This window comes from Mucilaginibacter sp. GW821-FHT07G05 (assembly GCF_059418565.1).
In genome coordinates this window covers 288,357-346,027 of sequence record NZ_JBWKQC010000006.1, presented here as the reverse complement: position 1 = coordinate 346,027, position 57,671 = coordinate 288,357, and the positions used below count along the sequence as shown (strand labels likewise).

At 44.1% G+C, this 57,671-nt stretch carries 43 protein-coding genes and 1 tRNA gene (1 of these 44 only partly in view); 19 read left to right on the top strand and 25 right to left on the bottom strand.

The window, feature by feature from the left end; genetic code table 11:
- The 3 genes from ytxJ to AC07NA_RS17225 all read right to left on the bottom strand — a co-directional run.
- Positions 1 to 97 carry the start of a bacillithiol system redox-active protein YtxJ gene (gene ytxJ / locus AC07NA_RS17235; protein WP_345210916.1) on the bottom strand. It extends 233 nt beyond the left edge of the window, so 97 of the gene's 330 nt are visible here — the first part of the coding sequence; it begins with the start codon at positions 95 to 97; the stop codon falls past the left edge of the window.
- A 243-nt stretch (positions 98 to 340) separates the two neighbouring features.
- Positions 341 to 838, bottom strand: coding sequence for a 6,7-dimethyl-8-ribityllumazine synthase (gene ribH / locus AC07NA_RS17230; protein ID WP_494898841.1), 498 nt, complete (start codon positions 836 to 838; stop codon positions 341 to 343).
- Positions 839 to 995: 157 nt separating this feature from the next.
- A complete protein-coding gene (locus AC07NA_RS17225; protein WP_345210918.1) occupies positions 996 to 1,673 on the bottom strand; it encodes a tetratricopeptide repeat protein in 678 nt (225 codons plus the stop codon).
- A gap of 142 nt (positions 1,674 to 1,815) precedes the next feature.
- On the opposite strand from AC07NA_RS17225, the gene recF reads away from it, so the two are divergent.
- A complete protein-coding gene (recF, locus tag AC07NA_RS17220) occupies positions 1,816 to 2,916 on the top strand; it encodes a DNA replication/repair protein RecF (RefSeq protein WP_494898840.1) in 1,101 nt (366 codons plus the stop codon).
- On the top strand, positions 2,909 to 3,199 hold the full coding sequence (locus tag AC07NA_RS17215) for a DciA family protein (protein WP_494898839.1): 291 nt from the start codon (positions 2,909 to 2,911) through the stop codon (positions 3,197 to 3,199). Before recF ends, AC07NA_RS17215 begins: the two co-directional genes overlap by 8 nt.
- Before the next feature lie 228 nt (positions 3,200 to 3,427).
- Here AC07NA_RS17215 and AC07NA_RS17210 read toward each other — a convergent pair whose 3' ends face one another.
- Positions 3,428 to 3,847 carry a nucleoside-diphosphate kinase gene (locus AC07NA_RS17210; RefSeq protein ID WP_345210921.1) on the bottom strand — a complete coding sequence of 140 codons (420 nt, stop codon included), beginning with the start codon at positions 3,845 to 3,847 and terminating at the stop codon, positions 3,428 to 3,430.
- A 126-nt stretch (positions 3,848 to 3,973) separates the two neighbouring features.
- Between AC07NA_RS17210 and AC07NA_RS17205 the strand changes: the two genes are divergently transcribed.
- The 5 genes from AC07NA_RS17205 (at position 3,974) to AC07NA_RS17185 (ending at position 9,027) form a co-directional block, all read left to right on the top strand.
- A complete protein-coding gene (locus tag AC07NA_RS17205) occupies positions 3,974 to 4,984 on the top strand; it encodes a DHH family phosphoesterase (protein ID WP_345210922.1) in 1,011 nt (336 codons plus the stop codon).
- Between the two features lie 2 nt (positions 4,985 to 4,986).
- Positions 4,987 to 5,955: an FKBP-type peptidyl-prolyl cis-trans isomerase gene (locus AC07NA_RS17200; protein WP_494898838.1), complete on the top strand. Its 969-nt coding sequence runs from the start codon at positions 4,987 to 4,989 to the stop codon at positions 5,953 to 5,955.
- Between the two features lie 66 nt (positions 5,956 to 6,021).
- Positions 6,022 to 7,026, top strand: a complete 1,005-nt coding sequence (locus AC07NA_RS17195; protein WP_494898836.1) for an FKBP-type peptidyl-prolyl cis-trans isomerase — start codon at positions 6,022 to 6,024, stop codon at positions 7,024 to 7,026.
- A gap of 173 nt (positions 7,027 to 7,199) precedes the next feature.
- Positions 7,200 to 7,967, top strand: coding sequence for a TatD family hydrolase (locus tag AC07NA_RS17190; protein WP_494898834.1), 768 nt, complete (start codon positions 7,200 to 7,202; stop codon positions 7,965 to 7,967).
- Between the two features lie 40 nt (positions 7,968 to 8,007).
- Positions 8,008 to 9,027 (top strand): asparaginase, encoded by a 1,020-nt coding sequence (locus AC07NA_RS17185; protein ID WP_345210926.1) that lies wholly within the window; start codon positions 8,008 to 8,010, stop codon positions 9,025 to 9,027.
- A gap of 69 nt (positions 9,028 to 9,096) precedes the next feature.
- On the opposite strand, the gene AC07NA_RS17180 is transcribed toward AC07NA_RS17185, so the two are convergent.
- Positions 9,097 to 9,828, bottom strand: a complete 732-nt coding sequence (locus AC07NA_RS17180) for a GntR family transcriptional regulator (RefSeq protein ID WP_345210927.1) — start codon at positions 9,826 to 9,828, stop codon at positions 9,097 to 9,099.
- 303 nt (positions 9,829 to 10,131) lie between these two features.
- Between AC07NA_RS17180 and AC07NA_RS17175 the strand changes: the two genes are divergently transcribed.
- A complete protein-coding gene (locus tag AC07NA_RS17175; protein ID WP_494898832.1) occupies positions 10,132 to 12,405 on the top strand; it encodes a GH92 family glycosyl hydrolase in 2,274 nt (757 codons plus the stop codon).
- A gap of 230 nt (positions 12,406 to 12,635) precedes the next feature.
- Here the strand turns inward: AC07NA_RS17175 and AC07NA_RS17170 are convergent, their stop codons facing one another.
- The 14 genes from AC07NA_RS17170 to AC07NA_RS17105 all read right to left on the bottom strand — a co-directional run bounded on the left by AC07NA_RS17170 (position 12,636) and on the right by AC07NA_RS17105 (position 34,699).
- Positions 12,636 to 14,045: a hypothetical protein gene (locus tag AC07NA_RS17170; RefSeq protein ID WP_494898831.1), complete on the bottom strand. Its 1,410-nt coding sequence runs from the start codon at positions 14,043 to 14,045 to the stop codon at positions 12,636 to 12,638.
- A gap of 229 nt (positions 14,046 to 14,274) precedes the next feature.
- The gene (locus AC07NA_RS17165; RefSeq protein ID WP_494898829.1) at positions 14,275 to 15,015 is read right to left on the bottom strand and encodes a heavy-metal-associated domain-containing protein; all 741 of its coding nucleotides are present in this window, start codon (positions 15,013 to 15,015) and stop codon (positions 14,275 to 14,277) included.
- Positions 15,016 to 15,099: 84 nt separating this feature from the next.
- Positions 15,100 to 15,660: a helix-turn-helix domain-containing protein gene (locus AC07NA_RS17160; RefSeq protein WP_494898828.1), complete on the bottom strand. Its 561-nt coding sequence runs from the start codon at positions 15,658 to 15,660 to the stop codon at positions 15,100 to 15,102.
- A gap of 127 nt (positions 15,661 to 15,787) precedes the next feature.
- A complete protein-coding gene (bglX, locus tag AC07NA_RS17155; RefSeq protein ID WP_494898827.1) occupies positions 15,788 to 18,055 on the bottom strand; it encodes a beta-glucosidase BglX in 2,268 nt (755 codons plus the stop codon).
- A 29-nt stretch (positions 18,056 to 18,084) separates the two neighbouring features.
- The gene (locus AC07NA_RS17150) at positions 18,085 to 19,866 is read right to left on the bottom strand and encodes a family 43 glycosylhydrolase (protein ID WP_494898826.1); all 1,782 of its coding nucleotides are present in this window, start codon (positions 19,864 to 19,866) and stop codon (positions 18,085 to 18,087) included.
- A gap of 7 nt (positions 19,867 to 19,873) precedes the next feature.
- Positions 19,874 to 21,229, bottom strand: a complete 1,356-nt coding sequence (locus tag AC07NA_RS17145) for a glucoamylase family protein (protein ID WP_494898825.1) — start codon at positions 21,227 to 21,229, stop codon at positions 19,874 to 19,876.
- 22 nt (positions 21,230 to 21,251) lie between these two features.
- Positions 21,252 to 22,934, bottom strand: a complete 1,683-nt coding sequence (locus tag AC07NA_RS17140; protein WP_494898824.1) for a glucoamylase family protein — start codon at positions 22,932 to 22,934, stop codon at positions 21,252 to 21,254.
- 70 nt (positions 22,935 to 23,004) lie between these two features.
- Positions 23,005 to 23,835 carry a LamG domain-containing protein gene (locus AC07NA_RS17135; RefSeq protein WP_494898823.1) on the bottom strand — a complete coding sequence of 277 codons (831 nt, stop codon included), beginning with the start codon at positions 23,833 to 23,835 and terminating at the stop codon, positions 23,005 to 23,007.
- 18 nt (positions 23,836 to 23,853) lie between these two features.
- On the bottom strand, positions 23,854 to 25,329 hold the full coding sequence (locus AC07NA_RS17130; RefSeq protein ID WP_494898822.1) for a RagB/SusD family nutrient uptake outer membrane protein: 1,476 nt from the start codon (positions 25,327 to 25,329) through the stop codon (positions 23,854 to 23,856).
- A gap of 19 nt (positions 25,330 to 25,348) precedes the next feature.
- Positions 25,349 to 28,342 (bottom strand): SusC/RagA family TonB-linked outer membrane protein, encoded by a 2,994-nt coding sequence (locus AC07NA_RS17125; protein ID WP_494898821.1) that lies wholly within the window; start codon positions 28,340 to 28,342, stop codon positions 25,349 to 25,351.
- 257 nt (positions 28,343 to 28,599) lie between these two features.
- On the bottom strand, positions 28,600 to 31,476 hold the full coding sequence (locus AC07NA_RS17120; RefSeq protein ID WP_494898820.1) for a ligand-binding sensor domain-containing protein: 2,877 nt from the start codon (positions 31,474 to 31,476) through the stop codon (positions 28,600 to 28,602).
- Positions 31,477 to 31,576: 100 nt separating this feature from the next.
- Positions 31,577 to 32,761, bottom strand: a complete 1,185-nt coding sequence (locus AC07NA_RS17115) for an MFS transporter (RefSeq protein WP_494898819.1) — start codon at positions 32,759 to 32,761, stop codon at positions 31,577 to 31,579.
- A gap of 325 nt (positions 32,762 to 33,086) precedes the next feature.
- Positions 33,087 to 33,752 carry a DUF2306 domain-containing protein gene (locus AC07NA_RS17110; protein WP_494898818.1) on the bottom strand — a complete coding sequence of 222 codons (666 nt, stop codon included), beginning with the start codon at positions 33,750 to 33,752 and terminating at the stop codon, positions 33,087 to 33,089.
- Positions 33,753 to 33,760: 8 nt separating this feature from the next.
- A complete protein-coding gene (locus tag AC07NA_RS17105) occupies positions 33,761 to 34,699 on the bottom strand; it encodes a YARHG domain-containing protein (RefSeq protein WP_494898817.1) in 939 nt (312 codons plus the stop codon).
- A gap of 193 nt (positions 34,700 to 34,892) precedes the next feature.
- Between AC07NA_RS17105 and AC07NA_RS17100 the strand changes: the two genes are divergently transcribed.
- From AC07NA_RS17100 to AC07NA_RS17075, 6 genes are all read left to right on the top strand, one after another.
- A complete protein-coding gene (locus AC07NA_RS17100; protein WP_494898816.1) occupies positions 34,893 to 35,501 on the top strand; it encodes an RNA polymerase sigma factor in 609 nt (202 codons plus the stop codon).
- Positions 35,502 to 35,575: 74 nt separating this feature from the next.
- Positions 35,576 to 36,526, top strand: a complete 951-nt coding sequence (locus AC07NA_RS17095) for a FecR family protein (RefSeq protein ID WP_494898815.1) — start codon at positions 35,576 to 35,578, stop codon at positions 36,524 to 36,526.
- A gap of 114 nt (positions 36,527 to 36,640) precedes the next feature.
- Complete coding sequence (locus tag AC07NA_RS17090) at positions 36,641 to 40,165, top strand: SusC/RagA family TonB-linked outer membrane protein (protein WP_494898814.1); 3,525 nt, start codon at positions 36,641 to 36,643, stop codon at positions 40,163 to 40,165.
- A gap of 35 nt (positions 40,166 to 40,200) precedes the next feature.
- Positions 40,201 to 41,994, top strand: coding sequence for a RagB/SusD family nutrient uptake outer membrane protein (locus AC07NA_RS17085; RefSeq protein ID WP_494898813.1), 1,794 nt, complete (start codon positions 40,201 to 40,203; stop codon positions 41,992 to 41,994).
- A gap of 24 nt (positions 41,995 to 42,018) precedes the next feature.
- The gene (locus AC07NA_RS17080) at positions 42,019 to 42,858 is read left to right on the top strand and encodes an endonuclease/exonuclease/phosphatase family protein (protein WP_494898812.1); all 840 of its coding nucleotides are present in this window, start codon (positions 42,019 to 42,021) and stop codon (positions 42,856 to 42,858) included.
- Between the two features lie 315 nt (positions 42,859 to 43,173).
- The gene (locus AC07NA_RS17075) at positions 43,174 to 44,655 is read left to right on the top strand and encodes an SGNH/GDSL hydrolase family protein (protein WP_494898811.1); all 1,482 of its coding nucleotides are present in this window, start codon (positions 43,174 to 43,176) and stop codon (positions 44,653 to 44,655) included.
- Positions 44,656 to 44,668: 13 nt separating this feature from the next.
- Here the strand turns inward: AC07NA_RS17075 and AC07NA_RS17070 are convergent, their stop codons facing one another.
- On the bottom strand, positions 44,669 to 45,430 hold the full coding sequence (locus AC07NA_RS17070; protein ID WP_494898810.1) for a hypothetical protein: 762 nt from the start codon (positions 45,428 to 45,430) through the stop codon (positions 44,669 to 44,671).
- Between the two features lie 197 nt (positions 45,431 to 45,627).
- Positions 45,628 to 45,715 (bottom strand) — tRNA-Ser (locus tag AC07NA_RS17065).
- A gap of 130 nt (positions 45,716 to 45,845) precedes the next feature.
- Here AC07NA_RS17065 and AC07NA_RS17060 point away from each other — a divergent pair.
- A complete protein-coding gene (locus tag AC07NA_RS17060) occupies positions 45,846 to 46,844 on the top strand; it encodes a polysaccharide deacetylase family protein (RefSeq protein ID WP_494898809.1) in 999 nt (332 codons plus the stop codon).
- 171 nt (positions 46,845 to 47,015) lie between these two features.
- Complete coding sequence (locus AC07NA_RS17055; RefSeq protein ID WP_494898808.1) at positions 47,016 to 49,031, top strand: hypothetical protein; 2,016 nt, start codon at positions 47,016 to 47,018, stop codon at positions 49,029 to 49,031.
- Between the two features lie 83 nt (positions 49,032 to 49,114).
- Here the strand turns inward: AC07NA_RS17055 and ahcY are convergent, their stop codons facing one another.
- A complete protein-coding gene (ahcY, locus tag AC07NA_RS17050; RefSeq protein ID WP_345210952.1) occupies positions 49,115 to 50,431 on the bottom strand; it encodes an adenosylhomocysteinase in 1,317 nt (438 codons plus the stop codon).
- Positions 50,432 to 50,705: 274 nt separating this feature from the next.
- On the opposite strand from ahcY, the gene AC07NA_RS17045 reads away from it, so the two are divergent.
- The gene (locus tag AC07NA_RS17045; RefSeq protein WP_494898807.1) at positions 50,706 to 51,005 is read left to right on the top strand and encodes a hypothetical protein; all 300 of its coding nucleotides are present in this window, start codon (positions 50,706 to 50,708) and stop codon (positions 51,003 to 51,005) included.
- 91 nt (positions 51,006 to 51,096) lie between these two features.
- Positions 51,097 to 51,507: a BrxA/BrxB family bacilliredoxin gene (locus AC07NA_RS17040; RefSeq protein ID WP_345210954.1), complete on the top strand. Its 411-nt coding sequence runs from the start codon at positions 51,097 to 51,099 to the stop codon at positions 51,505 to 51,507.
- A 205-nt stretch (positions 51,508 to 51,712) separates the two neighbouring features.
- Here AC07NA_RS17040 and AC07NA_RS17035 read toward each other — a convergent pair whose 3' ends face one another.
- The 3 genes from AC07NA_RS17035 to AC07NA_RS17025 form a co-directional block, all read right to left on the bottom strand.
- Positions 51,713 to 53,086: a 3-keto-disaccharide hydrolase gene (locus AC07NA_RS17035; RefSeq protein ID WP_494898806.1), complete on the bottom strand. Its 1,374-nt coding sequence runs from the start codon at positions 53,084 to 53,086 to the stop codon at positions 51,713 to 51,715.
- Positions 53,087 to 53,239: 153 nt separating this feature from the next.
- Positions 53,240 to 53,434, bottom strand: a complete 195-nt coding sequence (locus AC07NA_RS17030; protein ID WP_494898805.1) for a hypothetical protein — start codon at positions 53,432 to 53,434, stop codon at positions 53,240 to 53,242.
- Between the two features lie 62 nt (positions 53,435 to 53,496).
- Entirely contained in the window at positions 53,497 to 54,819 is a 1,323-nt protein-coding gene (locus AC07NA_RS17025; RefSeq protein WP_345210956.1) for a Gfo/Idh/MocA family protein, read from the bottom strand.
- Positions 54,820 to 54,985: 166 nt separating this feature from the next.
- Here AC07NA_RS17025 and AC07NA_RS17020 point away from each other — a divergent pair, with 166 nt between their 5' ends.
- Positions 54,986 to 57,463, top strand: a complete 2,478-nt coding sequence (locus AC07NA_RS17020; protein ID WP_494898804.1) for a M1 family aminopeptidase — start codon at positions 54,986 to 54,988, stop codon at positions 57,461 to 57,463.
- The last annotated feature ends 208 nt before the right edge of the window (positions 57,464 to 57,671 follow it).

Genomic DNA, 57,671 nt, shown 5'->3' with positions numbered 1-57,671 from the left:
TAGAGCAGCGTGTGCTATGTTTAAATATCAGGCTGTAGCCCGGGTTTTGTTTAATTTCCTCAATCTGCTCTTTCGTTTCCAACGCTATCCAACTCATAAACAATAACTATTTATTTTTAATTATACCTTTTCTACAAAATTACAGCAAAGTGCCCTAATAGTTTTAAAAGAGGTACAAAAATGACAAACTACTGTTATCTACGGCCTTTTGGATAAGAATCATAAGCCGGACAAAGCTTATTTGAGCATGATGCGAAGGTGCTTACCGCGAAGGCCACCAAAACTATATAGATGATTGTTTTCATTTTACGCCGGGATATTTTTTAACTATTATACGTAATTAACCTTTTAAAGTTTTAGCCATATCAGCCATTTTTATAGCGGTGATGGCAGCTTCGTCGCCTTTGTTGCCATGTTTGCCGCCTGCCCTGTCAATAGCTTGCTGCTGGTTATCAGTTGTTAATACGCCAAATATAACAGGTTTTGCATATTTAATGGCAACATTACTTACACCATTGGCTACAGCGTTGCAAATAAAATCGAAATGCCTTGTTTCGCCCTGTATTACACAGCCCAGGCAAATTACGGCGTCTAAATCGGATATGTTTTTTAACAACAGATCGGCACCCGAGGTAAGCTCGAAGCTGCCGGGTACGGCGTAGTTAAAAATATTTTCGGGCAGGGCGCCGTTGGCTATCAGGCTTTGGTAAGCGCCCTGGTATAAAGCGTTGGTAATTTCGGCGTTCCATTCGGCTACTGCTATGCCAAATTTATATGGCGCTGCCGAAGGTATCTGTGTAGCTGAAAAATCAGACAGGTTTTTAAGCTGTGTAGCCATTGTTGTGGGGTTTTAAAGTTGTAACGTTTTAATGTTGGAAGGTTGTAATGTTGCCTTCCTCCTGAAAAATGCATATAAAAAACAAAAGGTTGTAATGTGATAACCGAAAGTAACCTTTCCAATTATAACATTACAACCTTTCAGTATAAAAAATTGATTACTGTTTTGCTTCGGCGCGGGCGATGTACTCGTCTATATTTTGCGCTTCAGGGCTTTCAGGATAATCTGATTTAATTTTTTTGTAAGTATCTGCTGCTGCTTTGTTGTCTTTTTTAGCTTCGTAAACCAAACCTAATTTTTTCAAATATAAAGGCGACAAAAATTTGTTAGCCGCTTTATCAGCCGCTTTTTGAAAATATGATTCCGCGTTATCGTATTCTTTCAGCTCTACGTAAGCATCACCTGTGCTGCCCAGTGCTTCTGCGGCAACCATGTAATCATCACCACGGTAGCTGCTCAGGTTATCAATAGCTTTGCGGTATTCGCCTTTGTTAAGGTATGCTGTACCTAAGTAAAAATAAGCAAGGTTGGCAGCTTTGGTATTACTGTACTCGCTGATGATCTTTTCAAAACCAGGGTAACCGGCATCGCCTTTAATGGCTTTGTCCCAATCTTTTTTAGCCCAAAAATCTTGTGCTACATGCATTTGATCGGCGGCCTCAACTTCGCGCGGTGCAAGGTATACCTTTAAATATGCGATGTAGATAATCGCCAGCACAACAACTGCTGCTGCTATAAATAATAAGCTCTTTTGGTTTTCGCGCACAAAATTGCCTGTCGGTTTAACTGCTTTATCTTCGTTCACAATTTTGGTGTTCGCTTGGGGTGTTGACATTTTTATTCAAAAATTAAGTTTGCAAAAATACAGTTTTCAAAGTTTTTATCAACACCTTTTAACTTAAATAATTAACCGGCCTTTTTTGATGCATTTGTATAGTGAAAGGCAAGCATGTAAGTGTTAAATTTGAACCCTGTTTATGTATCTGCAACAACTATCAGTAATCAACTTTAAAAATTATACCGAGGCCGGGCTAACTTTTAGCGACGGTGTTAATGCCTTTTTGGGCAATAACGGCGCGGGTAAAACCAATTTGCTCGATGCTATTCACTACCTCTCGTTATGTAAAAGTTACTTTAACCCTATTGATACACAGCAGATAAAACAAGGAACCGATTTCTTTTTTGTTACCGGCACCTTTGATAAGAATGGCAAGCCCGAAGCCGTGGCCTGCTCGGTAAAACGTAACCAGAAGAAACAATTCAAGCGCAATAAAAAAGATTATCAGCGCCTGGCAGATCATATTGGTTTACTGCCGCTGGTAATGATATCGCCCTATGATATCAGTATTATTATAGAGGGGAGCGAGGAAAGACGTAAGTTTATCGATAACGTAATATCGCAAACCGATAATAAGTACCTCGATGAACTGATCACCTATAACCGCGCCCTCGTTAACCGCAACGCGTTGCTGAAACGCATTGCCGAAACCGGCCGGTACGATCCCGATTTGATGGAGGTACTTGATGAACAGCTTGTGCTATCGGGCAACCGCATATTTCAAAAGCGCAAAGCTTTTATGGAAAGCTTTACCGAAATATTTAACAAGCACTACACCTTTATAAGTGATGATGCCGAACTGGTGAGCATGGTATACGAGTCGCAGTTACTGCACGATGATTTTGGCGCGCTGCTGAAAAAAACGATGGAGAAGGATCGTGCTTTGGAGCGTACCAACACCGGGATACATAAAGACGACCTGCAATTTTCGGTACATGGCATGGCCATGAAAAAGTTTGGCTCGCAAGGGCAGCAAAAGTCTTTTTTGATTGCGCTTAAGCTGGCACAATATACCTATTTATATATGCAGAAAAAGTTTAAGCCCCTGCTACTGCTCGATGATATTTTTGATAAGCTCGACGATAACCGCGTAACCAAGCTGATGCAAATGGTATCGAACAATGATTTTGGGCAGGTGTTTATTACCGATACCAGCACTACCCGGGTGCAGCATATATTTAATAATATAGGTGTTGATGTACGGGTTTTTAATGTAAAAGGAGGAGAAATTGATGCGTAAAGCAAATGATAAATCGTTGAAGGAAGCCATTGAGCAAATGCTGCAGGTTTACAAGCTGAAACGCAAGTATGATGAAACCTCGGTAGTAGCCAACTGGCCGCAGCTGGTGGGTACCTCGGTAGCTAACCGTACCAAAGAATTATTCATCAGCAACAAAAAGCTGTTCTTGCGGATAGAATCGTCGGTAATTAAAAACGAACTGATGAGCATCCGCAGCCAGATCATCGAAAAGATAAACGGCGAAGCCGGAACGGTATTGATAGAGGATATTATATTCTTGTAGGTAGATTAAGGAATACGAGAACAGGAGTGTTACAAAACAAAAAAAGCGTCATTGCTGAGGAACGAAGCAATCTATAAACTACACAGAGCGACTCGGTAAGTAGGAATTGCAAAACAAAAAAAGCGTCATTGCGAGGTACGAAGTAATCTATACAGAACAACTCTGTAAGTAGGGGATTACTTCGTTCTTCGCAATGACGCGGGTATTTTGGATATTATTTAATATCGATTAAAATTGCTCGAATGCCGAGAAAAAGAAGCTGCCTTCAATTTTAGCGTTCTCGTCAGAATCTGAACCGTGTACAGCGTTAGCACCGATTGATTCAGCATATAACTGGCGGATAGTACCTTTATCTGCTTTAGCAGGATCAGTAGCGCCAATCAGTTTACGGAAATCTTCAACCGCGTTATCTTTTTCTAAGATAGCCGCTACGATTGGGCCTGATGACATGAAGCCAACCAACTCATCGTAAAACGGACGGCCTTTATGCACTGCATAAAATTCGCCGGCTTTTTCGGTTGATAATGAAGTGTATTTAAGGGCTACTAATTTGAAGCCGTTTTTTAAAATTAAATCTAAAATTGCACCAATGTGGCCGTTCGCTACCGCGTCTGGCTTAATCATGGTAAAAGTTTTGTTGGTTTCCATTATGTTGTATTCAATATTGAGGCGCAAAATTAATGTTTTAAGGCCTGATTTTTAAAGTTTTTTGTATTTAAATAAAGGTAATCTATTTGATAAAAATAATTATGTTTGCAATCTTTTTGAATATTGATGTTAGATTTATCCGCGCTTACCGAATTACTGGCTCAACCACGTAGAATTGTGATCACTACCCATCATAAACCTGATGGCGACGCGATGGGTTCTTCGCTGGGTTTGTACAATTATTTGATACAGCTTGGCCACCATGCCAAAGTAATAGCGCCTTCTGATTATCCCGATTTTTTAAGCTGGATGCCCGGAAATGAAGAGGTGATCATCTACACAGAAAACACACAACAATCTGAAATTTTAATAGCCGAAGCCGAACTGATATTCTGCCTTGATTTTAACGCGTTGAACCGCATTAACGAAATGGGCGAACTGGTAAGGCAAAGCCCCGCGGTTAAGGTAATGATAGATCATCACCTCGATCCGGAAGATTTTGATGATTTTCGCTATTGGGATATCAACGCCTGCGCCACCGCGCAACTGGTGTATACCTTTATAGTTGATGCCTTAAACAGCAAACACCTTATTAATAAGGATGTGGCCAGCTGCCTGTATACCGGTATCCTTACCGATTCGGCATCGTTCCGTTTACCAAAAACCACTGCCGAGGTACACCGCATAGCTGCCGACCTTATTGAGGCCGGTGCCGTTAACTGGCGCATACAAGAGCTGGTGTACAATAGCTCGTCAGAAAACAGGCTGCGTTTTCTGGGCCATTGCCTGGCAAATAAATTGGAAGTGATTGACGAATACAATACGGCCATAATTTCCGTTACTAAACAGGAGATGGATCAATATCATTCAGTTACAGGCGATACCGAGGGCATAGTTAACTACGCGTTATCAATAAGCAATGTGCGTTTGGCGGCCTTTATTGTTGAACGCAGCGATGCTGTAAAGTTATCATTACGCTCAAAAGGGGAGTTTCCGGCAAACGAGATCTGCAAAAAATACTTTAGTGGCGGCGGTCACCGCAACGCGGCCGGCGGACGGTCGGAGTTACCGCTGAACGAAGTTGTTGAATTATTTAAATCAATTTTACCAAACTATAAAAAGTTATTAATACAATAGAAATGAACAAAAAACTGATGTTTTTAGCGCTTGCTGCTATCGGACTGGCAAGTTGCAACGGTGGATTTAAACAAGGGTCGGGAGGTTTGCTTTACGATATTCATACTGATAAAGATGGTCCTGCCATTAAAGAAGGTGACTTTGTTAGCTTAAACATGACGCTTAAAACTGAAGGTGATTCAGTATTGGGCAGCACTTATGATATGGGTCGCCCGGCACCGCAGCTGATACAAAAACCACAAAGCAAAGCCGATTTTACTAACGCTTTATTATTATTAAGCGAAGGCGATAGCGCTACCGTTAAAGTAAATATCGATTCGGTAATACCTAAAGGCCAGCCAAGGCCACCTGCAATTAAAGGTAAATATGTTATCTACCAAATTAAGGTTGAAAAAGTAATTGCTAAGGGCAAACTAAGCGACCAGGTATTTAACGGCCGTATTTCTGATTACATGAAACAACAAACCGATGCTGTTAAAGCCAAAGAGCCTGCCATCATCGATAAATATGTAAAAGAAAAAGACCTTAAAGTTACCAAAACAGCTTCAGGCTTAAACTACGTGATCACTAAACCAGGCAGCGGTCCTGTTCCGGTTGTGGGTGATACCGTTGAGGTAAATTACACAGGTACATTACCTACAGGCAAAGTATTTGATACAAGCGTTAAAGAAGATGCTGTTAAAGCTAAAATTAACGATGGTATGCGTCAGTACGCGCCAATCCGTATCCCTGTTGGCGAGCATAAAGTAATTCAAGGTTGGGATGAAGGCTTGTTGTTGTTAAACAAAGGCGCTAAAGCAACTTTCGTAATTCCATCGAGCCTGGCTTATGGTGAGCAAGGTGCACAAGGCGTTATTCCGCCGTTTACACCAATAATATTTACTGTTGAAGTAATAAATATTATTAAACCAAACCCTAATGCTCCAAAACCGGCTGCACCTGCTATGTTCCAGGCTCCAGCTAAAAAATAATTGAACGTTTCAAAATTTTAACAAAGCCTTCCTGAACCCAAAACTCAGGAAGGCTTTTTCGCACCCATGAAAAAGAATATTTTAATTTTAGCATTGCTTGGCCTGGCAGCAGGCGCCAATGCGCAAGCCCCGCTGCGTACACCTAAAGGTGCCAGCTACACCGTAGTTACAAAAGGCACCGGCGAAAAGGTGAAGCTTGATGATGTACTTACTTTTGATGTAATTCAAAAAAACGATAAAGATTCAACATTATACAGTACCTATAAAATAGGTAAGCCGGTTAAGGCGCAGGTTACCGCGTCGCAAAACGTGGCCGACCTGATGGAGCTGTTCCCGCTGCTTACTGTGGGCGATAGCGTTGTGGCCAAGGTGCCGGTTGATAGCGTGTTTAAAGGGCATGAAGATCAGATGCCGCCTGTGTTTCAAAAAGGGGGTAATATTGTTTTCAATATTAAAATACGCAAAACCCAACTGCTTGCCGATGCTATTGCCGAACGCAACGCCGAGGGCGAAAAGCTAAAACAAAACGAAGGTGTTGAAGCCGCTAAATACATTGCCGATAACAAATTGACGCCGGTTACTACCGCGTCGGGTTTAAAATATATTATTACCACGCCATCAGCAAAACGTAAACCGCTTGTGGGTGATACCGTTCTGGTAAATTATACAGGCCGTACACTGGCCGGTGTAGTATTTGATTCGAGCGTGGCGGCAGAAGCCGCTAAAGCTAACCTTAGCCAGCCAGGCCGTAACTATGAACCTTTTGAGGTAGTACTTGGCCAGGGCAGGGTAATACCGGGTTGGGAAGAAGCGTTATTGCTGCTTAATGAAGGTGCTAAAGCTAAAGTGATCATTCCATCGGCCTTAGCCTACGGTGAACGTGGCGGAGGCGAAGTTATTAAACCATACAGCACATTGTTATTTGATATAGAGCTGGTAAAAATAAAACCTGCTAAACACGTAAAGGCAGTGCCTGTAAAAGCGAAGCCGGGTGCAAAGAAGGCGCCTGTTAAAAAGGCTGCTGCTAAAAAAAAAGCAGCCCCCAAAGGAACTCTAAACAAAGCAATGTAGAATTACCGCCGCCAACAGAGAAAGAACTTAACGAAGTAAATGTGGGCGAAGTAGAAATGAAGCATTGATTGAGTTTGCAATTACCTGCTGCTAAAAAAACAGTAGCAGGTAAAAAGAAAAACTAATTATAGAGCCTTCTGCATAAAATCAGAAGGCTTTTTTATTTTTGCCGCATGGTGTTAACTGATACACATACCCATCTGTACTATGAAACAGATACTGATAAGCGGGCGGCGTTGATTGAGCGGTGTAAAGAGCATCATATTGAAAGGCTTTTTTTACCCAATGTAGATACCGATTCTATACCGCTGGTATTTGATCTGGTGAATGCCTATCCCGATCTGTGTTTTCCGATGCTGGGCGTGCACCCCTGCGATATTAAGGAGAACTGGGAGCAGGAGCTGGATAATGTACACCAGGCCATCGCGCAGCATAAAATATACGCCATAGGCGAAATAGGGATTGACCTTTACTGGGACAAAACCTTTTTGAAAGAGCAGGTCATCGCCTTTAACCGGCAGATAGCCTGGGCAAAAGAGCTAAAGCTGCCCATTGTGATACATTGCCGCGATGCCTTTGATGAGGTGTACGAGGTATTACAGCAACAGGCCGATGAAAACCTGCGCGGGATATTCCATTGTTTCGGTGGTACGGTTGAGCAGGCCAACAAGATCATCGATCTTAATTTTTACCTGGGCATAGGCGGCGTAGTTACCTACAAAAACTCGGGACTGGATAAAGTGGTGGCAGAAATTGACCTGAAGCATATAGTTTTAGAAACAGATTCTCCGTATCTTACCCCCACCCCGCACCGTGGTAAACCAAACGAAAGCTCATACTTAATTTATGTAGCGCAAAAACTGGCAGATATTTACAATGTAAGCCTGCAAACGGTAGCCGATATAACAACACACAACTCAAAGCTGATTTTTGGCGTATGAGTTTTATAGTAACGATTAAACCTAATATACAATAACATTAATGAGCCAAATACTGATCATCTATACCGGAGGGACAATAGGTATGATGAGCGACCCAATAACAAAGGTGCTCAAACCCATCAATTTTGAACAGATAATGGATAACGTTCCGGAACTGGAACGTTTGAACTGCAAAATAAAGGTACACTCTTTTGATACGGTGATTGATTCATCGAACATGAACCCCGAAATATGGGGCGATCTGGCGCGCCTGATCGAAAAAAATTACGATACTGTTGACGGTTTTGTGGTACTGCACGGTTCTGATACCATGTCGTACTCGGCATCGGCATTAAGCTTTATGCTGGAAAACCTGGCCAAGCCGGTAATATTTACCGGGTCGCAACTACCTATAAGCGCGGTACGTACCGATGCCAAGGAAAACCTGATGACGGCCATTGAGCTGGCCAAAGCCAAAAAGAACGACCTTGCCCGTGTGCCCGAGGTTTGTATCTATTTTGATTATAAGCTTTTCAGGGGAAACCGTTCGTTCAAATACAACTCATCAAAATTTGAGGCATTCCGTTCGCCGAACTATCCTATACTGGCCGAATCGGGGGTGCATTTAAAGTTTAGCCTTAACGATATCAGGCAGCCATCTGATGCGCCTATGGTGGTGCACAACAAGTTTGAGAGCGAAGTTGCCGTACTGAAACTATATCCGGGTATTAGCCCTAAAGTGGTTGAAACCGTGCTGACCTCTGATGTGCGGGGTATTGTAATGGAAACCTTCGGTGCAGGTAACACTACTACCGATGCCTGGTTTATCGATCTGCTTAAAAACGCTATCGATAGCGGCAAGGTGATTTTGGATATATCGCAATGTAAGGTGGGTACAGTTGAACTTGGCCGTTACGAAACCAGTAAGCAGCTGAAAGACATCGGCGTAGCCAATGGTTACGATATGACCTTTGAAGCCGCTGTAACCAAAACCATGTACCTGCTTGGCCAGTATGATGATCCTAAACAGGTAAAAGAATTATTAGAGCAGGATTTGCGCGGCGAACTAACCGTATCCTGATAAAACAAAAAGGGCAATAAACATTATGCTATGTTTATTGCCCTTTTACTAAGCAAAGCCTTAATACAATTACTCCCTGCGGCTCTCTACAGTATATACAAAGCCATCGGCACGGTAATAGCCCAAATTGTATTCTATAGGGCGGTCGGCCTGGTCGTAAACAAAGCGTTTACGTACCAAAATTGGGCTACCTATTTCGGTATCCAGCTTGCCCGATAACAACTTATCTGCCGCGCGCGCGCTGATCTCCTCTTTTGATAACTGCGCTACCACCATGTGTTCTTTCTCCAGTACTTCGTACAAAGGGCGGGTAAAATCCTCTTCGCCGGTAAGGCCAACACGCGGGTGAAAGTAAGATATAAAGTAAACGAATGGGCCTTCGCTGCGGCCGCGTAAGCGTTCAAGCTTAAGTATTTTCTTGTCGGTTTTTATTTCAAAAAAGTTAGCGATCTTCTCTTCGGGGAAAACCCAGCTTAAATGCAGTTCAAAATTCTTGATAGGAATGCCCCTGGCCTTCATTTCCTGCGAAAAGCTCAACCAGTTCATTGATTTTGAACTTACCGAGGGCTGTGCAACTTTTGTACCTACACCTTTTTTGCGCGTTAGCAAACCCTCGTATACAAGCTTGTTAAGCGCCTGGCGCAGCGTAGTACGCGAAATTGCCAGTTGTTTAGACAGGTTTACCTCGTTGGGCAAAAACTTTCCACCCTGGTACTGCGGGTCATCAATCAACTCGCGCAACAGGTTTTCTGCCTGTGTATGAAGCGGAATAGGGCTTTTGTGGTCTATTTTAAATTGCATAGCCGTTATTAGTATGTTAAGGTAAAATTAGGTAAATATGGTGTAATATGCGTATAAGTAGTATGTTAATTATACGCAATTTTTATAAACATTAAACCGGTTTTATTGATTACAAATATATGTAACTATGTACATACAATAATAGCTAATTTCAATAAATAAAACGTGTTGGAGTATAATTTATTGTATACTATAATCCATATCAATATAGCATTAATCCATTTTAATGCCCGGCTATACTCAATACATTTAGCGGAGTTTGAACTACTTACAAAAAGTTTAAACACCCTAATGTTAAACCTAATGATACGATCATTTAACAAAAAAGTTATGTTGCTGGCGTTGATATGCGCCGCCACGCAGGTGAATGCACAAAATGCGCGGTTAACCAATTATGTAAACCCGTTTATTGGCACGGGCGCGGTAAAGTCAAGCCTCTCGGGTAATACCTATCCCGGCGCTACGGTGCCTTTTGGTATGGTACAGCTTAGCCCCGATACCCGCGACGAACCCGATTGGGATGCCGCCTGCGGTTACGACCATAACGATACCTTTATTGCAGGCTTCAGCCATACCCACCTAAGCGGTACCGGCGTGGCCGAACTGTTTGATGTACTGTTTATGCCCATCACCGGCGAAATAAAAACCCGCGCGGGCGACAAGAACCAACCACACAGCGGTTACGGCTCGGCCTTCTCGCACGATCAGGAATCGGCCAGGCCGGGTTATTACCAGGTAAAACTGAAAGACCATGATGTAAATGTAGAGCTTACCGCCGCGGCGCATTCGGGTTTTCATAAGTATACCTTTCCGAAAGGGAAACAAGCCCGGGTGGTGATCGACCTTAACCACTCTATGAAAAAGGGTAACTGGGGCTGCCACGTAGTAAGCGCGCAGTTCCGGATGGTGAACGACTACACCATTGAAGGTTACAAGGTGATAACCGGCTGGGCTAAACTGCGAAAGATCTATTTTTATGCCGAATTTTCAAAGCCTGTAAAGGGTAACGACTTTGTTGACGGCGGCACGCAATACTTTAATCAAACCGTTATAAACGGCACCGACCTACGCGCCATACTTGATTTTGATACCGATGACAAACCGCTGCTGGCCAAGATAGGGCTGTCGGCTGTTAGCCCGGAGAACGCTAAGCTGAACCTCACTACCGAAATACCCGGCTGGGATTTTGATAAGACCGTTGCCGCCGTCGATGCGCAATGGGAGCAGGAGCTGGAAAAGATAAAGGTGCAAGGCACCCCCGATCAGATGCAGATATTTTACACCGGCCTTTACCACGCGTTTATACAACCCAATAACCTGGCCGATGTTAACGGCGACTACGTAGGTTCTGACTATGCGGTTCGTAACGATAAGAATGGATTTTACTCTACCTTTTCGTTATGGGATACCTACCGCGCCACACATCCGCTGTACACACTGATACAGCCCCAACGTGATGCCGCCTTTGTAAATAGCATGCTGCGCCAGTACGAAACCTACGGTTACCTGCCTATATGGCAACTTTGGGGGCAGGAAAATTACTGTATGATAGGTAACCATGCTATCCCCGTAGTAGTGGATGCCGTGCTGAAGGGCTTGCCGGGTATTGATGCCGAAAAGGCTTACGAGGCGGTAAAAAAATCATCAACTACAGATCACCCCGGTTCGCCGTTTAAGGTGTGGGAGCAGTACCATTACATGCCCGAAAACATCCAAACCCAATCGGTATCGCTTACGCTGGAAATGGCTTATGACGACTGGTGCGTAGCCCAACTGGCGAAAAAGCTGGGTAAAACGGAGGATTATCAGCATTTTATGGAACGATCAGCCTACTTCAAAAACCTGTACGATAAAAGCACCGGCTTTTTCAGGTCGAAAGATGATAAGGGGAATTTCATAGCGCCATTTAGTCCGCTGGAATATGGAGGTAATGGCGGCAACCCGTTTACTGAGGGCAATGCCTGGCAATACTTTTGGTATGTACCACAGGATATTAAAGGACTGATAGCACTTACCGGCGGCGAAAAGAATTTTGCAGCCAAGCTGGATACCTTTTTTACCCTAAGCAGCAAAAACAGGGAGGTAAACGGTAACGCGTCGGGTTTTATAGGGCAGTACGCGCACGGTAACGAGCCAAGTCAGCATGTTACTTACCTGTATGACTACGCCGGGCAGCCCTGGAAAACCCAGCAATATGTTAACAAGGTAATGACCGAACTGTACAACACTTCTTCATCAGGCTATTCGGGTAACGACGACTGCGGGCAGATGTCGTCGTGGTATGTTTTCAGTTCGATGGGTTTTTACCCGGTGAATCCAACAAGCGGCATCTACGCAATAGGTTCGCCTACAATGAAAAAGGCGGTGATGCAGGTAGGCGATAAAACATTTACGGTTACAGCTGCCAATGTATCGGCCAAAAACATCTACATACAATCGGCAAAACTAAATGGCAAAAAGTACAACCGGGTATATATTACGCAGCAGGATATTACCACAGGCGGTATCCTTGAATTTGTAATGGGCCCTAAGCCCAACAAAAGCTGTGGCGCTAAACCCGCCGACAGGCCTCAATAAATTAATGTCAGGTTTCTCTTTAAACAATGCAAACAGCCGCTCCGCGATGGATCGGCTGTTTTGCTTATGAGTAACTAATTATGTCATTTCCTTGCGCTCGTTTGCAACGAGTGCTTCATCTGGTCTTGCGTCTGCGACGCTTGGGGTGAAGAGGCGATGCAATCGCCCGCCTATGTTAAGCGCTCGTTGCAAACGAGCGCAAGGGGACAGGGAAAAAATCATAACCCCAACTACATCTTATGCTTCATCAGCATAGGCCGTATCTGTAAATACACCTGCCCGCTGATAGGGCTGTTGCCGTACAAAGGTTGCAGGTCACCTGCCGGGAGATTAATCGATGCCTGCAAGCCACCCACATACTCCAGCGGACCGGTATTGAAGAGTTTGCGGTTTGTACCCAGTGTAAGCTTATGTATGTTGAACAACCGCTCGCCGAACTGCTCTTCCAGCGCCAGTTCTTCGCTCGATTTTTGTACAAACTCATACCTGCCATAAATGGCCTGTTTGTTTAGCTGGCGTGTGCCTTCGGCTAAAAAGGAATGCTCGTTGCCGTGGCTGTGGTTCATGCCCCATATCAGTGCGCCGGTAAAGTATTTGCCATCATCAGTAACTGCCGATGAGTACAGTGCCGATGCCGAATATCGCCATACGTTTTCGTCGGGGTGCAGCAATTCCGGACTTTTAATATAACCCTGCGAAAACTGGAACGCCCAGGCTTTATCCGGATTGTAGGATAAGCGCCATGAGTAACTATCAAATCGCATCTTATCGAAATCGTAACGGTTCTCGTCGGGCTCGCGGCCGGTAAAGCTCGATCCTTCCAGCTTAAACTGATCAACCCGTACACCAATGGTAGCTACTCCGTAAGTAATGTGTGTGGCATCCTGCCAGTGGTGACCAAGCGGGGCATCGGGGTCGTTCAATGCATAAGTGCGGTGCATAAAGGCAGGCGCGCCGAGGGCTGGCTCGCCGGGATAACCGAAGTAGCCGAATACATCTACCGTTTTACTTAAACGCTGGGTGTAGCCAATGGTAAGGCCCGAGAAAAGATCGTGCGGGTGCTGGCGGTCAACCAGGGTTTGACCTTTATAGCTTTCACCCGATTGAAACAGCAGCGGGTAACCACGTTCGGTAACCGTAAGCGGATCGGCACTTAACATAGCACTAATGTTGAGCAAGCCGTTTTTACCCACCTGCCGGTTATACATGGCCATAAACCAGTTTGGAGCATCAAATTGTGAACCGCTGCGTGAAGTTTTGCCGTTTACCTGCTGGTTATTATAACGCAGAAAGGCGCTGCCGTGAAACATCCACATCCCTTTTTTGGTGTGTTCCATCAGCATATACATCGGCGTATTATCCGGCAACCATGATGTCCCCGACCCATTCCTGTTCATGGGCAACGATAGCGAGTAGGAGTGGTTCATACCCGGCATTGCCATGTTATGATCGTGCTTGCCGCTCATATCCATATTACCGATGTCCATGCCGTCCATATCGCTATGATCCATACCCTTCATGGTGGTGTCTTTTTTTACGCTGGTGGTATCCTTCTTTTTCATGTCCGTATGATGATCATGCTGCGCGAATGCCGCCGTGGCAAATAAGGATATTAATATAGCTGATAGTATTTTTTTCATTGTGGTGGTTTTATGTAATTGTTAAAATGCCTGGCTCTCTGTGTATTTTGTGATTAAAAACTCCCCCGCTCTCCGCGAAAATCTCCGTTTCCTCAGCGGTTAAAAACTTAACCTGTACATCGAAGAGGATACGTCCACTCAAGACAAAGTGAGATGAAGCTCTCTGTGTACCTCCGTGAAAATCTCTGTGTACTTTGTGGTTAAAACCTTCTTCTCTCCGGTTGAAAATCTAAAGCATAGCAATCAACATCACCGCACTCATCAAAATCATCATGCCATCCTCAATAATGGTAACCGTGCTCATGGGTAAATTAAAGCCCGTACCCAGGCAGGCACACTTTATTTTCTGTTTGTTGAACACGCTTTGCAGTACGCCGATAATGCTCACCGTCATCACCACAAACGTGATCACATTGGTAATAAAAGGCTCAAAATTTATGGCGTAAGCCAAACCCAAAAACAGTTCGATAAAAGCATAGATCAGTCCCCAGCCCCTGAACTTTTTAGCCACGATATCATAACTCGAATAACTATCGGCAAAGCCTTGCAGATCGAGCATTTTAAACATAGAGAAAGTAAGGAAGAAGCCGCTCATAAATACCGTCATGGCTTTCATCCAATGGAAGGTACCGGCGCTATACGAAGTAAATAAAGCTATTACGGTTACATACCCGAAAATGATAAGTATGGGTTTGTAAGTAGCCAGCCAGGTGCGGTTATCGGTTTCCTCTTCTATAAAAGTGGGGATATGCTGATGTGTTTGCGCTTCAGATAACTGGTATTTTGGGTAATCTTTTAAGGCATCCTTTAACGTGGGGGTAGGTATATGCTGTGCCATGGTAATATCGGCGGTGCCTTGCGGCAAATCGATAGCTACGCTGGTAACGCCCGGTATTTTCGATAGCAAGCCTTGTACCTTGGCCTGGCAGCCGGTACAGGTCATGCCGGTTATATGATAGGTGTGTGTCATTTTATCTGATGTAATTTAATGATACAAAATTACACCAGGCAGCCCGCCGGGCTGTTACACTATTTTGGGAATGAGTTGTAAGATTTACAGGTCTTCGATATTGATGCGCTTGTTTTGGTTAAGCGTTTTAAAGAAGGTAGGGGTAAGGCCGGTTTGTTTTTTAAACTGGTTTGAGAGGTAGGCTACGCTGCTATAGCCCAGCTTATCGGCAATTTCTGATAGGGTAAGCTCATCGTACCGGAGCAGTTCTTTTACCTTTTCTATTTTTTGGGCGATGAAGTATTTTTCGATAGTAGTGCCCTCCACTTCCGAAAAGAGGTTGCTGAGGTAAGTGTAATCGTAATTTACCTGTTGGGTAATATAGTCGGACAGGTTGATATTGCTGCTCTCCTCGGTATGATGAATAAGGGTTACGATGGCGTTCTTCACCTTTTCTATCATGCGGCTCTTGCGATCGTCGATAATCTCGAAGCCCAGCGCATTAAGCTGAATATCCAGATGGGTAACCTGTTCGGCAGATGGGGTGCCGTCTACCTCAACCTCGCCAAGTTCAACACTTAATGGCTGCATGCCGGCTTTTTCAAGCTCGTTTTTCACTGCCATTTTGCAGCGCGCGCATACCATGTTTTTTATGTAGAACTTCATGTTACAAAAGTATTTATTTTATGTAATGATAAGCTACTGCCGAAAAACAGCACAGCGTAAAATAAAAAATGCCCGGCTCGCGCCGGACATTCCCACTTTTATTAAACACCATTTAGAAAAGAAAAACTTATAAAAGCTTAAATGCAGCCTCCTTAACATCAGCAGAGCTGGTACCTATAAAGAGCTTGAAATCGCCCGGTTCGGTAGTATATTTCATGTTGATGTCGTAAAATTTAAGATCGTTATTGGTAAGGGTGAAGGTGATGGTTTTTGATTCGCCAGCCTTCAGGAAAACCTTTTGAAAGCCTTTCAACTCCTTCACCGGGCGGGTAACCGAACCTATCATATCGCGTATGTACAGCTGCGCGGTTTCTTCACCATCGTACTTTCCCGTATTGGTAATGGTTACCGTGGCTTGCAGGTTATCAGTAGCTTTAATAGCGGTTTTGCTTAGTTTAATATCGTTGTAACCAAAGGTGGTATAACTCAACCCGTGACCAAAAGCATACAGTGGTGTGTTTGGTATATCCAGATATTTGGAGGTATATTTTTCCTCGCTCATTGGGCGGCCGGTATTTTTCGCGCTGTAGTAAAGCGGTATCTGGCCTACGCTGCGCGGAAACGTCATGGTTAATTTGCCCGACGGATTGTATTTGCCGAAAAGCACATCGGTAATGGCATCACCGGCTTTGGTACCTGCAAACCAGGTTTCAACAATGGCCGCCATGTTATCATTTTCCCACTGTAAAACCAACGGACGACCGTTCATCAGTACCAGCACCACCGGTTTACCTGTAGCCCTTAAAGCCTTCAGTAAAGTTTGCTGGTTTTGCGGCAATGTAATATCACTGCGACTGGCAGCCTCGCCGCTCATGCCAAAGGTTTCGCCTACAAAAGCTACTACCACATCGGCATCCTTAGCGTTGGCAACGGCCTCGTCTATCATTTGTTGAGGCGTGCGGTTATCCAGTACAATTTCGGCGCCATGCGGGTTCAACTTATTAATGAGTTCCTGGTTATCCAGTACGTTGCAGCCTTTGGCGTAAGTGAATTTATTATCAGGATACTGCGCTTGCAGGGCATCCCAAAAAGTAACGGCTTTTTTCCAGTCGCCGGCACCGCTCCAGTTACCGATCAGGTCACGCTGATCTTTAACCATAGGGCCCACGAAGGCGATTTTTTGTCCGGCTTTCAGTGGTAAAGCGTTATCGTTTTTTAACAGTACGATGCTTTTTTCAGCGGCTTGCTTTGCCAAATCGAGCTTTTCGGCATTCATGATATTTTTTTGCGCACGTGCTTCGCTGATGTTGCGGTAAGGATCGTCAAATAAACCCAAACGGTACTTTGATTCCAGCACACGGCGGCAAGCCAGGTCAATCACGGCTACATCCAGCTTTTTGGCTTGTACCAGTTTTTTTAGCTGGGTGATGTACAGGTCGCTCACCATATCCATATCGTTACCGGCTACTAAAGCCAGTTTCGATACTTCGGCGGCATCGCCTACGCCATGGTTCATGAGTTCCATAATGGCGGTATAATCTGTAGCAACCATGCCGTTGAAGCCCCATTTTTTGCGTAACAGGTCGGTCAGTAACCAATGGTTGGCAGCAGCAGGTACACCGTTAATTTCGTTGAAAGAGCTCATTACCGTGGCCACGCCTGCGTCAACAGCGGCTTTGTAAGGCGGCAGGTAAGTTTCCATCATTTTGCGTTCGCTCATGTCAACCACGTTATAATCGCGGCCGGACTCAATAGCACCGTACAGCGCGAAGTGTTTTACACAGGCCAGCACGGCATCGTCCTTACGCAGATCGTTCCCCTGGTAGCCTTTTACCATGGCCACGGCTATTTTTGAGCCCAGCCAAGTATCTTCCCCCGAACCTTCAGATACACGGCCCCAGCGCGGATCGCGGGCAATATCCACCATTGGCGAGAAAACCCAGTTCAGGCCATCGGCAGTAGCCTCATCGGCAGCGGCACGGGCGGTTTTTTGTATCAGCGGCAAATCCCAGGTAGCGGCCAAACCCAGCGGAATAGGGAATATAGTGCGGTGACCATGAATTACATCATACCCAAACAACAATGGTATTTTAAGGCGCGATTTTTTCAGGGCCAGCTCCTGTAATTTGCGTACGGCTACAGGCGTGTAGGTATTGAACACACCGCCAACCAGGCCCTGTTCAATCTTTTCTTCCACACCCTGGCTTAAAATTGGGCCGGTTACATCAAACCCTATCGATGGCAAATTCAGCTGACCTATCTTTTCGTCGAGTGTCATCTTAGCCATTAAGCCTTTGATGTAGGCATCCATTTTAGCGTTTTTTGATGTTTGCGCCGTAGCCCCCAATCCCGAGACCACCAAACACGATGCGAGCACCACTTTATATAATTTCATAACTGTTGGTATATGTTATCTGTTAGTTTTTATTCTGCTTTAATTATTGCCGTACGTTTTGATACGCCGTTCTCGTTCACCGCCTCTATCCTAAAATAGTAGGGCAGGTCTTTATCCATCGCCTTAAAATAATATTCGTTGGCATTGTGCACCATGGTGCAGGTGTACAGCTTATCGGCCGCTATGCCGGTGTAAATGTTATAGGCATAGGCGTTATCCACCGGTTTCCATTTTAGCCAGGCGCTGCGTTTATCTTTTTCGGTACGTAATACCACAAACTCCTTCACGGTATCGGGCTTAGCGCCGCCGCCGTTACCAAATACCCGCAAACCGCTTATAGCGAATTTGCCGGTTGGGACATGCAGGTTTATGAGTTTTATGTAGCGTGCCTTAACCGGGGTGTTCAGCTCCACATAATCATGCGGAACATCCGTTTTATTGGCGCTTTTATCTTTGAGTATCTTCCAGTTCTTGTTATCGGCCGAGTACAATAGTTTGTACTGGTGATAGAATGGCTGTTTGGGTTTGCCCAGTATGGTAGCATCCTGATCGGCATAGTTGAGTTGTACCGCGTTAACGGTGCTTAGTCTGCCCAGATCTGTCGCTATCCATTCGCCCGGGTTGGCCGAAGCCGCGCTCCAGTAGGTTTTAATATTTTCGTCGACCGCGTTGTTGGCACTGTAACTGCCCAGGGTTGATGATACCGTTACGGGTTTATTATAGTTCAGCAGCATCCAGCCGGTGAAGGTGCCAGTAGCGTTATCGTTAGTGAATTTGTCGGTATTATCGGCATAAGGTAAATAATGCGGATAATCGCCGAAGGTAGTGTTGGTATACAGCACGCCATCCTTATCAAACCCGGCAGGCCACAAGCCAAGGCGGCGTTCAAAATTATTTTTTACCGCGATAACCATGGTTGACAGGTGCCAGTAGTTGTTGTATTTATCCTGAAAGGTATTGCCATGCCCGGCGCCCCTTGCAAAACCACCTGGTTTGTACGAGAATGGGTTATGCGGTTGTGGTGTAAACGGCCCTAACGGATTATCGCTTACCTGTACACCATCGCCATAGCCGCTAAACTCGGTACCGGGCGCGCCGTATTGCAAGTAATATTTGCCGTTGTGCTTGGTCATCCAGGCACCTTCCATAAACGGATCGAGGAAGGTATTATCCAGATACTCGCCGAAACGCTGCCAGCCGAATTTGGTATCGTTCAGTTTAAAAAGTTCTTTACGCTCGCCAATAGGGGCAAAGGTTTTACGGTTGATCTCGATGCCATATAGCGGATACGTATTGCTGCTGCCCCAGTACAGGTACAGGCGGCCATCGGTATCCACAAAAAAGTCGGGATCCCAGGCACCTACCATAAACGGGTCAACGGCTTCTTTCCACTCGTTGGCCTTAGGGTTGGTGCTCATCCATATCGGGAAGTTCTTCTCCTGTGTTGAACCGTAAACCAGCAAGGTATCACCCTGTACCCAAACCGCCGGAGCGCAAAGGTCATCATATACCTTATGGTATGGTTTAAGGAACGAACGCGATACGAATTTCCAGTTATACAGATCGCTGCTGTACCAGTAACCCCATTGATTGGTGCTGAACAGGTAATAATCGCCCTTGTAAAAAGTAATTACCGGGTCGGCAGTGGCGCGGTGCCTGCCCGCGGTTGAAAAATTAGGTATGGGCGTATAACCGTAATCGATATTGATAGGGTTGCAATAGGTAAGCTGCTTTTTTTGTGCCGATGAAGTACCGGCCAGCAAAAACAAACAACAGGCAATGCCTAAAATATGTAAGCAGGTTTTACGCATGGTAAGCTTAATTTTTCAGGTACGGGCTTTGGAAGTTCAGTTTCTTTAAACCGGCCTGTATTTCGGGGCAGCTCATAAATAAATTCCATAACAGGCCGGTACGGTGGTTCTCAATCATTACCACTATTGGCCCCTGATCAATAGCCAGGTACGATTTGCCATACCAGTTCTTGCTCTCGTTAAAGGCATCGGTAAAGCCGTAATCGCCCCAAATTTTATCGCCCAGGTCATAGTAAAAATGGCGCAGTGCCTGCATAGAATATTGCGGAGTATAGGCAAATGCCGATAGCGCTGCCGTTGGCGATATCACGCCCAGATCGTTTGTTGGTGAATGCGCGTTGTAGCCTTCGTGGTTATCGCTGGCGGTTAAGCCCCAGCAGTTTTCGCCGTAGCCTTTAAACTTTTTAGGATTATCTAAACAGTAAGCCCTGTTGATGAGCGTATGGTTAAGATTTTGCTCCCAGTAATCGGCATATTCATCCTTTAATCCTTTCGGACTTAACCCCAGGAAAGAATAATGGCTGAAGAACAATGGTCCGCCAAAATCAAAACCCAGCGGAAGTTTGATGCCGTAAAATGTTTTACCATTTTTAAAGAAATCGCTTTGTGCCCAGCCGCGATTGTAAATGCTGGCGCTCACCGGGTAACGTTCGGCCGATTCGGCCAGTATGTAGGTGATCAAACATTCGTTAAAACCACGCAGCGGGAAATTCATAGCCCAGCCATTATTTGGCGACCAGTGCCAGTACAAGTTATCCCTGCCTTCACGTGTATACCAATCCCACTCAATTTCGTTCCATAGCCCGCTTATGCGGCCACGCAGTTCGTTCTCTTTAGGGGTATTGGCGTTGTAGTACTGGCGTGCGGTTAATAATCCCTGAAACAGGAACGAGGTTTCAACCAAATCGCCGCCATCATCTTTACGGCCAAACGGAATGGTTTTACCTGTAGCGCCGTTTAACCAGTGCGGGAACACGCCGTGGTATGCATCGGCCTTGCTTAAAAACTTCACCATCTTTAGCATGCGATCTACCGCCTGCTCGCGCGGGATCCATTTACGATCGACCCCTACAATAAGCGCCATAATGCCAAAGCCGGTACCGCCGGTGGTAACCACCTCATCGCCATACTCATAAGCCACGTTACTGCGTTCGCGGGCGAGGCCGCTTACCGGGTGGCCAAAATCCCAAAAATAGCGGATGGTTTGGCGCTGCACCACATCAAGCAGGGCGCTGTCGGTAAGGTTTTTTATAACGCCGACGAGTTTGATAGCCGTTTCGGCCGGTTTGCTTGCTGCTTTGTTTTGGGCAAAGCTATAGCTTGCTGCTATGTATAGCAGGCTTGTTAGTATTAATTTCTTCATGCTAAATTCTTGCTAAGAACGCCTATAAATTCGGACTGCTAAATCCAATATCTTTCATGCCTTTTTTTACTTCGGGGCAACTCATAAACAAATTCCAGAGCAGGCCGCTGCGGTAATTTTCAATCATCACCATTATCGGGCCCTGGTCAATGGCTAAGTAAGAGTTGGCAAACCATGGTTCGTTCAGGCTAAACGCGTCGTAAAAGCCGTAATCGCCCCACATTTTGTCGCCCAGTTTGTAATAAAAGAACTTTAATGCCTTCATTGATTCGGCCGGTGTGTAAGGCATTGATGATATGGCCGCGGTTGGCGCTATCACCCCTACATCGTTCGCCGGCGAGCTGGCTGTGTAGCCGTTGTTAATATCGCTGGCGGTTAAGCCCCAGCAATCGGCACTGTAGCCGGTATAATTTTTAGGGTTGGCAACACAGTAATTATGGTTAATTAAAGTGTGCGCCTTTGTTTGTGTTTCGTAATTGGCATAAGCATCGGTTAAACCGTTAGGATTGATGCCTAAGAAAGAGTAATGCTCAAAAAACAACGGGCCGCCGCGTTCTTCGCCCAATGGCAACTGAACGCCGTAATAAGAAGCGCCGTTTTTTATAGCGCCGTTATTGGCCCAGCCGTTATCGTAAACAGTTTTAGGGATAGCATGCGTATTTGACGATGCCGCCAGCGCGTAAACAACCAGCGCCTCGTTCCATCCCCTTATTTGCATATTGATATCCCAGTTAAAGGTAGGGCTCCAGTGCCAGTAAAGCACGTTTTGGTTGTTTTGCCTGAACCAGTCCCACTCCACACCATCCCATAGGGTATTGATATCGGCACGAAGGGTGTTTTCGGCGGTGTTTGTACCGTTAAAATATTGGCGGGCCGATAAAAGACCTTCCATCAGGAAAGCGGTTTCAACGAGGTCGGCACCATTATCTTTTTCGCTGAAGGGCTGCACCGCGCCGGTAGCGCCGTTTAACCAATGCGGAAAAGCGCCATGGAACTTAACAGCCTTATCTTTTAAAAAGCCTACTATTTTTTGCATGCGTACCAAGGCATCGGCACGGGTAATAAAGTTACGGCTTGAACCTGCTATAATAGCCATTATGCCAAAGCCCGAACCACCTGTGGTAACTACATCGCCCGATGTATTGCGTTCGCGGGCGAGGCCGCTGGTTGGGTGACCAAATTCCCAGAAATATTTTAGGGTTTGCATTTGAACCAGGTCAAGCAGCGCGTTATCACTGATCTGCGGGAACTTGTCGGTGGAATCAATAGCCGTGGTTAAGTTAACTGTTACGGCCGATTGCAGGCTGCCATCTTTTGCAGATTTTAGCCCGGTAGACACCGATACGGTATATTTAGTTAAGTATTGTAAAGCTGCCGATGGTTTAATGATGACGGTTTTATCGCCATCCTCATAAGTAGCGGCATAGGTTACGTTAGTGCCGGAGTTGCTTTTAAAAGCGATGGCACTGCTAACCGATGTTTTGTTTAAAGCTTCGGAAAAAGAAATTTTTATTACGGGCGCTGTGTTAAGGTTAACATAAGTAAAACCACTGTTTACATTGTTTACCCGCAAGGCATCAAAGTTAAATGACGACGGCGTTACAGGCGGTGGTGTAACCGGAGCTGTAGTATCGTTACTCTTACTGCACGATGCCAACACGAACAAACAACAGCTATAAAAAAATATCCTTTTAACAAACATCATCAGTAAATGATTAAAAAGTTACCCACCCAACCAATAGGGCGGGTAACTGTAGAGAAAAAAACAATTTATATTACTTGCCCCGGCCTTCTAATTTTACTACCGCGTTAACTTCTGTATCGGTTAGCGCCTTGTTGTAAATACGTACTTCATCAAGGCTGCCTGTTAAATAGCTGGCCCAGTCTTGCTTGCCTGTTGATGAGGTTTGGCTTGGCGTAGTTTGAAACTGCACACAACCAAAAACCAGTTTACCAACATTGGCAAAAGCCAGGTCGCCGCTCAGGTTGGCTACCTTTTGGGTAGCTATTTTTGAACCGTTAACATACAGCTTGCACTCGGTACCATTGTATGATACACCTACGTTAACCCATTTATCAAACAGGTTTTGCACGTTATCAACAGCAAAAGTCCTGTCGTCACCGGCACCATAAAAGTGTATCCTCAGTTTACCATTTTCATTGGTGCTGCCGTTCTCAATAAATATTTCGAGGTTACCCCAAAAGCCATTGGTTTTTGCCAAGCTGAAAATACCTATAACACCGGTACTTGGCGGCGGCGTGTTTATCCACTCAGTTAGGGTAACGTTCTTCAGGTTTTTTACCGCGTCCGACGGATCGGCCAGTACGTAGCTGTTTAAAGCACCTTGCAAACCGCTGCCTTTAAGGCCGGCGGTGAACGATGTACCTGTAGCCACACCGGCTGTGTTTGAAACGCTGTCGATCAGGTTATCGCTGAATGTCCAGTGGGCAACAAGCGCGTCGGGCGCTACCTGGCTTGCCGCGGTATAACCGCTGATATCCAGCGGCGGCGCGTAGCTTTTAGGATCAAAATCCTTTTGGCACGATGATAACCCAAGCCCTGCTATTGCAAAGGCGGCTATCAAATATGTATTCAATTTTTTCATGTTAAATATCTTTAATAATTAATAGCCATCATTTTGAGTCAATACACCTGCTGCCAAGTCGATTTCGGTTTGCGGAATTGGCCACACCACGTTTCTGGCTTTCCAGCCTTTAGGGCCAAACACTTCAGCAGCGCGGCCCTGACGGATCACATCGAAATAACGATCGAACTCCATGGCCAGCTCTACCTGGCGCTCATGCCATATAGCATTGCGTAAAGCGGTTTTATCAGAAGTAGTCACTTTTGGCAAAATAGCATTGTTGCCGCCACGTGCACGTGCACGAACCAGCTCTAATGATGCCTGCGCTTTTGAAGCGTCGCCTAACTCGTTTGCGGCTTCGGCATTCATCAGCAATACATCAGCGTAGCGTATCACCCTAACGTTTTGGTCTTCACCCTGGTTTTGGATAAATGGCACGTTAAATGGCACGTATGATTTTTGATTGTACCTTGGGTTAGCGCCCACCAGCGGAATAGCATCACCTTCAGGAGTGGTTTCACCACGGAAAATAATAGTAGCATCTTCTCTTGGGTCGCCGTCTTCAAACGCGGCTACCAATGCTTCGGTTGGTACGTTAAACCCCCAGCCACCGGCAGATACTCCGGCAACGCCCTGTATTTGCGAATACTGGCTGTTTGATGCGCCGGCTATTTCAGGCAAACTTTTGCATTGAATTTCAAAAACAGATTCGCTGTTGTTTTCATTAGCTATCCTGAATGATTTTTCAAAATCAGGAAATAATGAATAGCCCATACCCATTACCTGGTTAGTATAGTTCAATACATCGGCCCATTTTTGCTGGTACATGGCCACTTTAGCATGTAATGCCAATGCCGCGCCTTTAGTTGCCCTGCCTATATCTGTTGATGGATAGCTTTGTGGTAAAACCGCTGCCGCGTCATTTAAATCCTGCTCAATTGCCGCCCAAATTTGCGCTTTAGGCGTTCTTGGCAAGTTATACTCGGTAGCATCTTTAGGTAAATGTAACCTTAATACCACATCGCCAAAAGCACGCACCAGTCTGAAATAGTTGTACGCTCGCACAAATTTTGCTTCGGCTATATAACGGTTCTTCAGATTGGCATCCATCGTTATGTTAGGAATGTTATCCAGCACCTGATTGCAAAGGTTAATACTTTGATACTGTCCGTTCCAAAAATCCTGGATCTGGCCTTCAGTAGCGGAAACCGTAAAGTTATCAAACGCGTTCATGAAGCTGGCATCACTTGGGGTACTGCCTTTTTCGGTTTCATCGCTTCCCAGGCTTTCAATGGCCATTGGCGCGAAAGCTGTTTGTTTCCACTCCCTTAAGTTTGCGTATATAGAATTTACGGCTTTGGTAGCATCCTCAGTGGTTTGAAAGAAAGCCTCGCTTTTTTCCTGCGCTTGCGGGGGTACATCCAAAAAGCTCTTTTTGCAACCCTGCGATGTTAATAGTATCACAAAAGCGCTTATACCAAGCGTTCTTGTTAAAATATATCTGTTATTAAACATGATTGAATATTTTTAATAGTTATAATGTAACGTTTACACCAAAGTTGAAAGTAGCGTATAATGGATATGCGCCATTATCAATACCCGCGTTTGTTGGTGCACCGCCAATTTCAGGGTTAAAGCCTTTGTATGAGAAGAAGTTAAAGGCGTTTTGCGCGTTGGCGTATACCCTCAGCTTTTTAATGAACCATTTGTTTGACATGATTGACGGCACTGTATAACCTAACTGTAAGTTGCGGATACGTAAGTAAGCACCGCTTTCAACAAAGAAGTTATTTGGCTTGTAGTTGTTGCCACCACCAATATTTGCCGAGGGGTAGGTAGTTGAAGTACCTTCGCCATGCCAGCGGTTGTCATAAAAATCTTTAGTAAAGTTTTCTGAACCGAAACGTAGGCCCTTGTTGGCATTGTATATATCAACACCGGCTATACCTTGCAGGTCAATAGCCAAATCGAACGCTTTGTAGTTGAATGATGTATTTAAACCATACAAATATTTAGGATTAGGGTTACCAATTATGGTACGGTCTTTAGCGTCAATTACGCCATCGCCGTTCAGGTCTTTAAACCTGAAATCGCCCGGTTTTGCATCAGCTTTTTGTGCCGATGATAATACTTCGGCATCGTTTTGGAAAACACCGTCAACCACTAAGCCATAGAACTGGCCGATAGGCTGACCCAATACGGTACGTGTACTTAACTGACCACCTGTAGCTGCCGCGCCGCCCGCGTAAATTGGGTTGGCACCGGTAATGGTTGATAATACCTTATTGGTATTAATGCTAAAGTTTCCGTTAATGTTATAAGTGAAATCTTTGCTGATAGTGCCGCGCCATCCGGCAGAAAACTCAAAACCCTGATTTTGGAAGGTAGCCTGGTTGCCAATAATGGTACTGCCCGACGTGCCTAATGAACCTAAGATAGGGATAGCAAAGATAGCCTGCTCAGTTTTCTTATTATAAAAATCGAACTCGAAGGTTAACCTGTTGCGCAGAAAAGCGGCTTCTAAACCAATATCGGTACCTACACCACGTTCCCAATAAGTAATTGGTGGAACAATGGTAGTAATATTTGCGCCTGTAGCTGGTACATTGTTATATATTGCGGTAAAGGCGGCGGTATTATTCACCGTTAGTACTGATAAATTGGCAGGCACAGATGCGTTACCTATTTTACCCCAACTACCTCTAAGTTTCAAGTTATCAAATATGTGCTGATCTTTCATGAAAGGCTCATTGCTGATTACCCAGCCTGCACCTACTGACGGGAAGTAACCCCAGCGCTGACTGCCTGTGAATTTTGATGAACCATCACCACGTAACGATGCGTTTAACAAATACCGGTCTTTAAACGAGTAGTTAACACGGCCGAAGTATGATTGATAGGTGCTTATATCGCCGCCATCGCTTATTGTTCTTGGTGTAGCGTTGCCTAATGTTAAGTAAAGGTCTGCATCGCTGGTATAAGGTACGTTTTGCGCGCCTGCAGCTATGTTATATGATTTATAACGTTGTGCCGACTGGCCTGCCAATACTGTTAAATGGTGATCGCCAAAAGTACGGTCGAACGTTAATGTGTTTTCCCAGATCCAGTTTCTCACTTCAGATCTTGAAACATTCAAATCGCTGATCTCATTGAACTGGCTTGATGTAGCTTTGTAAGCCGGGTTATAACCCAGTACTTCGGCCTGGCCAAACTCACCACCAAAACTGGTATGGAAAGTTAAATAATTGGTGAATTTAATATCGGCGAATACGTTACCTGTAACACGGTAGTTCTTTGATTTTTGGTTAAAGTAATCAAGTTGCGCCTTCGGGTTGTTGGTAGCATTACCAATAGGGAAATCGCCCGGATCGCCGTAAGAACCATCGTCATAAAACACAGGTACAATGGGTGCCGCGGTAAATGCTTTGTAAATTACGTCAGGCGAATCGTGCGAGCCGCTGCCTTGTAAAACGGCATTGTAACCTAATTTTAAAAATTTGGTAGCCTGAATATCCTGTTGCATGTGCACGGTTACCCTATCGTAATCGTTGCCTGTTACTACACCTTGCTGCTTTAAATAGCCTGCTGAAAAGCTGTACGATTGTTTTTCAGTACTGCCCGAAATGGTAACGTCATGTTTCATGGTGAAGGCATCACGTAATACAACGCTCAACCAATCGGTACCGCTACCAAACTTGGCCGGATCGGCAAAGGTTGGTGTGCCACCGTTAAGCTCGTTAATTAAAGTAGCGTACTCAGTACCATTAGCCAATTTAGGCTGATGGGTAACCTTTTGCCAGCCTGCATAAGCGCTGTAATTGATGCTGGTAGCACCTTTCCCTTTTTTCGTAGTGATCAAAACCACACCATTAGCTGCCCTAACACCGTAAATTGATTCACTTGAAGCATCTTTAAGTATGCTCATGTTCTCAACATCGTTAGGGTTTAAAAAGCTGATATCATCAAACCATACACCATCAACTACATATAATGGGTTGGCGTTACCATAAACGGTACCAAGCCCGCGGATACGTATGGTAGGCGACGCGCCCGGCGAACCCGAGTTGGTGATTTGCACACCCGCTACCTTACCTTGTAGTGAACTGATAGCGTTTGTTGACGCTTGCTTTGAAATTTCTTCGCCTTTTACTGATGCTACCGAACCTGTTACATCAAGCTTGCGCTGTGTACCGTAACCTACTACCACTACTTGTTGCAGTTCGTTGGTTTGGGCTACTAATTTAACATCGATGTTTGTTTTGCCGGCTACTGCTATGGTTTGTGTAGCGTAACCGATGTAGCTGATCGATAATTCGGCTGTGGGCGCGGCAGAAAGTGTAAAGTTTCCGTCGGGACCGGTTTGGGTGCCGGTTTGAGTTGATTTAACTGCGATGCTTACACCAACCAGGGTTTCGCCTGTTTTGGAATCTGTTACTGTTCCCTTTACGGTAATGTTTTGTGCAGATGCCCTGTTGATGAAAAGCAGACACAATAACCCACACAGTGAGATTGTAATTATTCTCTTCATAAAATGGTTAATTAAAAATTGGTTTTAACAATTGTGTTTTGTGTTACCAAAATTGAGAAGAGAATTGAGATGTTACAATAATAGCCACTCTACATTACTACATCACAGTTAAAATAGTTTCACAATAAGCAACAGGTTGTTTTGTAACTATTTGATAGTTAATATATTGAATTTTACAAAGGCGTACTCAATACACACTCAAATTAATAAGCTGTTAAACATACATTTTTACCGTTATGAGAGGTAATGATGTAGTGTTACAGCTCCATGAGAAACTCCACGAGGTTCTTATCGTGCTCTAAATTGAGCTTTTTACGCAGCCTGTAGCGCCGTATTTCTATACCCCTTAAAGAGATGTTCAATAACGATGCCATTTCTTTACTATTCATGTTCATGCGCAGGTAGGCGCACAGTTTAAGGTCGTTTGGTACAAGGTCGGGATGCTGGGCTTTCAGCTTCTTGAAAAAGTTTTCGTGCGTTTCATTAAAGCTGTTTTCAAACAGTATCCAGTCGCGTTCGTCGTTCATACCGTCGTCAATTACCTTCTGAATTTTGCGCAGCTGGTCTGCCGATAATTTTTTGCCGTTCGAGTCTTTCAGTTCGGCAATTTCATCGTGGATCTTTTGCAGCAGCTCGTTCTTGTAAACAATGTTCATGGCCGAGTTAGCCAGCTCACGGCTTTTGCCTGCCAAATCGGCCTGCAACTGCTCGTTACGGATTTTCACCAGGCGCTGCTCATGGGCGGTGGCTTCCTGTTTTAAAAACTCTTCTTTTTCGTGCTGTAGCTTTTGCTGTAAATGCACCTTGTGTTTATGCAGTTTGTACTTATAGTAACGCTTAACGCCGTAATAAGAAGCTATAATGAGCAACACATAAAACAGGAACGCTATTTTAGTAGCATACCATGGCGGCAAAACGGTAAAAGTTAAAGTGGTTATTTCCGATACCTGGTCGTTCACCTGTGCGCGGACCTGGAATTCGTACTCACCCTGATCGAGATTGGTAAATTCCTTTTGCGCCTGTATGCTCCAGTCCGACCATTGCTTGGAATATCCTTTAAGAAAATACTGGAACTTGATTTTCGATTGCCGGTAATAAGGCAGCGAATAGGTGATGCGGATATTATTTTGCCGGTACGGAATTTCAATATTATCGCGGTTGCGGATGGTGCTCACCCTGTCGGCCACTTTTTCAACCCGGCGTATCAGTACTTTGGGTAGGTAGATGGCTTTGGTAAGCGCGTTGTTATCATCATAAATTACAAAACCATCATCAACACTTATTAAATAAATGGAACTGCTGATACGGCTGATGTTTTCGTAATACTGCACCATGCGGCCATTGAGCACGCTAAAGCTGTTCGAGTCTATCTTTACCTTGCCGGTTACCGAAAAATCGGCCAGTGCCACGCGGCCGTGGTTAATAAACCAGTACTTTTTGCCCGCCGCCGGGATGATCTTGTTTGATGCGGCGTAAGCACCCAGTATTTTATTAAACTGATCGTATTTAAAAAAACGGTCGGTTATATCATCATAAACATAAAAGCCCGAGTTGCTGGAGAACAGTATGCGGTTATCGAAATCAAACACGTTGATGTTATAACTTCCGGGCAGGCCCTGCCGCTGGTCGTAATATTTAATTGATGACGCGCTGCGCCCATCGGCACTAAGGGTTATTTTGTAAATACCTTTATAAGCATGGCTCACCCATATCTGACCCTTGCTGTCGCGTTCCAGGTATTTTGATGGCAGGTTGAAGTCTTTTATCTTATAATCATATACCCAATTGCCGGCAGCATCTTTACGATAAATAACAATACCGTTATAAGTGCCTTGTATAAGTTGGGTGTCGCTTATCTTTTTAATGTTCCAGCCGCCGTTTTCAGATGATATTTTGGTGATGGCATCGCCATCTACCTGAAAAGTGCCGTCGTTATGCCCGCAGAGGAGTTTACCGTCAATAAGTGAAAGATCCCAAACCTGGCCCTGCGTGCCCGGGATCAGCTTAAAATCAAACGACTGAAACAACTGGTTTTTATTGCCCGGCAGCCAGTCACTGTAAAACAAACCCTGGTTGGTACCCAGGTATATTTTATTATTGTTAATGATGCTGGAATACACAGTACCGAATTTGCCGGTTTTATCGAAGTAAAAGTATAGGGGGGAGATCACCTCAATACAGTCGATCCCGTTATCAAGCCCCGCCCAAAGGTTCTGCTCGTTATCTAAATAAAGACTCAAAACGGTATTATTCTGTAACCCGCTCGATTTATTGATATGCTGCACCACGTTGCCCGCCGCGTCGATAATTATAATACCGTTGAGGATAGTGCCGAACGCGAAGTAGTTGCCGGGTATCACTACGCCGTTATTGATCTGGTAGCGTTTTATAAAATCATCGGCCTGTGTTTTCCATGGCGTTATACTGATGCCATCGTACAAGTAGAAGCCGTTTTTGGCGGTCGCTATCAGGTATCGGGTTTTATCGAAAGGGAGTATAGATAATACACCTGTACCTAAAATGTTGCTTCCTTTAATGTAGCTCAGGCTATCGCCTTGTAGCTCGAACAAGCCGGTGCCTACCCTTTCAATAAGGTAACGGTTACCCGCTTTAAACAGGAACAGGTAGGGCTGATTGGTTTTTATGGCGCTTATTTTACCCTTGCTGTAAATGTAGATCACCCCGAAAGATTGAAAGATGATCCTGTCTTTATCTACATAGATCTTCCACACTTCTTCGTTAAGCTGGTACTTTTTGGGGATGAGTTTTACAAGGGATGTATATTTGAACTGCCCGTTACTATCGTTGGCCCAGTACCCAATTTCGCCGAAGGCACCGGTATAGATCTTACCGTGGCCATCTGCCGCTACCGCGCGAACGATGAGGTTGTTGGGTAGGCGGTACAACTGCCAGTTTCGCCCGTCGAAGGAGAGCAAGCCTTCCGAGTTGCCAAAGTACATCATACCGTTGGCATCCTTGGTTTCGGCCCAGTTTTGGTTGCCCGACTGGTAGATGCTTTTGGTGTAATTATGCACGTAAGGCACCCCAATGCTTTTGATATTGGCGGCGTTTATAGTTAGTACATCAATAGCGGATAATAGCAGAAGAAAAAACAGGCGGAATGTTTTTATCATAGGTATACTCAGAAACGTTGCGGATAAATTGGTATACAAAAATAGCGTTAATTAAAGTTAAGTTTAATAACGCTATTTAAAATATAAAAATTACGGATGCTTAAGCAATAAGTTCGCTCTCGCGGATGATCTTTTCTTCGCTTGTGTTTTGAATTTTTATGAATAACAGGGCAAACAGCACACCGATAACAGCCATTATTGCACCCACTACCGATGGCGAATTATAACCCAAACCCGCGGCAATTGGCAAGCCGCCAAAGAAAGCGCCCAGCGCGTTGCCAATGTTGAATGCAGCCTGTGTAACCGCCGCGCCCAGCATTTCGGCACCCTTGGCGGTATTGATCATTAATATTTGAATAGGGGAGGCAAGCGCAATTGATAAAGCCCCGGCAATAAAAGTAAGTGCCAGTGATATTACCTGGCTGCCCGATAAGAAGTAAATGGCAACCAGCGTAATGGCCATTGCTATTAACAATACCGCGCAGGCTTTAACCGGTTCAACTTTGTCGGCCAGTTTACCACCAATTACATTACCGACCACCATACCGAAACCCGCCAGCACCAGTATATACGAAACACTATTAGCAGCGAAATGCGAAACTTCGGTCATCAAAGGGGCTATATAGCTGATCCAGGCGAACAAGCCGCCGGTGCCGATAGCCGTGATCAAAATGATCAACCAGGCATCAACACGTTTAAACAAGCTCATTTCTGATTTGATATTACCACTGCGGCTCACCGGTAATGCAGGTAGCCATATTTTCAGGAAGATTAACGTGATTACCCCGATGAAAGCCACTATACCAAAGGTAAACCTCCACGAATAATGGTGACCAATATAGGTACCCAGCGGCACGGTAAGCAGGTTGGCGATGGTAAGCCCGGCAAACATCATGGATATCGCCTGCGCCTGTTTGCCCTTGTCGGCCAGGCGACTGGCTACTACCGAACCCACGCCAAAGAAAGCGCCATGCGGCAAACCCGCGAACAGGCGGGCTAAAAAAAGCGTTGTATTATTAGGCGCGAATGCCGAAAATGCGTTGAAAACAGTGAAGATCATCATTAACGCCAACAAGATCTTTTTGGGTGCAAAGCTGCTGCTCATTACTACCAGCAAAGGCGCGCCAATTACCACACCCAGCGCGTAGGCCGATATTAAGTGACCTGCAACAGGAATGCTGATATTAAAGTCTTTCGCTATATCGGGCAGCAGACCCATCATTACAAACTCGGTAGTGCCTATACCTAAGCCCCCAAGCAAAAGCGGAAATAAACTCTTTTTCAAACCGGAATAAAATTATGCGGCAATTTCCGCTGTTTATGCTGCAAATTTAAGCATTAAGGCAAGTAAAACACTTAATAAAGTGTCATTTTTACACTAAGTGGATGCGTTTTTAGCGAATAAAATAGAAAATTGGGCTGTGGAGATGGTTTTTGGAAGAGGCTATACCACAAGTCGTGAATTATAGATGAATAGCGGGGCGATAAAGTTCTTTGTGTTTCTCCGAGAAATCTCGGTGTACTTTGTGGTAAAAAACTCCCCGCTCTCTGCGAAAACCTCTGTTTCCTCAGCGGTTAAAAACTTAAACCTGTATGTCGAAGAAGATCGTTTAAGATGAAGCTTGTTTTGGAAGTAATATAAAATAAATAATAAGTTCGGCTATGAGCAGGTTGCCTGTCCAGCCAAGCCAAGCTATTACGCGGTACACATCCATCGGCCTGGGTTGAAATAAAAGTACCAGTCCCCATTTCCATAAACGCAAACTTATTGCCGATAGGGTTAGCGCGTAACTACGGTACATCCATTTTTTATGGGCCGTAAGGTTACCTGTAATAATTGTGCTGAAGCCTTTGTAAGTAAAAAATATCCACAAAATAGCTAACAGGCAAAATGCAACCTGCGCGATTGCGCCGCCATTGCCGTAATAACCCATTATATGCCCGCTTGGCCCGGCAAGGGCGAGGATGCCAAGTACATATACGCGCCCGCTCCATTTGTGCAATGCAGGCAAACGCCACCTTATAGTGCCTGAAAATTGGAATATACCGGCAACTAACACAAATATGCTGCTGTATACATGCGTAAAGAAAGCTGCACGGTAATGCCAAAACCTGGTAACATCATGCTTGATATTTAAAAACGCTGCATTGGTTGTGGCCGGTACATATTGCAGGGTAATGAGCAACATGAGGTAACTAAAAAACAAAAGCGCGGCATACCACACAAGTTTGCCTGTATTTTTAAGGAGCTTATTGTTGCTGTACACCTCGGGCATGTGATTACTTATCTGCCAAAAACGTCGTAGTATTCTTTAGCGTTTTTTTCGTAACGCATTAACAATGCAAGGTTGGCTTTTTCAACTTTGGTAAGCTCGTTTTTCACATCGGCGCTAACGGGTATGTACCAATCCATTTCATCAAAAAATTCTCTTAGTTGCGGATTTTTAAATGTGTAACCATGGCGGGCATATATAGCGTTGCGCAATATAAATATGTCGGCCTTTTTCATGTTGGCTACCTGCTCTTTGGTTAAAGTATCAACAGATGAATTGTATTTGCTAACCTCGTTAGTGGTGCTGAAATAGCTTTCATCATAATAAGTGCCGCCCTCTTCTTCAGAAGCCTCTACCTTTACTTTTTTGCTTTTGGTTTGATCCATATAACGGGCATATTCGCTCAGCTTTATATTTGGATCATATACAAATGCCTTTTTCTGCAACGCGTATTTTCGGCTTGGTACTTTTATTTTACCAAAGGCTTCCCAGTTACCTGTTATGGTAGTATCGCCCTTGTTAATACCAAATTGAAAAGTGCCATCGTATTTATTATCGCCGGGTTCCTTTGCCGTAATAGTAAACATTCCGTTGGGGGTATCAAGCACCCCTGTAAACGGACGATAATTACCGGCCACTACACTATGCCCTTTAACCGAGTCGCCATTTATTTCATCAATAGAAATATTGATCTTATTTGGTGGTAAATATTCATTTTTTTGCTTTACAACGTTATCACCGGGTACAAAATCACCCACCCAATAACCGATCAGATCGCTCTTATCGTTAACTGTTTTGTTTGTATTTGCCATCGGGGTTTTTGCAACAGGCGGTTGGATGGTTGTTGCCGCAGTATCTTTTTCGACCGTATCATTATTCTTAATAGCATTACCGCAGCTTTGTATCGCGGCAGCCAGTATTAAAAGGTTCAGGTATTTAAATGCTTTCATGTACAAGGTTATTTGTGCGATAAATATACAAACTCGTTTCATTCAGCATAATAAAGCCGATTAATTTAGCGAAAGATTCTGTAGCCCTATTTTCAGAAGTAAGTTTTTTACCTCTAATACTTCCTAACTAATTTATAAACTTAATACTCCTTTACTTAACATTCACTTTACTTTGACGGTTTACATTTGCGGCATGCGCAAATGTGATACTTCGCTTACTGATGATGAATTGTTGGAAAGGCTTAAGCAAGATAATACAAATGCTTTTGATGTACTGTATGATCGTTATTGGAAGTCGCTCTTTATAGCAGCCCAAACAAGGGTTGATGATGAGGATACCGCTAAAGACATAGTACAGAACCTGCTGATAAACCTTTGGCAAAAGCGTAATGAGCTGCAAATAAACACCAGTTTAAGACAGTTCCTGTTCGGCGCGGTTAAGCTGAAGGTGTTGCATCACTTCCGGTCGGAAAGCATTAAACAGAGCGCCATTGAGAACGCTTTGGAGCGCATGAGCGAACTCACTTACTCTCCGGAAGGCTTATCTACCTACTTCGATCTCGAAAAGATAGTGAGCGAGGAAGTAGAGGTGATGCCTGCCAATATGAAACAATCCTTTTTATTGCGGAGCGATAGTTATTCGGTGAAGGAAATAGCCGAAAGCCTTAATCTTGCCGAGCAAACCGTATCAAACAATATCACCGAAGCCCTAAAGCGTTTAAAGCGCCGCTTAAAGGTAGAATACCCCGACCGTTATATGCATTGCTTCGCGCTGTTCGTTATCCTGTTTACGAAAAGTTAACGCAAAGTTGATGTAAAATAGAAGTAGTAAAGCGGTTTCTGTGCAACATGTATATGTAAAAAGCACAGAACTGCATGAAGCCACCGCAACTAAAAAAATTAATTGACCGCTACCTTAAAAATAACGTAACCGATAAGGAACGGCAACTGGTTGACGAGTGGTACCAAAGCTACGAGGGCGACAAAAACGCGCTATCTGCCGAAAAAGAAGCCAGGCTGAAGAAAGAGATTTACCGCCATGTGAAAGGGCAGATAGATACGCCGCCTGCAAAAATACGTTGGCTTAATATTACCCGTTATGCCGCTGCCGCGATAACTATATTGCTTATTTCGGTTGGCCTGCTTTTTCGTAAAAAAGCTGCCGAGCACAGCAATAAGGAAGCCTATACCATTATTAAAACAGGTACCGGGCAGGTACGCAAACTGCAATTGCCCGATGGTTCTACCGTGTGGCTGAATGCGATGAGCAGCATCCGCGTGAGCGAAGATTTTGAGAACAAAACTTTCCGCAATATTTATCTTGACGAAGGCGAAGCGTTTTTTGAAGTAAAAAAGAATCCCGCGCGCCCGTTTTTGGTGATCACCCGCAATATTACTACCCGCGTGCTGGGTACATCATTTAATGTTAAGGCCTATAATAAACTCAACAACGCTACCGTAACCGTGCGCACGGGCAGGGTACAGGTAAACGATAAGCAGAGGCAACTGGCCGTTTTGCTGCCCAACCAAAAGATCATCTATTCTATTAAAGACCATACCAGTATTATGGTTACAGGCGATGGCGGTAAAAGCAAGGCCTGGACAGATGGGCAAACCATACTTAACCAGGCCTCATTTAAAGAGCTGGCGCTGGCATTTAAAAGCCTTTACGGCGTACAGTTAACCAGCAAAAACAAACTGACAACATCCTATAAATATAACGTAACCATCAGTTCATCGCACACTGTTGACCAGGCAATGAAAATAATATGCTCGGTGCATCAAAACACTTTCAGGAGGAAGAATAATGAAGTAATTATTTATTAAAATAAAAAAAGCCGGTCTGTAGCAGGCCGGCCGTAGTTGCAAAGCCAATAGATTGAGCCCTATTAGCTTATGCCCTTAGTTTCTCTGTTAAAAATTCACTAAGAACTCAAAAGTATGAAAAAAAACTTACGTCGCTTAAGTAAAGCTATGCGTATCACGTTTATTATTTACACCATAATTATTGCGGGCGCAGGTGTACTTATTGCCGCCCCCACCACCGGACAGATCTTTGATAAGCGCGTTAGCGTTTCCCTCAAAAACGAAACCCTGTTAGGTTCTATCCAAAAGATCCAGCAGGCCGGTAACATTGATTTCGCTTACGATCCGTTGCTGATTGGCCTTACGGATGTGCAGATCAAGAACAGCTCGTTCAGTAACGAGCGTTTAGCTACTATATTGAACAGGCTTTTCGCTGATACCCGAATAGGGTTTAAAGAAGAGGTAAAAGGTACTGTTACCCTATACAAAAAAGCCGAACCGGGTAAAATAGTTGGTAAGGTTTTGGATGAAAAAGGCGAACCGCTTGCGGGCGCTACCGTAACCTTACTTGAATCGGGCAGGGGCACACAAGCCGATATTAACGGCGCGTTTGTTATCACTGCCGATGAAGGCAACTATACCGTAGTGGTAAGCTTTATATCATACGAGGCAAAACGCATCCCGGGTGTTAAAATTAAAGCGGGCGAAACCACGCAGCTAAATACTATTACTATGGTTGCCCAATCGGGTAGCCTGAACGAGGTATTGGTAGTAGGTTACGGTACGCAAAAAAAAGAAAACCTTACCGGCGCGGTTGACCAGGTTACTTCAAGAGTATTGGAAAACCGTTCGCTGCCTAACCTTTCGCAAGGGTTACAAGGTGTGCTGCCTAACTTAAACCTGGTACCTTTGGATGGTAAACCGGTGCAGTCGCCAACGTACAACATCAGGGGGATCACTTCAATAGGCCAAGGCGGTAACGCGCTGGTATTAGTTGATGGTGTTGAAGGCGACCCAAGCCGTATCAACCCTAATGATGTGGCCAGCGTATCGGTACTTAAAGATGCATCTTCGGCCGCTATTTATGGTGCGCGCGGTGCTTTCGGGGTGATATTGATCACTACCAAAAATCCATCTAAAGAAAAAACCAGCGTTAGCTACTCGTTCAATCAGTCAATAAAAAGCCCCACCACCGTGCCCGATTTTGTTAGCGATGGTTATACCTTCGCCAAAATGTTTAACGAAGGCTGGAGCGCATGGAACGATTACTCACAAACCCCGCAAAACATTAACAAAACAGTTAAGTTTTCACCGGCTTACTTAGCCGAACTGGAGAAACACGCTAACGATCCGTCGTTGCCGTCAACTATCGTGAATTCGGCAGGTGAGTATGAGTATTACGGCAATACCGATTGGTATAAGCTGCTGTACAAAGATCACAATAGTGCACGTGAGCACAACCTTTCGGTATCGGGCAATAGCGGTAAAACCGACTTTCTGATCACCGGTCGTTATTTCTCACAGGATGGCTTGTTCCGTTACAACTCCGACGATTATAACATTTACAACTTAAGGGCGAAAGCTTCTATACAAGTATACCCATGGTTGAAGTTATATAACAACGCCGATTATTCAAATATGAAATACCACAACCCGCTAAACGTGGGCGAGGGTGGCAGTGTATGGCGTAACATTGCCGATGAAGGCCACTCTATGGTGCCTATGTTTAACCCCGATGGTACACTTACCTATTCGGCAGCATACTCGGTGGGCGATTATTTTTACGGTAAAAACGGTATCAACTTTGATAACCGCGTGTTCAGAAACACTACAGGTTTCGCGGCCGACTTTTTTGATAACACGTTCAGGGTAAAAGGTGATTTCACTTTCCAGAATACTGATAACAACCAGGACAGGAAACGTGTACCTGTACCATACAGCCGCAAACCGGGAGTTATTGAATACGTAGGTACTAACTACAATGATTTGCAAAACCTAAGTCAGCGTACACAATACGTGGCTACCAATATTTACGGCGAGTACGAGCCTAAGCTGAAAGGCGGCCATTACTTTAAGGCTTTAGGTGGTTTCAACTTTGAGCAATCAACATTTAAAAGGCTGGAAGTTGTACGTAACGGTTTGATATTTGAAGATGCTACCGATATTAACCTTGCCCTTGGCCAATCAATCAGCACCAGCGGTGGTTGGGAGCGGTGGGATATTATGGGTGGTTTCTACCGTTTAAACTACGCTTACAAAGATCGTTATCTTGTTGAGGCCAACGGTCGTTATGATGGTTCATCAAAATTCCCTGCCGATCAGCGTTATGCTTTCTTCCCGTCAATTTCTGCCGGTTGGAAAATTTCTAACGAGCCTTTCTGGAAAGTTTCAAAAGACCTTATTACCAACTTAAAGATCAGGGGATCTTACGGATCGTTAGGTAATGGTAGCATTGGATCGTACGCGTTCCAGGAGAAATTCAATATCTCTAAATCGGGCCGTATATTAAACGGGGTGTTACCTCAAAAAACGAGTCAGCCGGGTGTATTGCCTGATGGCTTAACCTGGGAAACCTCAACTACCCAAAACTTAGGTTTGGATCTGGGTATGCTGGCCAACCGTTTAACAATCACCGGCGACGCGTACATCCGTAATACCAAAGACATGTATACCGTGGGTATGACCGTGCCTGCCGTATTTGGTACCGATGTGCCGAAAGGTAACTACGCCGACCTGAAAACCAAAGGCTGGGAAGTTACCGTAGCCTGGAGGGATAAATTTAAAATGGCCGATAAACCATTTAACTATGGTGTAAGGTTAACCCTGGCCGATTACACTGCCGAGATCACCAAATACAACAACCCTGATAAGAGGTTAAGCGATTATTACGCGGGCCAGAAATTAGGAGAAATATGGGGTTTTGAAACCGCCGGATACTTTACTTCGGCGGCGGATATCGCTAACTCGCCTAAGCAAACGCTTATTAAGGCATCAACCACCGGTCAGCTTTTACCGGGCGATATCAAGTTCAGAGATTTGAATGGCGATGGTGTTATTGACTTTGGCGATCAAACCGTTGATAAACCGGGTGACAGAAGAATTATCGGTAACACAACACCAAGATATACTTATGGTATTGGCGTGGATGGCGATTGGAACAACTTCTTCTTCTCAGCCTTCTTCCAGGGTGTAGCTAAACGCGATTGGTATCCGGGTTCGGAAGCCAGTGTTTTCTGGGGACAGTATAACAGGCCTTACAACAAAGTACCGGTATCACAATTAGGTAATATATGGTCTGAAAGTAACCCTGATGCTTATTTCCCGCGTTACCGTGGGTACGTAGCGCAAAACGGATCGGGCGAGTTAACCCAGGCGCAAACCAAGTATTTGCAAAATGCCGCTTACCTGCGCATGAAAAACGTGCAAATTGGTTACAACCTGCCATTGAGCCTTATTCAACGTGTTAAGTTAACCAACCTGCGTGTATTCTTATCAGGCGAGAATCTGTTAACATGGTCGCCGCTGTACAAAGTTACTAAGGATATCGACCCTGAAAGCATCAACGGATCTGACAGGATACTTACCGACGGTACCAGTGGTAATGGTAACAACTACCCGATACTTAAAAGCGTAACATTAGGTTTAACGGCCACATTTTAATCATTATTAGTACAAACAATTTAAATAGCTTAAATATGTTTTCCCTAAAATCAACATTTATAAGGCCATCAATAATAGTGCTGCTGTTGAGCTTTATTATAGTTAGCTGTAAAAAATTAGACCAAACACCGCAGGATACCGCTACAAATTCGGCAGTATTCGGCAGCGTAAATGGTTTGCAGTTATATGCCAACTCGTTTTATGATATATTACCCGATGCAGGCAGCATGGTACGTGGCGATGCCATGGCCGATTATGCAGCCCGTACCTCAGTACCAGATTTTTTAAGGCCGGGTGCTTTTGGCCCGCGCCAAAGCAGCGGCTGGACCTGGACCGGTTTGCGCAACATCAACTACTTTATTGAAAATTGCAATAACCCTAATATTTCGTTAGAGCAACGCCAGCACTTTATTGGTTTGGCGCGCTTTTTCAGGGCGTGGTTTTACTTTGATAAATTGAAACGTTTTGGCGATGTGCCATGGATAAACAGGACGATGAAGGTTGACGACCCGGCCTTATACAACGGCAGGGACAAGAGAACATTAGTGGTTGACTCCATTATTGCCGACTTGGATTATGCAGGTCTGCACATCAACACAACCGACAATACACGCAGCTTAATTACCAAATTTACCGCTTACGCGTTTAAATCGCGTGTTTGCCTGTTTGAAGGTACGTTCAGAAAGTATCATGACGAGTATGGTTTGCAGTCGTCAGCTGATGGCTTACTTACCCAGGCTGTAGAATCTGCACAAAAGGTAATGACCGATGGCGGCTTTTCATTGAATACCACAGGTGGTACCGACAAATCGTACAGGCAACTGTTCACCAGCCAGGCACCTGTTGCATCTGAGGTGATATTGGCAGCCGTGGTTGACCCAGCGCTGGGTATCTTTAACGATTCTAACTGGTACTGGACAAGCGCTACCTATGGCGATAGGCTGAGTTTTATCCGCACGTTTGTAAATACCTACCTTAATATTGATGGTACACCGTTTACTGATAAGCCGGGTTATAAAACCATGCCATTCGCGCAGGAAGTAAAAGGCCGGGATATGCGTTTACAGCAAACCATCCGTATGGGTAACTATACCCGTTTAAACGGTGGTACGCAGCAAATTGCCCCGCCGGTATTTTCTTACACTTATACCGGTTATCAGCCTATAAAATTAACACAGGATGATGCCTCAATGGATGGTGGTAGCCGCAATACCAACTCTATTCCGGTGATGCGTTATGCTGAGGTATTATTAAACTATGCCGAAGCTAAGGCCGAACTGAATACCCTTACCGATGGCGACTGGAACCAAACCATTGGCGCCCTACGCAGAAGAGCGGGCATAACCGGCAACACCAGCAACAAACCAACCGTTGCCGATCAGTATCTGAAAACCAATTATTTCCCTGCCATAGCTGATCCTACTTTATTAGAGATCAGACGCGAGCGCGGCATTGAACTGGCTTTTGAAGGCTTAAGGTTTAACGATATTGTTAGATGGAAACGCGGCGAGCTAATGGATCAAACCTGGAACGGCTTTTACGTACCTGCACTGGATGTTCCGCTTGATTTAAATGAGGATGGTGTTGCTGATGTATGTTTTTACACTACATTGCCTGCCAACCAGGTTGCCGGCGTAACATACATAAGCGTTGCCGAAACGCTAACAGGTGGTACTGCAAACCCGCAAAGATTGAGCAGTGCTAATGAGCTTACCTGGTTAACAACCGTACAGCGCAAATGGGATGATAAGTTTTATCTTTACCCGATACCTGAAACCGACAGGTTACAAAACCCTAAACTGGGCCAAAATCCGGGGTGGGGGTTATAATTATAACCGATAATACTTACATCTATGAAAATAAAACATCATTTGTTTACAGCATTGTTTATGCTGGTTTGCCTGCAAGGCTGGGCGCAACACCTTATAGTGGGTACGTTTAACCTGCGTTATGATAACCAGGGCGATACGGGCAACCTTTGGGTGAACCGTGCCCCGGTAGCGGCAGCGCTCATCCGTTTTCACCAGTTTGATGTTTTTGGTACGCAGGAAGGTTGGAAGAACCAGCTGGACGATATCAACAACGCGCTGCCCGAATATCAGCATTATGGCTTAGGCCGCGATGACGGTAAGGACGGTGGTGAGCATTCAGCTATCTTTTTCAGAAAAGAGCGTTTCGAACTGCTTAAAAAAGGCGATTTCTGGTTATCGGAAACTCCGGATAAACCGGGTTTAGGTTGGGATGCTACCTGCTGTAACCGCATCTGCTCGTGGGTGTACCTGCTGGATAAGCAAAGCAAAAAGAAGTTCTATTTCTTTAACGCGCACTTTGATCACCAGGGTGAAATTGCCCGCGAAGAAAGCGGCAAGCTGATCCTGAAAAAGATCAAAGAAATTGCAGGCAAAGAAAAGGCCTTCTTCACCGGCGACCTGAATGGCGATCATAACAGCACGTGGTACCAGCGTTTGGCTACTTCAAATTATTTGGTTGATACTTATAGCCAGGCAGCTCATCCGTATGTGTTCAGCGCTTCGTTCAATTCATTTGGTAAGGCCCTGGATAAAGATGGCATCATTGACCATATTTTTACCACAGGTAAAGTGAATGTAAAAAGATGGGGTGTGCTAACCGACAGTTATCGCGGTAAATATCCTTCAGATCATTTCCCGGTACTGGCCGAGGTTGAACTGTAAATTTTAATTGATGATTTAAATATCAAGGCTGTTTCCTGAAAGGGAAGCAGCCTTTTTTATTATGGTTACGGCAAAAGATGTCTTTAGGCAATCGTATAATTAACTTACCCGGTCTACGCTTCGCTGAACCTGCCCTCTCTGGCTTTGCCGCAAAGAGGAGATAATAAACATAAATAAGAGGGGGCTTCCGTATCCCAATCAAAACTTGTCTTAAGCCCTCTCCATTGGAGAGGGTTGGGTGAGGCTATACAGCTTATCCCAAACTCGCTTTATTTTACAATTTGCTAAATCGATATCTCATTTAAATTTATATATTTGTTTGTAACCAGTTATGCCGCGTTGGCGGATATTATTAAACCAGATCAAACCCACATTCAAATGCCTGTGATCAACAAATTAAAAGAGAAACTTACTTTACGCGTTTGCGCTGTAATAGTGCTGCTTGTTTCGTTTACAGCTATTGCTAAAGCTCAAACGGTAGCCCCATTTAAAAACGGCGACCGGGTGGCATTTGTTGGTAACAGCATTACCGATGGCGGGCACTACCATTCTTATATATGGCTTTATTACATGACGCGCTTCCCCGATATGAGGGTTACCTTTTTTAATGCCGGCATAGGCGGCGATATTGCCAAGCAGATTGCCCGCCGGTTTGATGACGACGTGCTCAACCGCAACCCAACGGTGGTTACTGTTACCTGGGGGATGAACGATACCGGTTACATGGAATGGTTTGCTGATAATGCGCAGGAAACTTTCAGAAAACGCCTTGATACTTCTATAAAATACTACCATATTATTGAAGACAAGCTAAAGCGACTGCCGAATGTAAAAAAAGTACTTGTGGCCTCATCGCCTTATGATGAAACCACTACTTCGGCACCCAATAATTTATATAAAGGCAAAAGCGCGGCGCTGTTGCAGATAGCCGAGTTTCAGGAAGCGGCGGCTAAAAAGAACCAATGGGGATTCATCGATCTTAACCGCCCCATGACGGCTATTAACAAACAAGGCCAGGCAACCGACCCTGCTTTCAGCCTTACACCTAACGACCGTATCCACCCCGATAACGATGGACACATGGTAATGGCTTACCTCATATTAAAAGCGCAGGGACTGGCCAATAAATCCGTTGCCAATGTGCAGATTGAGGCAGGCAGCCAAAAAGTAGTTAAAGCCGAGAATGCGGTAGTGAATAAGCTAAGCCGCACGACAAATGGAATTACCTTCAATTACCTCGCAAGAGCCCTGCCTTATCCGCTTGATACCGTGGTGCGGGGCTGGGGCAATCACCGCAGGCAGGCCGACGCGCTGAAGGTGATTCCGTTCATCAAAGAATTTAACCAGGAGGTGCTCGCAGTAAAGGGGCTTGCGAACGGCAAATACAGCCTGCAAATTGACGGGCAGGTGATAGGTAGCTGGTCGGCAGATGATTTGGCAAAGGGCATAAACCTTGCCGAACAAACGAATACACCGCAGTACCAGCAGGCATTGCAGGTGATGGCCTTAAACGAAGAACGCTGGGAAATAGAGCGCCGTTTCCGCAACCATGCCTTTATTGAGTTCAATGTACTTTTCGACCGTGGTTTGTACAATGCAGATAACGCCGTGGCGATGGATACCGTAAACGCCGTAGCCAAAAGGGAAATATTTGTAGCAGGCAATAAATCAACCTACCTTACATCACAATACAAAAGCGTACGTCAGGCCTGGCAAATGGAAATGGACCTGTTGCTTACGCAGATATACAAGTTGAATAAGCCGGTGTTGCGGCAGGTGAGTTTAACAAGATTGTAGGGTCGGTGAGGAATTACAAAGTTCCGCCATTGCCGGGTACAACATTGGTTACAAGTCGCATAAAGCCGTTTTTAAGTCTGTACTGTTTCGCGTCTATATCAAAAAGGTTCACTTCAAATTTTGCCTCTATTGCGTATATGTTATCTTTCAATTGCTCAATTTTGGTGATCTCAAAGGTTGAGTTGTTCTGAATGTCGTTCTTCAAATCAGACCGGATCAATATGGAAAATCCCGGAATGTCGGTGCTTAACGACTTATTAATATCTGCGCCGGCTAAATTTATTGAAATGCCTTCCAGTGTGTTTTCCTTGTCCAAATCGACAGCAAAAGATTGTTTTCCTAATTTAAAAACTTCAAGATTACTCTTCGGGAACAACAAGTGTATACCGCCTTGCAATGCCTTATCTGCAAATTTCTTTGTAAAGTCGATTGAGAACGTATTTGCGGCCTGCCTCGAAAGGACTTTATAAATAACGGAATAAAGGGTAGAATCCTGAACGCCATACCAGTAATAGCCACCCGTTTCATAAGCCAGCTTTCCGCCATTAATAACTGTAGCGGAACGTTTGATGTTTATAGACCGATTGCCTATACCATAAGAGTATTTATCATCGAAGCTATATTGCTTGTCATTAATGGAGAAGGAAATGCTATCCCGGTAGTTGATCACCTTTTCCGGAACGGGATCGGCAATAGTTTCGTGATTGTCTTTTTTGCAAGAAAATAAAAATAGCAGGACTATAATTAATGCGGCGTAACGGTTTAAGTTTTTCATTCTGCAGCAAAAGTAAATACAATTAAGCAGTTGCCAAAATGGATTGATGGAAAGTGGAATAATAGAAATCTTGGATATTTCGTTGCCAGGACTTCTTTATTAAGGTTCAAGAAGACAAGCGACTAAAGCAGACGAAGCCCTCCTACGCAGACTACTGGTGGATTTCATCCGCCGAAGCCCGCTTCGGCCAGCAAAGGCGGAGAGGGAGGGATTCGAACCCTCGATACACTTTTGGCGTATACACACTTTCCAGGCGTGCTCTTTCGACCACTCAGACACCTCTCCGTATTTTTTGTGCGATTGCAAAAGTAAGATAATTTAAATAACAGTAAAGTGTTAACTTTCATCTGTCAATAAATAACCCTTTACTATTGTATCGAGCTGCCAAACCGTGTATACTTGATAGCTTATTGAAATGAAACGAACCTTAAACCAGCTACTGTTAACTCTTATTTGTTTTTTATGGCTTGCTGTTGTGCCGCCGGCTAAGGGGCAAACAGTGTATAGAGCCATTAGTAATTACCGTGTTTATTACGGTTGGGCTAAGTACTTTCAGCAGGACTGGATAGTGCTGCGTAGCTTTGAAAGCGAAGGGAAAAGTTATTTCCTGCTGGTAGAGCCTTCCACGTTAGAAACTAAGGTGAACGAAGCCTCGTTGTATCGGGTTACACCGATGCCATTAACACAACTGCGCAAGATATTTAACAGTACGCCTTATGCAAAGGCTTTAAACAAGGCCGAACAGCAGTCGGTTAATATACAGGATGCCGGGATTGAAAGCGGTATGCCTAAAGAGGCCGGGGTTAGCCTTACGGCAGATCTTTGTCCGTCGCATCGCCCGCTGGACCGACGAATATTTACCGACATATTCAACGAATTTAAAGGTATAGAACAACCCGTACCTGTGGCACTATCCGTAACTGGTATCTGGATGAACAAGCATCAGCAGGACTTGCAATGGCTTAAACAAATGCAGCAAAATGGCGAGATCCATATCACCTGGATCAACCACTCTTATAATCATCGGGTAAGCAGCACGTTGCCGTTAAAGCAAAATTTTCTGCTGGAAGCCGGTACCGATATTAATTATGAAGTATTGGAAACCGAAAAGGCCATGTTGCAGAACGGCTTGTTACCATCAGCTTTTTTCCGTTTCCCGGGTTTGGTATCTGATCAGCAACTGGTGATGCAAATTACCGGGTTCGGGTTGATCCCCGTAGGTACCGATGCCTGGCTGGCCAAAGGACAGCAACCGCATGCAGGCAGCATTGTACTGATACATGGCAACGGTAACGAGCCCGTAGGCGTGAACGATTTTATCAACCTGCTGAAACAAAACAAGCAATTGGCCGCAAAACGGCAATGGCTGCTATACGATCTCCGCGAAAGCGTTGACGATGAATTTAAGAACTAACGTTTTATAATTGTTTTTCTCTTCTATTTGTTAAGATAAAATATTATTAATTAAAATACTTATTTTTCTTTGTGCGCTGTTTTTTAGGTAGTTAAAAAATAATATTGTTATTTTTTAACTAAATATGTGGTTATTATTAATATTTTTAAGCCAACCCTTATCAATAATAATATGAAACCTGCTATCACAACTTTCGCTGCTATACCTAACAGCAGCTTTTTTCAAAAAACTAATTTTTGTCTTGGTAACTTAATTACTCTAACAAGAATATCCGGGGTTATTGGTAAACTCCACTATTGCGCATATGTTTTTCTATTAGTAGTACTTCCTGTATGTGTATTTGCGCAAGTACCTTCCCAAAGGGTTTTAGGCACCTTTGTTTACAATAACAAAATTTATAACTATGAATTTATCAAACTGGATATTAATAATTATTCATTTGATATTAGTACAACGAATTCAGGCGAAGCAGAGGAGGCTGCTATAGATTCTGCTAAGTCATTAAAAGATAGCAGTGATTTGAACACCGGCTTGTTAGAGGATGACACGGAAGGTAGTAAAGCTATAAAATCATCACAAATAAATTTCTCTGAATTTAATAAAGATACATTTGTTGCAGGTTTTGAGCAGCAAATGAACAATAGGCATAAGGTTAAGATAACCGACTCATTGAGAGATACCGGAGTAGAATTGTTTTTCTATATTAAAACAAACTTAGAGTTTTTAGATGATGAACCTGTTACTGCAAACCTGATATTAAAAAAAGATTCTATCAATAGTTTTCTTATCGATAATTCGTCGCCCTATTATAATTCCATCTTAAGCAAAATAAAAGTTAGACTTTATGTTACCAAAGTAGATGTGGAAACTGAAGATGGCGCTATTAAGAATGTGATTGTTCACTTAATATACCCATGGGAGGTAAAAAAAGACGTTAGGTCGCCCCGCAGGGTATTTGAATATAAAAATTCGTATCCTATCAGTATTTCAGGTAAGCATGATCCTGAACGGTTTTCAAATGTTGCCTTGTATTGTTTTGATTGCGGAGGGATAAAAGGACTAAGCCGGTATATAAATTTATCTGATCTTTTATTTTTTGATATCAATTTAGAAAACGATAAAGAAGATTATAGTCCATCAAACAGAACCTTTACTTTAACACCGCAAAAGCCTATAGTGCAGGTGAAAAAGGAAAGACGGTCAAAGATACTTGACATTGCCGCGTTTAGCGATTTTGTAGGTTTAGATCAGGAACAACCTAACGGACTTGTACAAATAGAGGTTAAACGAAAGGTAAATATAAATACAACATACAAGCCATTCTTTAAACGTTCAACCCAAGATCTCGCATCTAAATATGATCTTACTAAGTATGACTTTATCAGGTATGTTGATCCGAAAAACATAGCGGATGCAAATAAAGAAAAATCTACCAAATATAATGTCATCAGAAAAGATAGTATTTATTTTAACAATACCTTGGTGCCCAATAGGGTTAAAGTAATTGATAGTTTAAAAAAAGCAGCTAAATCAGGATATACACTTAAGCCTATAATTGTAACTACTGAAACAATACCTTATAAAAGATACCGGTCAGGGTATTATAATTTTTTCAGTTCAATTGAACCCAAGTTGCTGTTTTCAAAAATAGATGGCAATAACCGCTTCCTAATTTTAGATAGCAACCAGTCTGTCATCAAAAGAGTAAATCCTCTTAAACAGTTCCAGCATCAATTGGTATCGGCCGGGTTTACACTTAACATTCTTAAGTTTAATTACCCTCAAAAAAAGCTGACATGGAATGTGCTTGACCTCGGCGCTTTTTGGTATAGAACGAGAGTGCAAAATATTAAAGACACTGCTACCAATAATTCTATTGCTATCAATAATGGTTATCTTTCACTTGCCACATTAGTAACCTTTCGTCCGGATGGTCGTTGGGGGCTAAATTTTGGTGCTGCATATATCAAACAGCAATCTTTTAATGACGATTATAGATTTGATATAAACAAAGGATTGGTACAGGCTAATTTTGATGCCTACATTAAAACTAATGATGATTCTAAGGTGTTTTTTAGATACCGGTGGATATTTAACGAACATAACTTTAATCAAAATTTTACACAGCTTCAAATCGGTTATGCGTTAAATATTTTTAATAGCAGTCCTACTAAAAAAACGCAGTAACACAACTAATAATTACCCCATAAAAAAAAGGGACGTGATATCAACCACGTCCCTTTTTTGAATTTTGAATTTTAACTTTTGAATTAGTACCTGTAATACTCCGGTTTAAACGGACCTTCAACCGTTACGCCAATGTATTCTGCCTGGTCCTGGTCTAAAACTTCCAGTTCAACACCAATTTTGGCAAGGTGTAAACGGGCAACTTTTTCGTCAAGGTGTTTAGGCAGGGTGTATACTTTGTTTTCGTAAGCGGCACCGTTGGTCCAAAGCTCTAATTGAGCTAATGTTTGGTTGGTGAATGAGTTACTCATTACAAAACTTGGGTGGCCTGTAGCGCAACCTAAGTTAACCAAACGACCTTCGGCAAGTACAATTACATCGCTGCCATCAATGGTATATTTATCAACCTGTGGTTTAATTTCAATTTTGGTATTGCCATAAGCGCCGTTTAACCAGGCCATGTCAATTTCGTTATCAAAGTGACCGATGTTACAAACGATAGCTTTGTCTTTCAAGGCACGGAAATGCTCTTCGCGAACTATATTTTTGTTACCGGTAGCAGTTACCACAATATCAGCCTCAGCGATAGCGGTACCTAATTTTTTTACCTCGAAGCCTTCCATAGCTGCCTGTAATGCGCAAATAGGGTCAATTTCGGTAACAATAACACGTACACCAGAGTTGCGTAATGAGTCGGCAGAACCTTTACCCACATCACCATAACCACAAACAACGGCAACTTTACCGGCCATCATTACATCGGTAGCACGACGGATAGCGTCAACTAACGATTCGCGGCAGCCGTATTTGTTATCGAATTTTGATTTGGTAACCGAATCGTTAACGTTAATAGCCGGCATTGGCAGTGTACCTGCTTTCATACGCTCATATAAACGGTGTACACCGGTAGTGGTTTCTTCCGAAAGGCCTTTAATATCGGCAATCAATTCAGGGAATTTATCCAATACCATGTTGGTTAAATCGCCACCATCATCCAATATCATGTTCAATGGTTTGCGCTCTTCACCAAAGAAAAGCGTTTGCTCAATACACCAGTCAAATTCTTCGGCGTTCATACCTTTCCAGGCGTAAACCGAAGTACCGGCAGCAGCGATAGCGGCAGCGGCATGATCTTGTGTGGAGAATATATTACATGACGACCAGGTAACTTCGGCACCCAGCTCTATCAATGTTTCAATTAAAACAGCGGTTTGAATGGTCATGTGCAGGCAGCCTGCTATACGTGCGCCACTAAGTGGTTTAGTTGGACCATACTCTTTACGCAGGGCCATTAAACCCGGCATTTCAGCTTCAGCAAGTTCTATTTCTTTACGACCCCACTCGGCCAGCGAAAAGTCTTTCACTTTGTATTTTACGTAGGCAGTTTCTACTGATGACATATTTTTCAATTTTTTGAGATTGCAAAAATACATAATAAACTTTTCTTTATAAAACACAAAGAGAGAGGCAAGAAACAAGAATCAGGAGTCAAGATTAACAGCAAATATTAAAACAAGCAATAGCCCAATCTTAAACAACCATACAATCAAAATCCCTCTCCCCAACAAAAAGAATCAAGCCAATCCCCCAATCCTAAAAATCATGGTCAAAGGAGCATGGTCAAATAAATCATGGTAGGCTTTTTGCACACCACCAGCTACTTAAGCAATTATTATGATACAACACGCGCTCATCATTGCACTCATTGTGCTTTTTATACATGCTTGTAGCTGGAAGGGGATGATATTTGATGGTATAAAAAAGATAATTGAACCCAAGGGGATGCTGTACAAGCCCATTTATGGCTGCCCGATATGTATGACACCCTATTACGGTACCATTATTTATCTTTTGTTTTTCAACACATCGTTTGTTGATGGCCTGCTTACCGTGGCAACAGCCAGCGGATTGAGCGTAATTTCGGTGATACTGATTGATATTAAGGACGGTATATGCAAGCCAAATGCAGAATAGCCTACAGTAAAATGGTAATATTACATAAGGTAAACTTTTAATTTGCCGCCGAATTGATATTTTTGTATAAATTAAATCAGAGGAAAATAATATGTACCCGGAATATTTAGTGGCTCCTATGCGTGCCGAACTTACAAATGATGGCTTCAGCGAGTTGAAAGACGCGCAATCAGTAAAAGAAGCTATTGAGAGCGAAGGAACTGTGTTTGTGGTTGTAAATTCAGTATGCGGTTGCGCTGCTGCTAACGCGCGCCCTGCCGCCAGATACGCTGTTAAAAACGAAAAACGCCCTGATAAACTGGTAACAGTTTTTGCAGGCATGGAAAAAGACGCGGTTGATGAAGCCCGTAACCTGATGCTGCCTTATCCTCCGTCATCGCCGTCAATGGCTTTGTTTAAAGATGGTAAACTGGTACACATCATCGAGCGTCACCAAATTGAAGGCCGCCCGGCACAAATGATCGCTGATAACCTGATCGGCGCGTTTGATCAATATTGCTAAGCTGTTGAGTCCGGAAGACGGGAAGTCCGTAAGTCCGAAAGAAAATATAAAAGGTCCGGTGCTGTGCATCGGACCTTTTTTGTTTGAACCCTTTTGTCTGAACCTGAATTTATAGAATTTAAGAATTTACCGAATTGAATAGAATTGACTAATTCTGATAATTCCTTAATTCAATAAATTCCGGTTCAGACAATTAAAATTCTGATCACAGACTCTTTATCTTAATACTCTTAAAGCTCACCGCGTTCCCATGATCTTGCAATAGGATATGGCCTTGGGGGGCTTCACCGAAGTCTTTCCATACTTTGTATTTGCTGATGGCTACGAGGTCTTTAAAGGCTTGTGAGCCGCGGTCATACTCCAGTACTTTTACGCCGTTTAGGTAATGCAATACGTGATTGTCAGGAGAAACTACCACACGGCCGGTATTCCACTTGCCTATGGGGTGTACAAAGCGCTCTTGTTTATTAGCCTTAATAAGGTCATATAATGAGGCCAGGGTGCGATTACCATCGCGGCCTAATTTGGCATCCGGGTGACGCGCATCATCCAATACCTGGTATTCGAGCCCGATGGCCGAGCCTTGTGTTTTTTCATCCAGCGTTACAAAATATTTGAGGCCGCTGTTGGCGCCTTCGGTCAGCCTGAATTCAAACGACAGGTCGAACGCTTTGAACTCACCGTTGGTTACAATATCGCCGCCATTGGTTGATTCGGCACCGTTTGATGGTTGTACGCTGATGGTTCCGTTGCTGATGTCCCAGCCTTTTGCCGGGAAGGCGTTGGCGCGGGCGCTGTGCCATCCGTTAGAAGTTTTACCATCGAACAATAATTTCCAGCCATCGGCTTTTTCGTAAGTGTTGATGTGGTTGGGTACCAGGTCAACCACGTAAATGCCTTTCTCAAACGGGGTAGGTTTAAGGTTGGTGGTTTTTATCTGGATGTTTTTAAACCATACTTTTTTATCGGCTTGTTCCTGCGAGTTGATGCCGTGCACCTGCAAACCTAAAAAGCCTTTGGCATCAACCGTGTCAACTATGTAGGCGATGGGTTTGTCGTTTATCCAGGTTTTCATTTCGTTGCCTATGCATTCAACCTTAATGTGGTTAAACTCGCCAACCTTAAAAGTGCCTTTTGCCTGGGCATTCAGGTCAACAGGATAAAGCCAGTCGCGGCGGCCTTCATCATAAATACCGCCTGCCCAATCGCGTGCCGATGGGTCAATTTCACACTGACGACCATATACCTTGCCCTTACCGCCGTTAGCGGCAGGGTCAAAGTGACTGCGGGTTTGCACGCCCGAATTACTTACGTTGCTTTCCAGCTTGATATCCAGTTCTAAAATAAAGTCGCCATATTCTTTTTCAGTTACCAAAAAAGTATTGCCCGAATTCATCACGGTAGTGCCCTGTATAGTGCCGTCAACCACTTTATAGTCGGCCGTACCGGCAAGGCGTTTCCAGCCATTAAGGGTTTTGCCATCAAACAGACTGGTATAGCCCGGTTTAACCTGTGCCGATGCCGAAATCACCATTATGCCCAGCGCAAGCGTACTTAAAAGTTTAAATTTTTGTTTCATTGTAGATTATAATAGATCGATCGTTATTCTTAATTTCTTCTTGCTAACTACTGTCATCTCGAACGTAGTGAGAGATCTTCTTCGTCATGCCTGTCTTCGACCTTTATGAAGCAGAAGATTTCGGCAATTATATATAAAGGTGACTCAATGTAATTAACGTGGAATGGATTGTAAGAAAGTTGGGTCTATGTTGTTTATTCTGTCTATGAACGCTTGACCAAAACTAATTGTGTATACTCCATTTTCATAATGCCTTGTTTGGTTATTAAATTCGGGAATATTATGTTTTGAACAAAACTCTGTAATTGCAGAATAGAACGCTCCTTCGTCTTTTACTCTAAATTCCATGATTGTTATCTGTTTTTGAATAATTTCTTTCTTTGTTCGAAATGACAACTTTGCGCGGCCATTTACACCGTCAGTTTCCATCCCGGTTCATACTCCCGGCTCCAAAGTTTGGTGGCCTCGGCATCGCCTATAATGTGGCCGTTCTTTGGGTCGAGGTTAAGCACCCGGTTAACACGGTAGGCAATATTGCCCAGCTGCGGTATCAGGGTCGATTTATGGCCCTCACTAATAGGCGCGGTTTGTTTTTCAAGCCCTTGTATGGTATTTACAAAGTTTACCAGGTGCATGGTATCCAGCAGTTCGGTAGGGCTTACCTTATTGTTGGCATCTACCACAACCGAATCTTTAACCTCTTTTACCACCTTGTTTGCCGGATCGTAAACCGTATAGCCATTGCCGCCACCATAGTATATGCTGCCTTTGTCGCCATAAAATATTACCCCGCGACCATTGCCGTCGTTATAGTTATTACAGCTGCGCCCCTCCCACGAAATGGCCGTGTCATTCGGGAAGTTTGCCAGTATGGTTTGCGTATCGGGTGTTTGCCAGTCATCTTTAAAAGCGAACCTGCCGCCCGATGAAGTTACCTTGTCCGGAAATTCGGCTCCCAGCCCCCAGCGCATTACATCAATTTCGTGCGTGCCGTTGTTGAGCGCTTCGCCGGTGCCCCAGTTCCAAAACCAGTGCCAGTTGTAGTGTATCAAATTATCCTGAAAAGGTTTCCGCGGAGCGTAGCCTTGCCATAAATCGTAATTCAAATTAGCAGGCACAGCCACCTGTTTGCCCGTGCCTATGCTTTTACGGTTGTTAGTATACCAGCCCCTCGCGAAATAGGCCCGGCCAATAATGCCCTCGTGCAACTCCTTTACCATTTGCTGCACATTGGGGAACGAGCGGCGCTGGCTGCCCATTTGCACTATCTTATTATACTTTTGTGCCGCGGCTACCGCCATTTCGCCCTCGTTGGGGTTGTGGCTGCACGGTTTTTCTACGTACACATGCTTACCTGCCTGGCAGCCTAAAATAGTAGCGGGCGCATGCCAATGATCGGGCGCGGCAATAAACAGGGCATCAAAATCTTTCTTCTCCAGTAACTTCCTTATATCGGTAATGCCCTGTGGTTTTTTGCCGGTAAGTTTTTCAACATCGGCAATAGCGCGTGCAAGCACGGTTTGGTCAACATCACATATATAGCCAATTTCTACATTTTTAAGGGCGGCCAGTTTTTGCGCCAAAAAGCTGCCGCGACCGTTCACACCCATTATGCCAACAACTACTTTATTATTAGGCGAACCCTTGTAAAAGCCCGAAGCCGATAGGTGAGAACCGATGAGGAAAGTTGTACCCGCCACAGATACATTCTGTATGAATTTTCTCCTGTGCATGTTTATTACTGGTTGGTTTACTGTGAAGTAAATATATGTTATTGAGTGTTAAGTTATGTAACAATTTGGCTATCCGTTGCGTCATAGCCTCAAAAAAGAATTAGGTGGCAATTAATTGCATGCCATTGCTAAACTTTTAAATTTGCATTTTAACAACCTCATTTTTATGAAAAAAACTTTACTTGCAGGCGTTGTACTGACCGCCGTCTGCATTTTACCGGCTATGGCGCAACAGCAGCCAAAACCTGCCGATCCCCGCCTGAAAATTTACAGGGAAACCCCTGCCAAGATCAACGACCTGATACATACCAAACTTGATGTGCGTTTTGATTATAAAAAGGCTTATATGTATGGTAAAGAATGGGTTACCTTAAAGCCGCATTTTTACCCTACCGATACCTTAAGGCTTGATGCTAAGGGCATGGATATTAAAACCATAGCTGTAGTAAAGAATGGCAAAAACACCCCGCTTAAGTTTACTTATGATAGCCTGAGCATTGCCATTAAGCTGGATAAAGTTTACCGTAACAACGAGAATTATACCATTTATATTGATTACACTGCCAAGCCTAACGAGTTAAAAGCTAAAGGCAGCGCGGCCATCACCGATGCTAAAGGTTTGTACTTTATTAACCCCGAAGGCAAAGAAAAAGATAAGCCTACTCAGATATGGACACAGGGCGAAACAGAAGCTTCATCGGCATGGTTCCCAACTATTGATAAGCCAAGCCAAAAAACCACCGAAGAGATCAGCATTACGGTGCCTGCCAAGTACGTAACCCTGTCAAACGGCAGGCTGGCCGCGCAAAAGGTTAATGCCGATGGTACCCGTACCGATACCTGGAAGCAGGAATTGCCACACTCGCCATACTTGTTTATGATGGCCGTTGGCGATTTCAAAATTTATAAAGACAAGTGGAAGAACAAGGAAGTGAACTACTACCTTGAGCCTAAATATGCCCCTTACGCTAAAGAGATCTTCGGTTTTACACCGGAGGCTATCCAGTTTTATTCAACCAAATTAGGTGTTGATTATCCTTGGGTTAAATACTCACAAATTGTAGTGCGCGATTACGTGAGCGGCGCAATGGAAAATACATCGGCTACGTTGCATGGCGAATACGTACAATCTACCCCGCGTGAGCTGATCGACGCTTATTACAGCCAGGGCCGCAGTACTATTGTACACGAGTTGTTTCACCAATGGTTTGGCGATTATGTAACTGCCGAAAGCTGGAGCAACCTTACCGTTAACGAATCATTTGCCGACTTTAGCGAAACCATGTGGGCCGAATACAAATACGGTAAAGACGAAGGCGGCGCGCACATTTACGACGACCTGCAAAACTACCTGAGCAATCCTGACGCTAAAACAAAGGACCTGGTACGTTTCCATTATAAAGATAAAGAGGAAGTATTTGATGTGGTTACCTACCAAAAAGGTGGTTGCATTTTATACATGCTGCGTAATTATTTAGGAGAGGATGCTTTTTACAAAGGTTTAGGCATCTACCTTAAAACTAACGCTTTCAAAAACGGTGAAGCACATCAATTACGTTTAGCTTTGGAAGAAGCCAGCGGCCGCGATCTGAACTGGTTCTTTAACCAATGGTATTTTGGTGCCGGTCACCCGGTGTTGGATATCAGCTACAAATGGGATGAGGCTACAAAAACACAAACCGTGTATGTGAATCAAACTCAGGATGGTGATCCGTTTATTTTACCGATAGCTATTGACGTTTACGCAGGCGGTAAAAAAGAGCGCCATAAAGTATGGCTGCGTAATAAGGCCGATACCTTAACTTTCGCCGTAGCATCAAAACCAAACCTGGTAAATGTGGATGGCGACAAGATTTTGGCTGCCAAAAAAACCGATAAGAAAACTTTAGAAGAGTTCGCTTTTCAATATGCTAACGCGCCTTTATACCGCGATCGTTTAGAGGCTATTGAAGCTGCCGCGCCGGCACAAGGCGATAAAAACGCGCAAAAGATCGTCTTAGCGGCGCTGAAAGATAAATATTACGGTCTGCGCATTGAAGCTATACAAGCCGTTAACATGACCAATGATGAAGTACGCAACGCGGCCCAGCCGGTATTGCAATCAATTGCCCGTACAGATGAAAATACATTGGCACGTGCCGCGGCTATTTCGGTTTTGGGTAAGCTTAAGGCATCAGGTCAGTTAAACCTGTTTAAAGAGGCTTTGAAAAGCCAATCGTATGCGGTACAAGGCGCTGCTTTGAACGCAATCGGTCAAATTGATCCGGCGGAAGCATTGAAACTTGCAAAAGGTTTTGAGGCTGATAATAAAGGCGCGCTTACACAGGCATTGATCGGTATTTACTCAACCAGCGGCAGCGATGCCGAATGGCCTTTTGTTTATAGTAAGTACAGCGAGCTTGGTCCGCAGGCGCAATTTAACGCGCTGCAAAAATTTGCCGACCTGGTTGGCCGCGTTCAAAAACCCGAGTATGCACAACAAGGCATCAACGAAATAAAAGAACTTGGCGTTCGCTTTAAACAATACGTAGGCGACTATGTAAAAGGCATGCTTAACAGCATTAAAACCAAACGTGAAGCGTTAAAAGACGATGCATCTGCCAAGGTAGCCGACGACGCTATTAAGGCTATTGATGCCAAATAAGTGATTTAACACGCAACATTATTAAAAAGGGGTTGGCTATGTTTATAGGCAACCCTTTTTTATTGGTAATAAATAGTTAAGGTTGATACTGTGAAGGTGAGGAGGGCATTGCCGTAAAGTAAATGGGTTAGCTTTTCCGTCAGCAAAGAAGCTTCGGGTGAAAACGGGCAGAACTGCGGCGGCTATGAGCGCAAAGGCGGGCATAGGA

What these genes read in the sequence shown, in the direction of transcription:
- AC07NA_RS17170 (WP_494898831.1), bottom strand. Translation starts at nt 14,045, where the DNA reads ATGAAAAAAATACTATCAGCTATATTAATATCCTTATTTGCCACGGCG.
- AC07NA_RS17095 (WP_494898815.1), top strand. Translation starts at nt 35,576, where the DNA reads ATGAAGCCACCGCAACTAAAAAAATTAATTGACCGCTACCTTAAAAAT.
- AC07NA_RS17020 (WP_494898804.1), top strand. Translation starts at nt 54,986, where the DNA reads ATGAAAAAAACTTTACTTGCAGGCGTTGTACTGACCGCCGTCTGCATT.
- ribH (WP_494898841.1), bottom strand. Translation starts at nt 838, where the DNA reads ATGGCTACACAGCTTAAAAACCTGTCTGATTTTTCAGCTACACAGATA.
- AC07NA_RS17150 (WP_494898826.1), bottom strand. Translation starts at nt 19,866, where the DNA reads ATGCGTAAAACCTGCTTACATATTTTAGGCATTGCCTGTTGTTTGTTT.
- ahcY (WP_345210952.1), bottom strand. Translation starts at nt 50,431, where the DNA reads ATGTCATCAGTAGAAACTGCCTACGTAAAATACAAAGTGAAAGACTTT.
- AC07NA_RS17145 (WP_494898825.1), bottom strand. Translation starts at nt 21,229, where the DNA reads ATGAAGAAATTAATACTAACAAGCCTGCTATACATAGCAGCAAGCTAT.
- AC07NA_RS17090 (WP_494898814.1), top strand. Translation starts at nt 36,641, where the DNA reads ATGAAAAAAAACTTACGTCGCTTAAGTAAAGCTATGCGTATCACGTTT.
- AC07NA_RS17030 (WP_494898805.1), bottom strand. Translation starts at nt 53,434, where the DNA reads ATGGAATTTAGAGTAAAAGACGAAGGAGCGTTCTATTCTGCAATTACA.
- AC07NA_RS17070 (WP_494898810.1), bottom strand. Translation starts at nt 45,430, where the DNA reads ATGAAAAACTTAAACCGTTACGCCGCATTAATTATAGTCCTGCTATTT.
- AC07NA_RS17100 (WP_494898816.1), top strand. Translation starts at nt 34,893, where the DNA reads ATGCGCAAATGTGATACTTCGCTTACTGATGATGAATTGTTGGAAAGG.
- AC07NA_RS17060 (WP_494898809.1), top strand. Translation starts at nt 45,846, where the DNA reads ATGAAACGAACCTTAAACCAGCTACTGTTAACTCTTATTTGTTTTTTA.
- AC07NA_RS17025 (WP_345210956.1), bottom strand. Translation starts at nt 54,819, where the DNA reads ATGCACAGGAGAAAATTCATACAGAATGTATCTGTGGCGGGTACAACT.
- AC07NA_RS17200 (WP_494898838.1), top strand. Translation starts at nt 4,987, where the DNA reads ATGAACAAAAAACTGATGTTTTTAGCGCTTGCTGCTATCGGACTGGCA.
- AC07NA_RS17130 (WP_494898822.1), bottom strand. Translation starts at nt 25,329, where the DNA reads ATGTTTAATAACAGATATATTTTAACAAGAACGCTTGGTATAAGCGCT.
- AC07NA_RS17140 (WP_494898824.1), bottom strand. Translation starts at nt 22,934, where the DNA reads ATGATGTTTGTTAAAAGGATATTTTTTTATAGCTGTTGTTTGTTCGTG.
- AC07NA_RS17105 (WP_494898817.1), bottom strand. Translation starts at nt 34,699, where the DNA reads ATGAAAGCATTTAAATACCTGAACCTTTTAATACTGGCTGCCGCGATA.
- AC07NA_RS17125 (WP_494898821.1), bottom strand. Translation starts at nt 28,342, where the DNA reads ATGAAGAGAATAATTACAATCTCACTGTGTGGGTTATTGTGTCTGCTT.
- AC07NA_RS17195 (WP_494898836.1), top strand. Translation starts at nt 6,022, where the DNA reads ATGAAAAAGAATATTTTAATTTTAGCATTGCTTGGCCTGGCAGCAGGC.
- AC07NA_RS17160 (WP_494898828.1), bottom strand. Translation starts at nt 15,660, where the DNA reads ATGAAGTTCTACATAAAAAACATGGTATGCGCGCGCTGCAAAATGGCA.
- bglX (WP_494898827.1), bottom strand. Translation starts at nt 18,055, where the DNA reads ATGAAATTATATAAAGTGGTGCTCGCATCGTGTTTGGTGGTCTCGGGA.
- AC07NA_RS17225 (WP_345210918.1), bottom strand. Translation starts at nt 1,673, where the DNA reads ATGTCAACACCCCAAGCGAACACCAAAATTGTGAACGAAGATAAAGCA.
- AC07NA_RS17080 (WP_494898812.1), top strand. Translation starts at nt 42,019, where the DNA reads ATGAAAATAAAACATCATTTGTTTACAGCATTGTTTATGCTGGTTTGC.
- AC07NA_RS17165 (WP_494898829.1), bottom strand. Translation starts at nt 15,015, where the DNA reads ATGACACACACCTATCATATAACCGGCATGACCTGTACCGGCTGCCAG.
- AC07NA_RS17215 (WP_494898839.1), top strand. Translation starts at nt 2,909, where the DNA reads ATGCGTAAAGCAAATGATAAATCGTTGAAGGAAGCCATTGAGCAAATG.
- AC07NA_RS17045 (WP_494898807.1), top strand. Translation starts at nt 50,706, where the DNA reads ATGATACAACACGCGCTCATCATTGCACTCATTGTGCTTTTTATACAT.
- AC07NA_RS17205 (WP_345210922.1), top strand. Translation starts at nt 3,974, where the DNA reads ATGTTAGATTTATCCGCGCTTACCGAATTACTGGCTCAACCACGTAGA.
- AC07NA_RS17175 (WP_494898832.1), top strand. Translation starts at nt 10,132, where the DNA reads ATGATACGATCATTTAACAAAAAAGTTATGTTGCTGGCGTTGATATGC.
- AC07NA_RS17085 (WP_494898813.1), top strand. Translation starts at nt 40,201, where the DNA reads ATGTTTTCCCTAAAATCAACATTTATAAGGCCATCAATAATAGTGCTG.
- AC07NA_RS17110 (WP_494898818.1), bottom strand. Translation starts at nt 33,752, where the DNA reads ATGCCCGAGGTGTACAGCAACAATAAGCTCCTTAAAAATACAGGCAAA.
- AC07NA_RS17180 (WP_345210927.1), bottom strand. Translation starts at nt 9,828, where the DNA reads ATGCAATTTAAAATAGACCACAAAAGCCCTATTCCGCTTCATACACAG.
- AC07NA_RS17185 (WP_345210926.1), top strand. Translation starts at nt 8,008, where the DNA reads ATGAGCCAAATACTGATCATCTATACCGGAGGGACAATAGGTATGATG.
- AC07NA_RS17190 (WP_494898834.1), top strand. Translation starts at nt 7,200, where the DNA reads ATGGTGTTAACTGATACACATACCCATCTGTACTATGAAACAGATACT.
- AC07NA_RS17210 (WP_345210921.1), bottom strand. Translation starts at nt 3,847, where the DNA reads ATGGAAACCAACAAAACTTTTACCATGATTAAGCCAGACGCGGTAGCG.
- AC07NA_RS17120 (WP_494898820.1), bottom strand. Translation starts at nt 31,476, where the DNA reads ATGATAAAAACATTCCGCCTGTTTTTTCTTCTGCTATTATCCGCTATT.
- AC07NA_RS17035 (WP_494898806.1), bottom strand. Translation starts at nt 53,086, where the DNA reads ATGAAACAAAAATTTAAACTTTTAAGTACGCTTGCGCTGGGCATAATG.
- AC07NA_RS17055 (WP_494898808.1), top strand. Translation starts at nt 47,016, where the DNA reads ATGAAACCTGCTATCACAACTTTCGCTGCTATACCTAACAGCAGCTTT.
- recF (WP_494898840.1), top strand. Translation starts at nt 1,816, where the DNA reads ATGTATCTGCAACAACTATCAGTAATCAACTTTAAAAATTATACCGAG.
- AC07NA_RS17135 (WP_494898823.1), bottom strand. Translation starts at nt 23,835, where the DNA reads ATGAAAAAATTGAATACATATTTGATAGCCGCCTTTGCAATAGCAGGG.
- AC07NA_RS17040 (WP_345210954.1), top strand. Translation starts at nt 51,097, where the DNA reads ATGTACCCGGAATATTTAGTGGCTCCTATGCGTGCCGAACTTACAAAT.